Genomic DNA, 56,574 nt, shown 5'->3' on the forward strand with positions numbered 1-56,574 from the left:
GTCGAACGGCCGGACCTCGCGGCCGAGGTGGTCGAGCCGTCCCCCGACGGTCCGCACCCGGTGGACGGGCACGATCCGCGGCGGTTTGACCCAGAAGTAGGAGTTGCCGTACCCGTCCGGCACGCTCTGCCGGGCGATCTCCAGGGCGAACTCGAAGCCCTCCGTGGTGACGAAGCCCAGATGAGACGTGCCGTCCGGGCGGTCCTCCAGCAACTGGTTGGTGGCGACGGTGGTGCCGTGGACGAGAGCGGACACGGCATCGAGGGCGCGGGACCCCGCGTGGGCCTCGAGCACCTTGTGAACGCCTGCCATGAACCCGTCGGCCGGGTTGGCAGGAGTCGAGGGAGTCTTGGTCGTGACGATCTGGCCGGACTCCTCGTCGACGAGCACGACGTCGGTGAAGGTGCCGCCTGTGTCGACCCCGATGCGGACGCTGGACATGCTCCGTGTTTACCGATCGCCGCCGATCGGAAGAACCGGCGCACTCTGCCGAAGAATCGCCGTCCTGTCGTCAGACCCTGCCCGGACCGGCGGCTTACACGGCGCAGGTGCCGTCGTCGCAGTCCTCGCCGCCCGGCACGCGTACGGCCCTCTCCTGGGCCGTGCGCTCCTCGACCTCCCGCAGGGCGGCCACGAGGGTCTCGACGGGCTGCGCGCCCGAGACGGCGAACTTCTCCTCGAACAGGAACAGCGGGACGGCCTGGACGCCGAGCGCGCGGGCGCGGGCCAGCTCGGCGCGCACCTCGTCCGCCCCCTCACCGGTGTCCTCGACCCCCACCTCTTCGGCCAGGGCGGCCAGCGTGGCGGTGTCGCCGACGTCGAGGCCGTCGGTGAAGTGCGCCCGGAAGAGCCGGTCGGCCATGTCCCCCTCGCGCCCCGCGCGGCCGGCCAGCCGGATCAGCCGGTGCGCCTCGAAGGTGTTGGCGGCGATCGCCCGGTCGAAGCGGAGCTCCAGCCCGTCCTGCGCCGCCACGCCCGTGACGTGACCGGTCATCTGCGCCACGCGGGCGGCGCCGCCGAACTTGCGCTCCAGCGCGCGCAGCAGCGGCTCACCGCCGGAGACCCCGTCCGGGTCGAGCTGGAACGGCCGATGGGCGACCTCGACCTCCCCCTCGTAGAGGCGCACGGCCTGCCGGAGACGGTGGTGGCCGATGTAGCACCAGGGACACACGACATCGGAGAAGATCTCGACTTTCACGACATGTCCCAACCAGCGCCTCCGACAACCGATTCCCCGCCGGCGTACGCCGAGATCCGTGGTCTTGCGGGCACCCACTCGCAGCCGTATATTCGTAGACGAGTAAGCGAGCAAGAGGGTGATCGGCGATGGCGAAACGGCGCAAGGTGGCGAACCTGCTGGCGTTGGCGGTGCTCTCCGCGCTCGCGCATCGGCCGATGCATCCCTACGAGATGGCGGCGGCCCTGCGCGGCTGGAACAAAGAGCACGACATGGGGATCAAGTGGGGGTCTCTCTACACCGTCGTCGGCAACCTGGCCAAGCACGGGCTGATCGAGGAACTGGAGAGCGGTCGCCAGGGGCGCCGGCCGGAGCGGACCGTCTACCAGATCACCGAGGCGGGCCGGGAGGAGTTGGTCGACTGGACCCGGGAGCTGCTCGCCGTTCCCCACACGGAGTTCCCGTGGTTCCGGGCCGGCCTGTCGGTCATGGCGGTGCTCCCCCCTGACGACGTGGCCGGGCTGCTCACCGACCGGCTCGCGGCGATCAGGAAGGGGATCGCCGGGCTGGAGGAGCTCTACGGGCGTGACAGCGCGCAGGTGCCGCGTCTGTTCCTCATCGAGATGGAGTACGACCTGGCGATTCTCAAGGCGGAAGAGGGCTGGATCGCCGCTCTGCTCGAAGAGCTGACCTCAGGCACCTTCCCCGGCCTGCCGGAGTGGCGCGCCTTCCACGAGAGCGGCGGGCTGTCGGCCGAGATGAAGGAGCTCGCGGAGAAGAACATCACCGAGTTTTAGCCCTGGTGGCGGTGCTGCAACACCGCCACCAGGAGAACCTTCGAACCGGCATGCGGTGGCCCGAAGATGTGACGAATCGAGGATAACGGGTCTCCTCCCATGGCGGTTCGGCGAGCACGTCAACCCACAGGAGGAGAAATGAAGAACGTCGCGATCATCGGCGGCGGCATCGCCGGGCCGGTCACCGCGCTGGCGCTGCGCAAGGCGGGCATCGACGCCACCATCTACGAGGCGTACCCGACCGGCGCCGACGGCGTCGGCGGATCGATCGCCCTCGCGCCCAACGGCATGGCGGCACTGGAGATCGTCGGGGTGGCCGACGCGGTGCGTGCGGCCGCGCAGCCCAGCACCCGCTCGGTGATGACGCTCGCCGACCGCACGCGCCTGGAGCTGCCCAGCCTGTCCGAGGTCGGACCGATGCACGTGGTGCGGCGCACCGACCTCTACCGTGCGCTTCGCGACGAGGCCGTGAGGCAGGGCGTCGACGTCGAGTACGGCAGGCGGCTCACCGGGGTCGAGGGCACCACAGCGGTCTTCGACGACGGCAGCCGCACCCGGTTCGACGTCCTGGTCGGCGCCGACGGCGTCCACTCCACCGTTCGCCGGCTCATCGATCCGGACGCGCCCGGCCCGAAGTGGACCGGGATGCTCGGCCTGGAAGGGGTGTCCTCGTACGAGGTGCCCGAAGATCCGGAGACCATGGTCTTCGCCTTCGGCAGGCGCGGCTTCTACCTGTACTGGCGCAACGCGGCGGCCGGCAGCACCTGGGGCGTCAACCTGCCCTACCATCGCCCCCTGCCCCTCACCCAGGCCCGCGAGGTGCCGTGCGAGGAGTGGATGCGCATCCTGCGCGAGACGTACGGCGAGGACGTGCCCGGCGGCGACCTGCTCCGGCACACCCCGGTGACATCCATGCAGGTGACGGGCGCGCTCTACATCATGCCCAGCGTCCCGCACTGGCACCGGGACCGGATGGTCCTGGTCGGCGACGCCGCCCACGCGCCGTCGAACAGCTCGGGACAGGGCGCGTCGCTCTCCATCGAGAGCGCCGTCGAGCTCGCCCGCTGCCTGCGGGACATCGAGGACATACCGCAGGCGTTCGCCACGTACGAGCGGCTCCGCCGCACCCGGGTGGAGAAGGTGGCGGCACGCGCCTCCAAGATCAACCATGCCAAGACGCCGGGCCCGGTCATGCAGAAGCTGATGCCGCTTCTCATGCCGCTGATGCTGAAGACGTTCATGAATCCGGACAAGACCGTGGGCCCGGAGCAGCGCTACCGCATCGACTGGGAGGCCCCCGCGAGCGCCCTCGCCTAGTCCCCGGCTTCGGGAGACGTTCGGCCGGGAGCCGAACCACGACAGGCCGGTCCCGCTGCGGCGGAACCGGCCTGTCTGTGCAGGTGGGAGATGCCGGTGCTCGCGACGCCGGGTCCCTGGGGCGGCGCCCGTCCTACCTGCGGCGGTTCTGACGGCCGAGGAGCCAGCCGATGACGGCGCTGCCGAGCGCCACCCCGGCGCCGGCGCCGAACGCCGCGAGCATCGTCCAGGCCGGCACGCCCTGGCGGGGCGCGGCCGGGGCCTCTCGGGTGAACACCCGCGGGGCGGCCTCCCCGGTCACGGCCGCCACCGCCGCACGCGCGTCGCCCGCCGCAGGGGCGGCCTCGGTGACGGCGGTGTGCGCGGATCCGGCGGGGACGGACAGCAGGTGCCGCTCGACGGCGGAGAAGAACTCCCCCGCGGTCTTCTTGGCGACCGAGGCGAGCATCCGCTGCCCCACCCCGCCGATCATGCCGCCGACGACCGCCTCGGCGTCGTAGTCGATCCGGGTGCCGCCTCCGGCGTCGCTGAGCCGTACGGCCACGGTCGCCTCGACCGTGCCGGGGGCGCCCTGGCCGCGGGCGCCGAGCGTGAACCGGTCCGGCTCCTCCTGGTCGCGCAGCGCCACCTCGCCCTGGTAGACGCCCTTGATCGAGGCGACCCCCGCGGTCACCGTCATCGCGTACACGTTGTCGCCGATCGTCTCCAGGCGCTCGCAGCCGGGGATCGTCCGAACCAGGACGCCGGGGTCCTGGAGGGCGTCCCAGACCCGCTTGCGCTCCGCCGCGACCAGCGCGCTGCCTGAGACCTTCATGGGCCACCTCCGATGCCGAGCACCCTAGAGAATCACCCGTACGGCGAGAACGGCAACATCTGCCCCGGCACGGCGCCATGGTCGTGCAGAGTTCACATGCCCGACGGTACGGCGGGCCTCCCCGCCTCCGCCACATAGCCCCCTGCGCGGGACAGGAGACCCGTACGCCCATCCGTCGATCCGGCCTCGGCGCCGTCAACCGCGCGGCGTACGGGCGAATCAGCCGCGCGGCGGACGCGGCACTTGTAGCCGTTCGTCCATTCTTGATCCCGTGCCTCCCCAGGAGGCGCTCCCGGCAGGACGGGACCGTTGTCCCTGGCGGTCGGGACAATCCGACCGCAATCGTCGGCACTGCAAGCAACGGGGACTGGCACCGCGAACCGGGGGCCTGGGCCACATCGCCCGGCTGTGACGAAGATCGCACTTCGCGGAGCCCTAATGCTCTACAGCTTGTAGTACTACTGGAGATAGAACTACGGGCCGTAGAGCTCTGGTGTGAGGGAGACATGGACGCGCTTGACCTGGCACGGTGGCAGTTCGGGGTGACCACCGTGTATCACTTTCTCTTCGTACCTCTGACGATCGGGCTGGGCGTCTACGTCGCCGGGCTCCAGACCGCCTGGCACCTGACGGGCAAGGAGCACTACCTCAGGCTCACGAAGTTCTTCGGCAAGCTCTTTCTGATCAACTTCGCCATGGGCGTGGTCACCGGCATCGTGCAGGAGTTCCAGTTCGGGATGAACTGGAGCGAGTACTCCACCTTCGTCGGCGACGTGTTCGGCGCGCCGCTGGCGCTGGAGGCGCTGCTCGCGTTCTTCCTGGAGTCGACGTTCCTCGGCCTGTGGATCTTCGGCTGGGACCGGCTGCCCAAGCGGATCCATCTCGCCTGCCTGTGGGCGGCCGTCATCGGCTCCAACCTGTCGGCGTACTTCATCCTCGCGGCCAACGCGTGGATGAAGCACCCGGTCGGCTACGAGGTCGTGGACGGCAGGGCCAGGATGACCGACCTGTGGGCGGTGCTGACCAACTCGACCGCCCTCGCCCAGGTGCCGCACGTCGTCGCCGCCTCGTTCGTCGTGGCGGGCGGGTTCGTCATCGCCGTCGCGGGCTACCGCATCCTGCGCGAACGCGGTCTCGGCCTGCGGCCCGAGCGGTCCCGGAAGGCCGGACACCCGGCCCGTACGGCCGCCGGGGACGCCACCACGCCGATGCGCCGCCTCCCGGACATGTGGCGGACCAGCCTGCGCGCCGCGCTCGTGATGACGGCGATCGCGGGGGCCGTCGTCGCCGGCAGCGGCGACCTGTCCGGCCAGCTGTTGCGCGAGCAGCAGCCGATGAAGCTCGCCGCGGCGGAGGGCCTGCGCCACGACACGGCCGGGGCGCCGTTCTCGATCGTGCCCGGCGTCGAGGTGCCCGGCCTGCTCAGCCTGCTCGCCGCGCACGACCCCGGCGCGACGGTCCAGGGCGTCGACGACATCCAGGCGCGGTACGAGAAGACCTTCGGACCGGCCGACTACACCCCGAACCTGCCGGTCGTCTTCTGGTCGTTCCGCGTGATGATCGGCTTCGGCATGGCCACGGTGGGCCTGTCCGTGCTCGGCCTGTGGCTGACCCGGCGGCCCCGGCGGCGGCAGGGCGGCACGGCGAAGCCGGTGCCCGACTGGTTCGCCCGCCTGTGCGTGCTGGCGCTCCCGCTGCCCGCCGTCGCGATCATCTCCGGATGGCTGCTCAGCGAGATCGGCCGCCAGCCGTGGACCGTCCAGGGCGAGCTCATGACCGCCGCCAGCGTGTCGCCCGGCGTCTCGCTCGGCGAGGTCGCGATCACCCTGGCGATCTTCACGGTCCTGTACGGCGTGCTGGCGCTGGCCGAGGGCGTGCTGCTCGTGCGGCACGTCAAGGCGGGTCCGGAGCTGCCGCCGGTCGAGAGCGCGCCCACCGGCGCCGCTCCCGCCCGCCCCGACGAGGCGCGGCTCACGCCGACGCTCATGTACTGAGGAGTCACGAGATGACGACCTTCTGGTTCATCGTGATCGCGTTCCTCTGGACGGGCTACTTCGTCCTGGAGGGATTCGACTTCGGCGTGGGCGCGCTGCTGCCGCTGCTGTCGCGGTCGGAGGCCGACCGCAGGCAGGTGCTGGCCACCATCGGGCCGGTCTGGGACGGCAACGAGGTGTGGCTGATCACGGCGATCGGGGCGATGTTCGCCGCCTTCCCGGCCTGGTACTCCGGCCTGCTGAGCGGCTTCTACCTGCCGGTCTTCCTCGTCATCGCCGGCCTGGTCGTCCGCGGGGTGGGCCTGGAGTGGCGGGGCAAGGTCCACTCGCGGCGCGAGGTCGCGCTGTGCGACGCCGGGATCGTCACCGGCAGCGTGCTGCCGGCGTTCCTGTGGGGCGCGATCTTCGGCAACCTGCTGTTCGGCACGGCGCTGGCGACCGTGCTCGGCGGGGCCCTGTCGCTGTCGGTGGCCGTGCTGCACGGCGCGGTGTTCGTGGCGCTCAAGACGACCGGCGGGGTCCGCGCCCGCGCCCGACGCGCCGCGCTGCTCGCGGCCGTGGGCGCGGTGCCGGTGGCGATCGCCACGCTGCCGTCCGTGCCCGGCAAGGGGCCGATGTGGACGCTGGGCACCGCCCTGCTCGCCGCCGCGGCGCTGGCGGCCGGGGTGACGCTGGTGTGGGGCCGCAGGGAGGGCTGGGCCTTCAGCGCGACCGCCACGGCGATCGCCGCGACGACGGCCACCGTCTTCGGCGTGCTGTGGACCGCTCCCCTGCCCGGGCTCACGCTGGCCGAGGCGGCCTCGGCGCCGTACACGCTGACCGTCCTCACCTGGATCGGCCTGATCGCCCTGCCGGGCGTCATCGCCTACCAGGCCTGGACCTACTGGGTCTTCCGCAAGCGCCTCACCGCCGGAGTCCACTGACGGCAGGCTCACCGTTCCAGGCGCAGGTGGTGGAGGTCGGAGGGCGAGATGGGCATCCGGGCGATCGTGATGCCCTCGGCGTCCTCGACCGCGGAGGCGATGACGGCGGAGACGGGGATGACCCCGGCCTCCCCCGCGCCCTTGATCCCGAGCGGGTTCAGCGGCGAGGGCGTCTCCAGGTGGGCCGTCTCGATGCGCGGCACCTCCGTGGCGTACGGCATCAGGAAGTCCATGAACGAGGCGTTCAGCAACTGGCCGTGCTCGTCGTAGACCATCTTCTCGTACAGCGCCCCGCCGACGCCCTGGGCGACCCCGCCGTGGATCTGGCCCTCGACGATCATCGGGTTGATCAGCCTGCCGCAGTCGTGGACGACGGCGTACCGCAGGATCCTGATCTCCGCGGTGTCCGGGTCGGTCTCCACGATCGCCGCGTGCATGCCGGCCGCGAAGGTGGACCTGACCGGCGAGTAGTAGTCCCTGCCCTCCAGTCCCGGCTCCTCCCCCTCCGCCACCGGCGGCCGGTCGTCGGAGGCGGGCCCGGCGAACTGGGTGGCCCGCCGGGCCTCCTCGTCGAAGGCGTAGCGCAGCGGGTTGGACAGCACGGCGACGGTCGCCAGCGGGATCGACGCCGACGGCACGCCGGCGACGTGGACCATCCCGTCGGTGATCTCCAGGTCGCGCGGGTCGGCCTCCAGCGCCTCCGCCGCGATCCGCAGCGCCTTCTCCCTGACCTTCCGGCAGGCGAGCGCGATCGCGTTGCCGCTCATCACGGCCGCCCGTGAGGCGAAGGTGCCCACGGCGTACCCGAAGCGCCGGGTGTCGCCGGTGACGACCGACACCTTCTCGATCGGCACGCCGAGCTCGGTGGCCGCGATCTGGGCGAACACGGTCTCGTGTCCCTGCCCCTGGGAGGTCAGGCCGGTCGAGACGTGCACCCGGCCGTCGGAGGTGACCTGCACGTGCCCGCCCTCGTACGGGCCGACGCCGGTGCCCTCGACGTAGCAGCCGACGCCGATGCCGATCCTGCGCCCCTCCGCCGCCGCGCGGGCCTTCGTCTCCGGGAAGGAGTCCCAGCCGATCAGCTCCTTGAGCAGGCGCAGCGCCTCGGGGTAGTCGCCGCTGTCGTAGATCAGCGGACGCCCGTCCTGGAAGGTCATGCCCTGGTCGTAGGGGAACTCGTCCGGCTGGATGAAGTTGGCCGCGCGGACCTCGGTGCGGTCCCTGCCGAGGTGGGCGGCGATGCGGTCCATCGTCCGCTCCATGCAGAACACGCCCTGCGGGCGCCCCGCGCCCCGGTAGGGCGTGACCTGCACCGTGTTGGTGTAAATCGAGGAGAACTCGACCCGGTAGGCCCCCACCTTGTACGGCCCGAGCAGCTGCGTCGAGGTGATGATCGGCACGATGATCCCGTACGGCGTGTAGGCGCCGTGGTCGTGCAGGATCTCGACCTCCAGGCCGAGGACGCGCCCCTCGCCGTCGAACCCGACCCGCACGTGCTGGACCTGGCCGCGCTCGTGTGACGACGAGACGAAGTGCTCGCGCCGGTCCTCGGTCCACTTCACCTCGCGGCCGAGGAGCCGGGCCGCCCACGGCACGAGGACCTCCTCCGGCCACGGGTGGACGATCTTGACGCCGAACCCGCCGCCGACGTCGGGCGCGATGACCTCCACCTTGGGCAGCGGCAGCCCGAGCTTGGCCGCGATCGCCATCCGCACGCTCGTGGACGTCTGCGTGGAGGAGTAGACGCGCAGCGACCCGTCGTCGGCGTCCCAGCGGGCGTACACGCCCTTCCCCTCCAGGGGCGTGCACGCGCTGCGCTCGATGTCGAGGCGGAACTCCAGCGTGTGCGGGGCGGCCTCGATCGCCTCCCGCGCGGTCAGGCCGCCCGGTCCCGGCACCTCCTGGACGAGGTGCGCGCCGACGTTGCCCGGCACGTCCTCGTGCACGAGGTGGACGCCGCGCACGGCCTCCTCGATGCCCACGACCGGCTTGAGGATCTCGTAGTCGACCCGGATCAGGGCGCAGGCGTCCTCGGCGAGGTAGCGGTCGCGGGCGACGACCATCACGACCGGCTCGCCGACGTGCCGGACGATCTCCCGGGCCAGCGGGTACGCCGTGCGGCCGTGGGTGAGCGCGGGGTGCGGGATCAGCAGCGGCAGCGGCTCGGCCAGCGCCCCCGGCAGGTCCTCCCACGTGTAGACGGCGACCAGGCCCTCCACGTCGAGGGCGGCCGACACGTCGATGTCGAGGATCCGGGCGTGGGCGTGCGGCGACCTGACGAAGGCGGCGGCCAGCGCGCCCGCGCCCAGGTCGTCGAGGTAGCGCCCCTGACCCGTGATGAGCCGGGCGTCCTCGCGCCGCAGGACCGGCTCGCCGAACAGCTTCGTCGTCATGCCCCGCCCTCCTCCGCCTGGATCTCCGCCGCGCGGTGGACGGCCTTGAGGATGTTCTGGTAGCCGGTGCACCGGCACAGGTTGCCCGCCACGGCCTCCAGCGCCTCCTCCTCCGTCGGTGCGGGGTTGTCCCGCAGGAACGCGGTGACCGTGCACAGGAACCCCGGCGTGCAGAACCCGCACTGCAGGGCGTGGCACTCGGTGAAGGCCCGCTGGACCGGCGACGGCTCGCCGTCGCGCGCCAGCCCCTCCACCGTCGTGATCCGGCGGCCGTCCACCGTGACGGCGAGCGTCAGGCACGACCGCACCGGCTCGCCGTCGAGCAGCACCGTGCAGGCGCCGCAGACGCCGTGCTCGCAGCCCACGTGGGTGCCGGTGAGCCCGAGGTCGTGGCGCAGGCAGTCGGACAGCAGCCGCCGTCCGGGCACCGTCGCCTCCCGCACGACCCCATTGACCGTCAGCGTCACGTGATGGCGTGTCTCGTTCACGATTCCTCCCCGCGGGCCGCGGCGGCGGCGTCCCGCAGCGCCCGTGCGGCGAGCACCCCGGTGAGGTGCCGCCGGTAGTCCGCCGTCGCGTGGATGTCGCCCTCCGGCTCGATCCGGTCCCGCACGGCTCCCGCCGCGGCCTCCCAGCCGGCCGAGGCATCCGGGCGCGGGCCGCACGCCGCGGTCACGTCCACGACCACCGGGACCGGCCCCACGCTCACGCAGGCGACGCGGGCGGCGGCGATCCGGAGGTCCTCGTCCAGTGTGACGGCGGCGGCCACCCCGGCCACCGCGTAGTCGCCGTGCCGCCGGGCCACCTCGTGGAAGGCCGTGCCCGACCGCCGGGGCAGCGCGGGAAAGAACGCCGACACGGCCAGTTCGCCGGGCCGCAGCGCCGACTCCATCGGGCCGGTGAAGAACTCCGCGGCCGCCACCTCCCGCTCCCCGCCCCGGCTCGCCAGCCGTACGGACCCGCCGAGCAGGGCGAGCACGGCGGGCATCTCGGCGGCGGGGTCGGCGTGTACGAGGCTGCCCACCACCGTGCCGCGGTTGCGGATCACGGGATGGGCGACCAGCCGCAGCGCCTGCCGCAGCAGCGGCTGCGCGGCGGCGGCCTGCGGCGAGCGCTCCACGGCGGCGTGGCGGGCCAGGGCCCCGACGCGTACGCCGGACGGCCCGGCCTCGATCCCGTCGAGGCCGGGCACGCGGTTCACGTCGACGATGTGGGCGGGCGCGGCCAGCCGCATGTTGAGCAGCGGGATCAGGCTCTGGCCGCCCGCCAGCACCTTCCCGCCGGGCCCGGCCTCGGCGAGGACGTCGAGCGCCTCGCCGAGGGTGGCCGGGCCGTGATAGCGGAACGGAGGCGGCTTCACCGCGTCAGCACCCGCGGCACGGGCCGTTCAGACGGCCGGGTCGCGTTCGAACCCGATCTCCCCACCCGTGACCTCCTTCGCTGGTCTGCGCGCGATGGCGCGCAGCAGGTGATAGCCGGCGAGCACCACGATCGTGCCGAGCGCGATCCCGGCGAGCGAGAAGTCGCCGGTGATCTGGTGGGTGACCGGCCCGATCGCGAGGATGATCCCCGCGCCGATCGGCACCATGTTGACCGGGTCGGCGAAGTCCACCCGGTTCTCCACCCAGATCTTCGCGCCGAGCAACCCGATCATCCCGTACAGGATGACCGTGACGCCGCCGAGCACGCCGCCCGGCGTGGCGGCGACCAGCGCGCCGAACTTGGGGCACAGGCCGAACAGGATCGCGATGACCGCGGCGATGTAGTAGGCCGCCGTCGAATAGACCCGGGTGGCCGCCATGACGCCGATGTTCTCAGCGTACGTAGTGGTGGGCGAGCCGCCGACGGCGGTCGCGACCGCGGTGCCGACGCCGTCGGCGATGACCGCCCTGCCCATCTGGGGGTCGACGTCCGCGCCGGTCATCTGACCCACGGCCTTGACGTGGCCCACGTTCTCCGCGATCAGGGCGATCACGGCGGGCAGCACCACCAGCACGGCCGACGCCTGGAACGACGGGGCGTGGAAGTGCGGCAGCCCGATCCAGTCGGCGTCGGCGACCGCCTGGAAGCTCACCCGGGGGTGGGTGTCGATCTTCCCGGTGCCCGCGTTGTAGGCCGTGATGTTCCCGAACACCTTGTCGGCGAGCCAGGACAGGACGAACCCGAAGACCAGCCCGAGCAGCACGCCGATCCGGCCGAGGAAACCGCGGAACAGCACGATGAACACGAACGTCGCGACCATCGTGATCAGCGCGATCCACGGGTCCTGCGGCCAGTAGACGTCGGCCACGACGTACGCCAGGCCGAAGCCGATCAGCATGACCACCGCGCCGGTCACGACCGGCGGGAAGACGCGGTGGATGATCTGCACGCCGACCACGTGGATCGCCACGCCGCACAGGGCGAGCACCAGGCCGGCGACGAGGATCGCGCCGGTCACGACCTGGTCGGCCCCGGGGGTGTCGCCGCCGAACGCCGCCCGCACCGCCACGACGCCGCCGACGAACGACGCCGACGTGCCCAGGTAACTGGGGATCCGCCCCTGGGTGAAGAGCAGGAACAGGATCGTCGCGACGCCCGACATCATCACGGCCGTGTTCGGATCCAGCCCCATGACGAGGGGGAACACGAAGGTCGCGCCGAACATCGCGATCACGTGCTGGGCGCCGATGCCGACCATGCGCGGCCAGCTCAGCCTCTCGTCGGGTTTGACGACCTCTCCGGGGGCCAGCCCTCGCCCGTCGCCGTGCACTGTCCATCTGAAAGCCATTTACGCCCCTCTTGCTCACTGGGCCGTGGGCCGGTCGGCCACCCCGCAGGCGTCCCTCCGCGGCGTTCTAGACCGTTTGGGGCACTTTAGGACTGGCGTGCGCGCCAGACATGGGCATGATCTGCCAAACCGGCGCGCTCCGGGGCGTCATACCACGCGGATCGTGTACCCCTCGCCGGTGACGACCTGGCCCGCCCGGATTTTGCAGGCCTTGCGCAGCTCCACGCGTCCGTCGACGCGCACCCGGCCCTCCGCGACGAGGTGCTTGGCCGCGCCGCCGCTGTCGGTGATCTGGCAGAACTTGAGAAGATCGCAGAGCGGGATGTAGTCGCCGTCCAGCTCGAAGGTGATCGCTGGGGCCTTCGCGTCGTTCACGCCGCCAGCTTAGGTAATTCAGATACCCCTCATGCGCAGCACGTGCAGGGCGAGGGTGAGGTTGAGCCGCAGGTGCGCGTCCTCGGTGAAGTTGCCGAGGATCCGCTCCAGCTTCCCGATCCGGTAGCGCAGGGTGTTGTAGTGGAAGTGCAGGCGGCGCGCGGTCTCGGCGACGTTGAGGTTGGTCTCCAGCAGCGCCTGCAGGGTGCGGCGCAGGTCGGCGTTCTCCGCGTCGTCGTCCCCGGCCAGCGGGCCCAGGGTCTCGCGGACGAAGGCGTGCAGCTCGTCGGTGTCGTTCACCAGCGACAGCAGCCGGTAGACCCCCAGCTCGTCGAAGTGGGCGACCGCGCCGGCCCCGTGGAGCTGACGGCCCACCCGGGCGGCCTTCAGCGCCTGGCCGTACGCACCGGGCAGGGCGTCCACGCCGGCGGCGACCCGGCTGAGGCCGGTGGAGAACGTGCCGTCGGAGACGGCGGCGAGCGCGTCCCTGGCCACCTTGGCCGGGTCGGCCGCCGCCCCGACGATCGCCACGACCTCATGGGAGAAGCCTGCGACCGCGCCGCGCGGGTCGTGCTTGCGCACCGACGCCTGCCACGCCGCCAGCATGCGGTCCTGGACCGGTCGTTCCTCGGCGTCCGGGTCGATCTCGGCGACCAGCACGCTCACCGGGCGTTCGAGATCCCACCCGAACGCCTGGGCGCGCTCGGCCACCCGCAGCCCGCCCCTGCCGGTGAGCACGTCGCGCAGGAAGTCGGCGCGGTACTTGCTCTCGACGGCGGTGACCGCCTCCTGCTTTGTGATCACGAGCGCGGCGACGGTCGCCGCGCGCTCCAGGATGCCGATGTCGCTGGAGGTCAGCGTGCCGTGGGCGCTGTAGGCCGCGATCCTCCCGTGGTGGTGCCCGCCCGCGACGATCGGCACCGCCGCGTAGTGCCCGTCGCCGCCCGGGCGCGGGGCCGACGGCGTCCGCGCGAGCGCCGCGTTGATCTCCCGCAGCCGCGCCACCTGAGTGGACTCCCCGGCGGCCGCGAGGAGATGGCCGGCGGCGTCGGCCGCCCCCACGGCCACCTGCAGCAGCCCGGCCACCTCCGCCGTGACCTCCCGCATCCCGCCCCCGGCCAGCACGATCTGCACGAGCGCCCGGTGCGCCTCCTCCGTACGGGCGAGTATCGCCGCCTGACGGTTGAGGATGTCGGTGAGCACCTGGTTGAGGATGTCGTCGAAGCCCACGTCGTTGGGCAGCAGGATCAGCGGGAAGTCCAGCCTGTCGGCCTGCTCGACCATCTCCGCCGGAAGTTCGTCCAGGTAGCGGCCGAGCTTGATCGCCAGGGCGGCGAGGCCGCGCTCGTCCAGGTCGGCCACGAGCCGGTCGAGCGACTGCGGCGTGTTGCGCAGCGGGTAGCCCGTGGTGAGCAGCAGCTCGTGCGGCTTCACCCAGGCGAGGATGTCGGGCACCTCCATCACGTTGAGGCGCTGCACGATGCGGTCGAGGCCGCCCCGCCCGGCGATCAGACGGGCGTCCGCCAGCGTCGAGACCCCGAGCACCTCGCCCACCGACACGCCGTGGAGGATCGTTCCAGTGCTCGCCAGCCGCATGGCGGGCGGGGCCGGGTCGTTCTGCAATGCCGTCTCCGAAAATGCCGTCACCGGGGGTCGCGACGCCCTCGGGTCATCGGTCGCCCACCTTCCTCGTTCGCTCCGGGGACGTCTCAGGGCGATTGTGCCCGACACCGGTCCTGGCAGGAAGAGCCAAGCATTCGGCCGACTGTTGGCACCTTTCTCCGTACGGAGGGGGGAGACCGGGGCTTAGCGTCGGCAACGACTGGCTTCGGGAGGTCCGGTGAGTGTTGGCACGCGCCCGAGAGGGCGGCGGGCGGCGACGCCCGCGTCCCGCCCCCCGGCGGCCCCCGCCTATGTGAGCGGCGCCGCGAGCGTGGCCGTACGGCCCGCGATCGAGGCCCCCCGCCGCCCGGCCAGGGTGCTCGCGGCCTTTCCCCTCGCGCTCTACCTGGAGATCAGGAGCGAGGCCGAGCCGCACGTCGTCGCCGTGGTGACGGGCGAGGCCACCCGCCTGCCCAACGCCGTGGTGCTCCCCGAACGCCTCGACGGGGTGTCGGCGGGCGACGACGCCTGGGTCGGCGAGGGCTCCGTCGAGGTCGGCGGCGTGTCGATCTGCGTGCGCCGCTGGTGGGACCCCGCTCCCCCGCTCGGCCCCGCCGACCCCGCGCGGCTCGGGCCCGCCCTCGGCCTGCTCGGCCGTGCCCGCGCGGCCTCGCCCCGGCGGCCCGGGCTGGCCCCGGACGGCGCCCCGGCGCTGCTGGAGCGCGGCTGCCGGACCGGTTCACTGGTGGAGAGCATCACCGCGGCCGAGCGGCTGATCGGCCTCGGCCCGGGGCTGACGCCGAGCGGCGACGACATGCTCGCCGGCCTGCTGGTCGCGCTGCGGCATCTCGGCGCGGCGGCGGGAGTGCCGCGCGCCGTCTGGCTGGCCGACTGGCTCGCCGCGGCGGTCACCTACGACGCACGCACCCGGACCACGCCCATCTCGGCCACCCTGCTGCACTGTGCCGCGAGGGGCGAGGCGAGCCCGGAGGTCACCGGGCTGCTGCGCGGCGTGGCCGGGCACCAGCCGCTCGATGCCGCCGTGCACCGCCTGCTCCGCCTCGGCCACACCTCGGGCGCCGACCTGGCGTGGGGCGTGCAGATCGGCCTGTCCGCCGTCCTCGCCCTTCGGGAGGGCCGTTGAACGACCTGGTCGAGGTGCGCCCCGGGGTCTACCGCGACTCCGTGACGCTGATGCGGGTGAGCCGAGCGCTCACCGAAAGGCCCGGAGTGACCGTCGCCGTCGTCGCGATGGCCACGGAGCTCAATGCGGGCCTCGCCCGCGATCTCGGCTTCGCGGTTCCGCCCGCGACGCCCGGCGACCTGCTGGTGGCCGTACGGGCCGGCTCGCCGGCGGAGCTGGAGGACGCCGCCGCCGAACTGGAGCGACAGCTCGCCGCACGGGCGCCGGCGAGCGGGACGCGGGGCGAGGCGCCGCCGCGCACCACCCGGTCGGCCGCGCGGGCGTTCGAGGCGACCCTGGCGCTGGTGAGCGTGCCGGGCGAGCACGCCTTCGCCGAGGCGCTCGACGCCGTGGAGGCCGGGCTCTCGGTGATGATCTTCAGTGACAACATGCCGGTGGAGCAGGAGGTCCTGCTCAAGGACCGGGCGCGGGCCAGGGGCGTGCTCGTGATGGGGCCCGACTGCGGCACCGCGGTCGTGGGCGGGGCGGGCCTCGGCTTCGCCAACGTCCTGCGCCCCGGGCCCGTCGGCGTCGTGGCCGCCTCGGGGACCGGCGCCCAGCAGGTGACGAGCCTGCTCGACCTCGCCGGCGTCGGCGTGTCCCACGTGCTCGGCGTGGGCGGCAGGGACCTGTCCGCCGAGGTGGGCGGGCGCTCGGCCGTGCAGGCGCTGCGCGCGCTCGACGAGGACCCGGCGACCGAGCTGATCGTGCTGGTCTCCAAGCCTCCCGCCCCCGAGGTTGCCCGTGCCGTACGGGACCTCGACCTGGCGACGCCGGTCGTCGCCGCGCTGCTCGGGCCGGGGCAGGACGACCTGACCACCGCCGCGGAGAAGGTGCTGCGGGCCCTCGGCCGCGACGTGCCCGAGTGGCCGTCCTGGCCCGCGGCGGCGCAGGCCGGGCGCCGGGACGCGGGGGCCCTGCGGGGGCTCTACGCCGGCGGCACGCTGTGCGCGGAGGCGGCCCTCGTCGCGGGCGCCGGCGACTTCACCGACTTCGGCGACGACGCCTACACGCGGGGCCGGGCCCACCCCATGATCGACCCGGCGCTGCGCCTGGAGGCGCTGCGCGGCGTCGCCTCCGGTGTCGTGCTGATGGACGTCGTGCTCGGGCACGGCGCCGACCCCGACCCGTCCTCCTGGCTCGCGCCCGCGATCCGCGACGCCGTGACCAGGGGCGTGGACGTGGTCGTGGCCGTCGTCGGCACCGACGGCGACCCGCAGGGGCTGCGCGCCCAGGCCGCCCGGCTGAACGAGGCCGGGGCGGCGGTCTTCACCTCCAACGCCGCGGCCGCCCGGCACGCCCGCCTCCTCGCGGGCGGGTGACGGGCATGGCCGCACCGACCCGGATCGGAGCCCCATGAGCCTCTCCATGCTGTACGGCGAGCCGCGCGTCGTCACCGTCGGAGCGCAGGTGCTGGGCGAGGCGCTGGACCGGCAGGCCGTGCCGCGACGGGAGGTCGACTGGCGGCCGCCGCTGCCGGGCGCCTCCCCGGCCCTCGCGCGGGTACTGGCCGATCCCCGGCGCGAGAGCGCCAACGCCGCCGCCGTCGGGCGGATGCTGTCGGCCCGGCCCATGCTGACCGGCGTACGTCCGGCGCGTGAGGTCCTCGGCCTGGAGGCCGGGGAGTTCTTCCACGCCGGCCCGCCGATCACCTGGGAACGGGCGTCCGGCCCGATGCGGGGGGCGCTCGTCGGGGCGATGCTCTTCGAGGGCCTGGCGGCCACCCCTGAGGAGGCGGAGGACCGGCTGGCCTCCGGCGCGGGGATCACCCTCGACTCCTGCCACCACCACCGCACGGTCGGCCCGATGGCCGGAGTGGTCAGCCCCTCCATGTGGATGCTGGAGGTCGCCGACGCCGAGCACGGCGGCACGGCCTACTGCTCGCTGAACGAGGGGCTGGGCAAGGTCCTGCGCTACGGCGCGTACGGGCCCGAGGTGATCGAGCGGCTGCGCTGGATGGGAGAGGTGCTCGGGCCGGTGCTGGCGGCGGCCCTGGAGCGATGCGGCCCTCTCGACCTGCGCACGCTCATCGCGCAGGCGCTGCAGATGGGCGACGAACTGCACAACCGCAACCGCGCCGCCACGTCCCTGCTGGTGCGCGAGATCGCGCCCGCCGTCGTGGAGGCGGCCCCGGACCGCGCGGCCGAGGTCCTGCGGTTCATCAATGGAAATGATCATTTCTTCCTGAACGCGGGAATGGCGGCGGCGAAAGTCAGCGCCGACGCGGCGCGCGGCGTGCCCGGATCGAGCCTGGTCGTGGCGATGGCGCGCAATGGAACCGATTTCGGAATACAGGTGTCGGGCCTCGGCGACCGGTGGTTCACCGGCCCCGCCGGCGTGCCCGACGGCCTGTACCTCGGCGGCTACGGCCCGGACGACGCCAACCCCGACATCGGCGACTCCACCATCACCGAGACGGCGGGGCTGGGCGGCTTCGCCATGGCGGCGGCCCCCGCGATCGTCCGGTTCGTCGGCGGCGAGGTGTCCGACGCCGTGGCGGCCACGACCTCGATGTACGAGATCACCATGGCCGAGCACCCGGCGTACCAGATCCCGGGGCTGGGCTTCCGCGGCACGCCGGCAGGCATCGACGTCGCGCTCGTGGCGAGGACCGGTCTGCTGCCCGTCGTGAACACCGGAATCGCGGGCAGGGTCGCCGGAACCGGGCAGGTGGGAGCGGGTCTGGTCAGCCCGCCGGCCGAGGCCTTCACGGCCGCCCTCGACGCGCTGGGCGACGCGTGAATTCCCATTGACCGTCATCAGACCGTAATATCGTCGTCAACCTCAGATATCCGATGCAATTCGCACGGTCCGTTCGGAAGATCTTGCGGAGCGAGCGTGAATTGGGGACCTAATCTATGACGACAGATCGCCTGCTCGGTATGGTCCCCCCTATGCCAGAGGGTCAAGGACCTGTGGGCCGCGTCCCCGCGGGGGGCGCCCCCGAAGGGCAGGGACGTCTCGTCGGCCGGCGCTACCGGCTGCTGTCCCCGGTGGGCCGCGGCGGTATGGGGATGGTGTGGCACGCCCACGACGTGCTCCTCGACCGGGACGTCGCGGTCAAGGAACTGCTCCTGCCGTTCGGGCTCGACAACGCCGGCGCGCAGACGGCCCACCGGCGCATGCTGCGCGAGGCGCGCTCGGCCGCCCGGCTCAGCCATCCCGGCATCGTCACCGTCCACGACGTCGTCGAGGAGGACGGGCGCCCGTGGATCGTCATGGAGCTCGTCCGCGCCTGGTCCCTCGAGCAGGCCGTGCGGCAGAGCGGCCCGCTGCCGGTCGTGCAGGCCGCCGAGATCGGCATCCGGGTGCTCGACGCGCTGCGTCACGCCCACGCCGCCGGCATCCTCCACCGGGACGTGAAGCCCGGCAACGTGCTGCTCACCGCCGACCGCGTGGTGCTCACCGACTTCGGCATCGCCGCCATCGAGGGCGACGTCACGATCACCCAGACCGGGCTGCTCATGGGCTCGCCCGCCTACATCCCGCCGGAGCGCCTGCAGGGCCGCCCGATCACCCACGCCGCCGACCTGTGGTCCTTCGGTGCGACGCTGTACGCCGCCGTTGAGGGCCGCCCTCCGTACGAGGGTCCGGACGCGGTCGCCGTGCTCGGCGCGGTGCTGACGCAGGAGCCCAACCGGCCGCGCCGGGCGGGCGCGCTGCTGCCGGTCATCGAGGGCCTGCTCCGCAAGAACCCGGCCGACCGCCTTCCGGCCGCGCAGGTCGCGGAGATGCTGGAGCGGGTGCTCCACAGCCACGGCGCCGGGCTGCCGGGCCGCGCCGGCACGCCGACGTCGGTGCCGACCCCGCAGGACTCCACGCCCGCGGGCTTGCTGCCGCCGCTCGACATCCCCTCGGGGCCGCTGCCCTCGCGCATCATCGAGACGCCCTCGGGTCCGGTCCGCGTGCCGCTCACGGCGGAGAACCTGCCCGCGGGCGCGGCCACCCCGCCCGGCGCCGCGCCCCGCCCCGCGGAACCCCGCGCCGGAGAGCCACGGCCCGCCGACCCCGCGTACGAGCCTCCGGGCGCGTTCGGGCCCGTGAACGCCTTCGGGCAGACCCCCGCCTTCGACACGGGCTTCGACTCGCTGTCGTCCCCCTCGGGCTCGACCCACGCGCCGGAGCGGCCTAAGGAGGCCATGTGGCCGACGCCCGCGCCGGGCGACATGCCCGGCGACTTGGGCGGCACCCCACGGCCGCCGCACCGGAGCGGGCAGCACGCGGCGCCCCACCAGACGGGACCGCAGCACCTTCCGCCGCAACAGGCCGCCGCGCAGGGCCTCGCACCGCAGACTCTCGCACCGCAGACCCTCGCGCCGCAGGCCGCCGCACCGCTGGGCGGCGACTCGGGGCCGGTCGCGGACGCCACGGGTCCGCACGGGCCCCGGGCGGGGCGCAGGCGCAAGGAGCGGGCCGACGCACTCCCCGACGGCGAGGGCCGGTCGAAGCTCCTGCTCGGCGTCGCCGCCGCGGCCGTGGTCGCGTTGATCGTCGCGATCGTGTTCGTGCTGCTGCCGAGCGGACCGGACGAGGCCGTGGTCTCCCAGCAGGACGGCAGGTCGGCCGCCACCCTCACGCCCACCGACGCCGCCACGCCGACCGTGCGCCCGCTGTCGGCCGTTCGCGTGCCCGAGGGCTACCACCTGGTGACCGAGGGCGGGGTGTCGCTCGCGGTGCCGAAGGAGTGGAGCACCGCGGTCGACAACGACGTGGTCAGGCTGACGGGCCCGAAGGACAGCGGGCAGAGCATCACGATCAAGAGGATCCCCGACGGCAGCCTGACGGCGCTGCGGTCCGCCGAGCAGAACCTGAACATCAAGGACTTCACCGACTACACCCAGGTCCAGCTGCGCCAGGTGGACTACCGCTACCCCGCGGCCGACTGGGAGTACACCTACACCAACACCAGCGAGGTCACCGTCCACGCGGTCATCCGCTATCTGGAGGCCGGCGAACGCGCCTACGCCATCATGTTCGCCTCGCCCGACTTCGACTGGAACGAGTCCGCGGCACCGGTGCGGCAGGCCCTCTGGAGCACCTTCCGCCCCGCCTGACGCCCGTCCCTTCCCGAGGGCGACCGGCGACGTCCCCGGGAAGGGCGCACGGACGTGGCCGCCGGGTCACTTGGCGTCGGCGTAGCAGGTGACGGCCACCGCCTCCATCGGGAAGCGGACCGTGGTGTCGCCGAACAGCAGCCGGGTCGCCTCGTCCGCCGCGCGGCCGACGGCCTCGCGGACCTCGCCCGCCACGTCGAGCGGGCAGTGCACCATCACCTCGTCGTGCTGGAAGAACACCAGCCGCGCCGAGTCGGGCAGCAGCCCGCGCAGCACGGCGAGGAGCGTCAGCGCCCACTCGGCCGCTGTGGCCTGCACGACGAAGTTGCGGGTGAACCTCCCCCGGTCCCTGGCCGCCCTGGCGCCCTCAGGACCGGCCACCAGGCGCCGCCACCGGTCCGACGGGGGCGGGCAGGTGCGGCCCAGCCACGAGCGGACCAGCCGCCCCTCCTCCCCCGCGCGGGCCGCGTCCTCCACGAACGCGTACGCCTTGGGAAACCGCTGCCGCATCACGGCCAGAAGTTTGGAGGCGTCGCCGCTGGTCCCGCCGTACATCGCGGACAGCATGGCGATCTTGGCGGACTCGCGGACGCCGCCGAACGCCTGGGCCAGCGCGGCGTACAGGTCGATCTCCCCGGCCGCCCGCGCGAGCCCCCGGTCGCCGGACAGCGCGGCCAGCACCCGGGGTTCGAGCTGCGCGGCGTCGGCGACCACGAGCGTCCACCCGTCGTCGGCCATCACGACCCTGCGCATGACCTTCGGGATCTGCAGCGCGCCGCCGCCGCTGGTGGCCCACCGGCCGCTCACCACCCCGCCCACGACGTACTCGGGCCGGAAGCGGTCGCCGCTGACCCACTGCGCGGCCCAGGTCCAGCCGTGGAAGCTGTACAGACGGGCCAGTTCCTTGTACGCCAACAGCGGCGCGACGGCCGGATGGTCGACCGTCTTCAGCACGCGGGAGCGGGTGGACGGGATCTCGATCCCCACGGTCTTGAACGCCCGGACGATCTGCTGCGGGGAGTCCGGGTTGACCAGGTGGCCGAAGGCGGCCGACACCTCGTCGGCAAGGGCCTGGAGCTTCGCGGGCCGCATGCCGTGGGCGGGACGGGGCCCGAGCAGGTCGGTCAGCAGCGCGTCGTGGACGTCCTCGCGCCACGGCATGCCGTCGTGGGCCATCTCCGCGGCGATGAGCGCACCGGCCGACTCGGCGGCGACGAGCAGGCGGAAGCGCCCGGGGTCGGGTGTGCGCGCGACGCGGCGGCGCTGGTCCTCGAACACCTCGGCGACCATGTCGGCCTCGGGCACGCCGTGCCTCGGGGGCGCCGGGTCGAACAGGCTCGCCTGCGTCCCGGCCCCCTGGTGCGCGTCTGACGCCTCGTGGGGGTCGTCGGGCACCGGGAGGCCGCGCAGGCGCGCGTAGGCCGCCTGGACCTGTCTGGGCTCCCCGTAGCGCCCGTCCGCCGCCAGGAGCAGGTTCTCGGTCAGCGCGACGTCGTGGCAGCGCGACAGCCGTACGCCGGCGGACAGGAGCGCCGGGTAGACGCGCCGGGCGTCGGCCCACACCCAGCGGGGCCGCTCGGCGGCCTCCAGCGAGCGCACGGCCGCCGCGAGATCGGCGACCCGGCTCGCCGGCCCGCCGAGGGGCTTCACGGTGCCGCCCCCCTCGGCGTCGGCCGCCACCACAACGTGCACCCCACCAGCGTGCCAGGCGGCGCCGACATTTCCCCGACCCGCGCCCGGCCGGTCAGAGCGGGATCTCGACCTCGTCCTCCAGCGGCGGCTCCTCCTCCTGCGGCAGGCAGCCCGTCGCGGCGAAACAGCGCAGCCGGAGCGTGTCCCCGGTGACCGACAGGTGGAGGAAACTCTTGAAGAAGGGCGGGGTGTCCCAGTCGGACAGCTCGGAGATGTACCGGTGGAAGACCCGCCCCACCGGCAGGCGGAACGGCATCGGCCAGCCGCCGAGCAGCCGGGCCGCCCACCTCACCCGCGCGCCGATCGGCGCCCCGGGCGTGGGCCTGGGCGGGGTGTTGCCGATCCGCCGGGACATCAGCGCCAGCCCCTCCTCCGGCGTGACGTAGAGCCCGCGCAGCCGCAGCCTCCTGCTGTAGAGCAGGCTGTAGAACGACAGCGAGTCGCCGCGCAGCGGGTAGCACTTGAAGTCGTCCTCGTGGACGCCGCCGGCGTCCACCCGGGGGATCGTGTGCGTGGCGTGCATGAACGCCCCGCCGCCCCCGGACACGACGTACTGGATGAGCCGTCCCTCCACCCGGACCGGGTAGCGCTGGTAGTTGTGCACGTCGCCGCCGATCGCCGCGACGTAGTTGTGCGCCGGGTCGCGGACCACGTCGTCCACCGTGCCGCCGCCCTCGATCTCGCACGGGTGGTAGGCGTTGTTGACGTAGATCGGCTTGCCGGTGATCAGGATCTTGGGCCGGGGCCCGGCGGAGACCCGGCGCAGCCACTCGCCCTGCTCGCGGTCGAGGGTGCCCTTGATCCCGGTGTCGATGCCGACGAGCAGCAGGCGGCCGGTGTCGATCACCCAGTAGGGTCCCGGCAGCGCCGGGCCGGGGTTGGGCCGCATCTTCCTCGCCTCGGCGATGGCGTCCTCGTCGATCGTCTCCGGCTTCTTCCACAGCAGCCCGCGCAGCCCGTCGGGCGACAACCGGAACCCGCGCTGTTCGGCGGACAGGGGCTGGGCGTCGCAGAAGACCCGCATGAAGCCGCCGAGCCCGTCATACCAGTCGTGGTTGCCGGGCACGGCGAAGATCGGGGCCGGGTAGTCCTTGTAGGGCCGGAAGAACTTGTCGCAGTACTCGTTGCCCGAGCCGGTCGGGTAGATCACGTCGCTCGCGATGACGGCGAACGCGGTGTCCGCGCCGAGCTTGAGCAGCCCGGGCACCACCGCATACTGCGAGGCGTCGCCCTCGCCGGTGTCGCCGAGCACCAGGAACGAGAACTCCTCCCCCGGGTCGAGCCTGATGCGGAAGTCCTCGTCCACGCCGCGGTCGCGCTGAGCCGCCACCCAGCGGCGGCGCACCTGCGGCGAGGGGTCGCCGAACAACTGGGCCAGGACCTCGTTGCGGGACCGCCACAGGGTCGCGGGGTTCAGCCAGGTGAAGGAGTTCCGGTTGGGCCGCAGCGCGTCGAACGTGCCGATCTGCGTACAGTCCCAGCCCGCTCCGGCCTGCGACACCCGTGACGAGACCTGCTTCCCCCGCGCGGCGGCCGCGCCCACATCGACCATGGGAACAATCTTGGCGTTTCTAGCGCCTCGACCGACAAGATTTGCCCGAACTGAGCGGTGTCCAGAGTGGTGCATCACAAGGCGGAGGAGGAGGCCATAGCGGAGCTATGGGTGACGACGACAACGCAGCGAGGTGCCGCTCTGGGCGACGCGAAGGGGCAAAGATTGGAGGGAGAGGCGCTAGGGGATCAGCACACCCGGGTTGAGGATCCCCGCGGGGTCGAGCCGTTCCTTGATCCCCCGCAGGATCTCGCCGCCCAGGTCGCCGATCTCCGCGGCGTACGCCTCGCGGTGGTCGCGGCCGACGCCGTGGTGGTGCGAGATCGTCCCGCCCGCCTGCACGATCGCCTCGTTCGCCGCGCGCTTGGCCGCCGCCCACTGCCGGAGCGGGTCGCCCGTCTGCGCGGTCACCACGGTGAAGTACAGCGAGGCCCCCGTGGCGTACACGTGGGAGATGTGGCACATGACCAGCGGTGAACCGAGCGCGCCGAGCAGGGCCAGCCGTACGGCGTCGTACAGGCGCGGCAGGTTCGACCAGAAGCAGGCGGTCTCCAGCGTCTCCACCGTCGCCCCTGCCGCCAGCAGGGAGTCGCGCAGGTAGGGGGCGGAGAACCGGCCCTGCGCCCACTTGTCGCCCGGCTCCGGCCCGAGGTGCACGCCGCCCGCCTCGACCAGCACGGCGGCGGCCAGGTCCCGCCGGTGGGCCACGTCGCCAGGGGAGCCCTCGAAGCCCGCCACCATCAGGCAGCCGGAGTCGCGCCCCGCCGCGCCGAGGTCGGTCGGCTTCGCCAGCCCGACCATGGTCTCGGTCTCGTCCGACAGCCTCAGCACGGTGGGCGGCGGCCCCTCCTGCTGCGCGAGCCGCCGCATCGCGGCCGTGCCCTCGGCGAAGGTGGCGAACCGCCAGCCCTCGTACGTCCTGACGGCCGGGGCCCGGCGGACGCGCAGCCGCAGCGAGGTGATCACCCCGAAGGCGCCCTCCGAGCCCAGGAACACCTGGCGCAGGTCGGGCCCGGCGGCCGACCTGGGCGCGCGGCCGATCTCCAGCGTGCCCCGGGGCGTCGCCACGGTCATGCCGGCGACCATGTCGTCGAACCTGCCGTACCCGGCCGAGGCCTGCCCGCTGGACCTGGCCGCCGCGAACCCGCCCAGCGTCGCGTACTCGTACGACTGGGGGAAGTGCCCGAGCGTCAGCCCGTGCGCGGCGAGGAGCTGCTCGGCCTGCGGCGCGCGCAGGCCGGGCTCCAGCTCGGCGATCATGGAGACGGGGTCGACGGAGACCAGCCGGTTGAGCCGGGCCAGGTCGAGCGCGACCACGCCCGTGAAGCCCCCCTCGGAGCCACACCGCGCCGCCACCAGGCCGCCGACCACCGAGGTGCCCCCGCCGAACGGCACCACGGCCACCCGCTGCTCCGCGCACAGGCGCAGCACGGCGGCCACCTCGTCGTGCGAGCCGGGGAGCACGACGGCGTCGGGCGCGTCCGAGGCGTCCCCCGCGCGCATGAGCAGCAGGTCGGGGGTGGACTTGCCCCTGGTGTGGCGGATGCGGGCGTCGTCGTCGGCCCGCACGTGCTCGTCCCCCACGATCGCGGCCAGCGCGGCCAGGACGGGCGGCGGCAGCGCCACCGGCGGCAGCCGCACCTCGCCGAACGTCGCCGCCGGTGTGGCGGGCGCCCGGACGCCGAGGAGCTCCGCCAGCAGGTCGCGCACCGGCGCGGGCAGCTCGGCGGCCTTGGCCGGATCGCCCCAGCCCGACCAGAGCATGGGTTCCGCCGCGGTGAGAGGGGTTTCCATAGCCGTCGCGCCTCCAGGTAGGTTACTAAAGAGTAATGCGGAAGTAGTGGAGGGGACATGAACTCCTCACTGAACGCGGCCAGGCGCCGGTGGGAGCTGGACGAGGCGCGTACAGACGTCGTGGACGTCCTCGTGGTCGGGCTGGGGGCGACGGGGGCCGGAGCGGCACTCGACGCCGCCTCGCGCGGGCTGTCGGTGGCCGCCGTGGACGCGCACGACCTGGCGTTCGGCACCTCCCGGTGGAGCTCCAAGCTGATCCACGGCGGGCTGCGCTACCTCGCGAGCGGGCAGGTCGGCGTGGCGTGGGAGAGCGCGGTGGAGCGCGACGCGCTGCTGCGCTTCACCGCGCCCCATCTGGTCGCCGCCCACCCGTACCTGCTGCCCCTGACGCCGGCCGTCCCCCGGGCTCAGGCCGCGACCCTCATGGCCGGCTACCGCCTGGGCGACGCGCTGCGGGCCGCCGCGGGCACGCCGCGGCGCCTGCTGCCCGGCCCCTCCCGGCTCGCGGCCGGCCGGGCGCTCGCGCTGGCCCCGTCGCTGCGGGCGGACGGCCTGCGCGGGGCGCTGCTGTCGTGGGACGGCCGGGTGGTGGACGACGCCCGCCTGGTCGTCGCGCTGGCGCGTACGGCCGCCGCCCACGGGGCGCGGATCCTCACCCGGTGCCGGGCGCTGGCGCTCGCCGGGGACGGCGCCCGGGTGCGCGACGAGCTGACCGGCGACGAGTTCGACATCCGGGCCCGTGCGGTGATCAACGCGACCGGCGTGTGGGCCGGAGAGCTGACGCCGTCGGTGGCGCTGCGTCCCTCGCGGGGCACGCACCTCGTCCTGCGCCCCGGCGCTCTCGGCGCGCTGCGCGCGGGGCTGCACGTGCCGATCCCCGGCGAGCGCGCCCGCTTCGCGCTGGTGCTCCCCCAGGCCGACGGGCGGGTCTACGCGGGGCTGACCGACGAACCGCTCGACGGCCCGGTCCCGGACGTCCCCGAGGCTCCTGAGAGCGACGTCGCGTTCCTGCTGGAGGTCGTCGGGACGGCGCTGGACCGCCCGCTGTCCCGCGCGGACGTCGCCGGCGCCTTCGCCGGGCTGCGGCCCCTGATCGACACGGTGGACACGGCCGACACGGCGGGCACGGCCGAAACGGCCGGCGCCGGGCGGACGGCCGACCTGTCCCGCCGCCACGCGGTGCTGCGCTCGCCGGACGGCGTCGTGACGGTCGTGGGCGGGAAGCTCACCACCTACCGGCGGATGGCCGAGGACGCGGTCGACGCCGCCTGCCCCCACGCGCGCGCGAGCCGTACGGCGCGGCTGCCCCTCGTCGGGGCCGGACCGGTGCGGCCCGACACGCCCGGGCGGCTGGCCCGCAGGTACGGCTCGGAGGCCTGGGCGCTGCGCGACCTGATGCGCCGGGACCCGGCCCTGGCCGAGCCGGTGGCGCTGGGGATCACCCTGGCCGAGCTGGTGTGGTCCGTGCGCCACGAGGGCGCCTTGGACGCCGGCGATCTGCTGGACCGGCGAACCAGGATCGGACTGGTGCCCGAGGATCGCGCGGCGGCCCTCCCCGCCGCCGAGGCCGCCCTGGCCTACCCCTGATCGGCGCCCGCCCCGGCCCGTTCTCCATCGCCGTTACCCGCACCGGCAGCATCCGGACATTTGCGGATTAGCCCGGTACCACCCCGCTCCCGCGCGCCTTGACGCGATTGGTTAAGGTTAGTCTTACCTAAGAAACGCGAGAGAAGGACGGGTCCGGATGGCCAACGGGTGCGAGCACCCCGCCGCCTGCCACACGGGGGAGGCGCCGATCCTGGCGAGCGCGACCAAGAAGGGCCGCTTCTGGCTGCTCATCGAGCACGCGGGGCCCTGGGCCGGGGAACTGGAGGAGTGCCGGCTGCCTGGCGAGGTCCACCGGCTGATCTCCCGCGCCAGGGCTCTTGACATCCGGCCGCAACTGATCCGCCGGCCCGGCCGCCGCGAGGCCCTCACCGGCCCCCTGCACGTCTACGTCGCCGCGTCCGCGGTGGACGATCCGTGGCTCGCCGAGGGCTTCGTGGAGCGCCCCGACGATCTTGACCTGGGCGCTCTCGTGCACGGAGTGGTTCCGGAGTCCTGCATACTGGTGAACGAGCCGATGTACCTGGTCTGCACGCACGGCCGGCACAACGCGTGCTGTGCGCGTCTGGGACTCCCGCTGGCGCGGTTCCTCGACGAGAACCTGCCCGGCGAAGTGTGGGAAACCACACATGTCGGCGGCGATCGATACGCCGCCAACCTCGTATGCTTGCCACACGGGCTTTACTACGGCAGCATGTCTCAGGCTGCTGCGATCGCGGCGGCAAACGCGTACCGGCACGGCGAGGTCGTCCTCGACCGTTTCCGGGGACGCGCGGGTATCCCTGAGCCACTGCAGGCCGCCGAGCACTTCGTCCGGGCTCACACCGGCGAGATCTCGGTCGGCGGGGTGGCCGTGGAATCCTCCCGGTCGGTTGACGACACCACGATCTGCGTCGTGCGGCGCACGACGGAGAGTGGGACGTCGCGGTTTCGGGTCGTGGTCGAGCCCACGGTGTTCACGGCACCGTGCGGGTTGACCTGCGCCGACGGAATCCCGACCTACAGGTTGGCCGAGCTGAGCGAGCTCACGCCGGTATTGACCTGAGGGCTCCGCCCCGGAGCCGGGAACACCACGGCCTATCCCGGCGTTGGCACAAGGGACGCCACAAGCGTCCAATGCGGCACAAACACTGAAATACCTCTCACCAAAGGTGGTTTCTCATGTCTCAGGTACGTCGGCAGCTCGCCCGCCCGCGCCCCAGCTGGGGTTGGCAGGATGATGCCGCGTGCCGGGGAGAGGACCTGGTGCTGTTCTTCGGTCCTGACGGCGAGCGTCAGCCCGAGCGCGACATCCGGGAGCGCAAGGCCAAGGCCATCTGCGCTCAGTGTCCTGTGCGAGCGGAGTGCCTCGACTACGCGCTCTCCCGCCCGGAGAAGTACGGCACGTGGGGCGGCCTCAACGAGGACGAGCGCGCGTCCGAGCGCCGCCGTCGTATGCGCCGCGCCGCCAGCGCCGGCATCAGCGCCGTCGCCTGAGCGTTTCCCCCTTCCCCGACACGCGTCACCGCAGGGCGCTTCGCGTCCCGTCCCCCGATGTGGGCGACGGCACACGCGGAGCGCCCTTCAGGTGTCATCCGTCCCTCCACCCTCGGCAGCGGCCAGCAGGCCCAGCACGTCGTCATCGGTGAGCTGGTCGAACCGCCGATACCACTGGCCCACCGCCCAGAAGTTCTCCGGCGTGGCCGGCACGACGACCTCGTCCGCCTCGCCCCGCATCGTCTCCACCGTCTCGGGAGCGGCGACCGGCACCGCCAGCGTCACCCGGCCCCGCCCCGCCTGGATCGTCCGTACGGCCCGCAGCGCCGCGCGGGCCGTTCCTCCGGTCGCCAGGCCGTCGTCCACCACGATCACGTCACGGCCGCGCAGTTCGGGCAGCGGCCGGTCCCCCCGATAGACCCGCACCCGCCTGGCCAGCTCACGCCGCTCCCGCCCGGTCACCTCCGCCACGTCCTCCGGTTCCAGGCCGAGCCGGTCGAGCATCTCGGTGTCGAACACGGGCCGCCCGCCCTCCGCGATCGCGCCGACCCCGAGCTCGGGCCGGGCCGGATGCCCGATCTTCCGGGTCACCAGCACGTCGAGCGGGGCGCGCAGCCGCTCCGCGATCGGCGCGGCCACCGCCACGCCGCCGCGCGGCAGGGCGAGCACCACCGGATCCCGCGGGCTCATGTCCCACAGGATCTCGGCGAGCAACGTCCCCGCCTCGGCGCGGTCGGCGTACGGCAGCCGCACCCGCATCGTCTTCACGCCCCGGTCATACCCGCCCGGGACGGGAGGCACCCGAGCCTACGGGCGGCTCATGCCCCGCATCTGCTTGTGGATGGTCTTCCACTTGCGGGTCTCCTCGGCGCGCAGCCGGGCGTCGGTGCGGCGGGCCATCCAGGCGGCCTCGCGCTGGAGCCTGTTCCAGCTCTCCAGCCGCCGCTCGGGCAGCTCGCCCGACTCGACCGCCGCCAGCACCGCGCAACCCGGCTCCTCCCGGTGCCGGCAGTCGGAGAACCGGCAGCCCTCGGCCAGCTCCTCGATGTCGGAGAAGACCAGGTCGACGCCCTCGCTCATCTCGTACAGCCCGACCCGGCGGATGCCGGGGGTGTCGATGACGAGCCCGCCGCCGGGCAGCGGGATGAGCTGCCGGTGGACGGTGGTGTGCCTGCCCCGCCCGTCGCCGGCCCTGACCTGCTGGGTCTCCATGACCTCGGCGCCGGCGAGAGCGTTGACGAGCGTGGACTTGCCCGCGCCCGACGGGCCGAGGACCACCGCGGTCCCCGAGGGGCCGAGGTGGGCGCGCACCAGGTCCACGCCGTCGCCGGTGAGCGAGCAGACCGGATGGACGTCGACGCCCGGCGCCGCCGCCACGACGTCGGCGAGGAGATCGTCCAGACCCTGGTCGAAGAGGTCGGCCTTGGTGACGAGCACGACCGGGCGGGCGCCGCTCTCCCAGGCGAGCGCCACAAGGCGCTCGATCCTGCCGAGATCGGCGAAGTCCGTGGCGTGCATGGACGGCTCGGCCACGAAGACCACGTCGACGTTGGCGGCGAGCACCTGGCCCTGGCCGTCGCCCGACAGCCCTCCGCGCGAGTCGCGGCTCACGCCGCCCCGGACGAAGGCCGTGCGGCGGGGCAGCACCTCGGTCAGTTCGCGGCGGCCCTCGTCGAGCGGGGTGAGCGCGACCCAGTCCCCCACGCACGGAAGCGCGAGCGGATCGGCCGCCGCGGCCCTGCGTACGCGGGCGCCGAACCGCGCCTGATGGGTTCCGTCGGCGGCGATGACCTCGGCGGCGCCCCGGTCGACCCGCGCCACACGCGCGGGAACGGCGCCGCCGGGCAGGTCGGGGAGCTGCTCCGCGAGCCCGTCGTGCCAGCCGAGAAGAGAAAGATCGTTGAACACTGCTGGTGAACACCCTTCGGAAACCGGGTGTCCCAGCGAGAGGAGACTAGGCGGACACCCGGGAGTTGACGGACGGCATGGTCGTCAGAAAGACCCGCATAGTCCTCACCTCCCTGGTCCTGGCCGCCCGGTGGCGGCGACGGGGGAACACTAGCAGCACCGCCACGGCCCCGCGCAACCGATTAAATCCGTCCTGACCCGCGCTGTGGGACGCGACGAGAACGGCTCCCCGCGGCCTCGTGGGGCCGCGGGGAGCCGTCGCTCGTCGATGTCGCCGATCAGGACAGGCCGGGCGCGGGGAACCGGCTCGTCAGCTCGGTGACCTCGCCGTGCACCCGGGCGATCACGTCCTCCGCGTCGCCCTTGGCCACGGCGGTGACGACCTCGTCCATCCACGCGGCGATCTGGCGCATCTCGGCCTCGCCCATCCCGCGCGAGGTGACCGACGGCGTGCCGATGCGGATGCCCGACGGGTCGAACGGCTTGCGCGGGTCGAAGGGCACGGTGTTGTAGTTGGTCTCCAGGCCGGCCCGGTCGAGAGCCTGCGCGGCCGGCTTGCCCCCGACGCCCTTGGACGTGAGGTCCATCAGGATCAGGTGGTTGTCGGTGCCGCCGGAGACCAGGTCGAACCCGCGGGCGAGCAGCTCGTCGGCGAGCGCCTGGGCGTTCTTCACGATCTGCGCGGCGTACGCCTTGAACTCCGGCTGGGCGGCCTCGTGCAGGGCGACGGCGATGGCGGCGGTGGTGTGGTTGTGCGGGCCGCCCTGGAGGCCGGGGAACACGGCCTTGTCGAGCGCCTTGGCGACATCGTCGGAGTTCGCCATGAGCATCGCGCCGCGCGGGCCGCGCAGGGTCTTGTGGGTGGTCGTGGAGATCACGTCCGCGTGCCCGACCGGCGAGGGGTGGGCGCCGCCGGCGACGAGGCCCGCGATATGGGCGATGTCGGCCGCAAGCACCGCGCCGACCTCCTTGGCGATCTCGGCGAAGGCCGGGAAGTCGATCGTGCGCGGGATCGCGGTGCCGCCGCAGAAGATCAGCTTGGGCCGGTGCTCGAGCGCCAGCGCGCGCACCTCGTCCAGGTCGATGCGGCCGGTGTCGCGGCGCACGCCGTACTTCACCGAGTTGAACCACTTGCCGGTGGCGGACACCGACCAGCCGTGCGTGAGGTGGCCGCCGAACGGCAGGCCCATGCCGAGCACGGTGTCACCCGGGTTCAGGAACGCCAGGTAGACGGCGAGGTTGGCGGGCGAGCCCGAGTACGGCTGAACGTTGGCGTGGCCCACGCCGAAGACCGACTTGGCCCGCTCGATCGCCAGCGTCTCGATCTTGTCGATGACCTGCTGGCCCTCGTAGTAGCGCTTGCCCGGGTAGCCCTCGGAGTACTTGTTGGTGAGGACGGTCCCGGTCGCCTCCAGGACGGCCCGGGACACGTAGTTCTCGGACGCGATCAGCTTGACGGTGTCGGCCTGCCGCCGTTCCTCCGCCCTGATCAGTTCGGCGATCTCGGGATCGACGGCGTTCAGCGAGTTCTCGGCCATGGCGCCTTCCTTCTCCACGTCGACGGCGGCGGCGACCCAGGCGCACGGCCTCCGCAGATTCGCTCCCCGGTGGTGCCCCACCTGCGCCCCATCGGGCGCCCCAGCGCCAGTCGCGATGCCTTCAACACTATCGGAGCGCGCCCCGTCCGAGTGCCGCAGCCGCGGTCGCTCCGGGGAAGACGTCGGCCGCGGAGGTCACCGGCTCCCCCGCGCCTGCTCGGGTGACAGGTAATGCCCGCCTCGTGGATGGCGGCGAGGGCCGTCGCGACGCCGACGGCGGAAAGATCAGCCTTTGCCCGACTTGCGGTGATGATGCTCGTGCCGGGTGGCGCCGCCCAGCGGCCAGAGCCGGTCCACCTCCGCGTTCAGCGTCGCCCCGATGAGCACGGCGAGCGCGGTGATGTAGAGCCACAGCAGCACGGCGATCGGCGCGGCGAGGGAGCCGTAGATCGACAGCGGGGTGAACCAGGCCGCCAGCACCTCGCGCAGGAAGGCGGCGCACACGATCCAGATCACCAGCGCCAGCACGGCCCCCGGGGTCTCGCGCCACCAGCGCGTCCGGTGCGGCACGCTCACGTGATAGAGCAGCGTGAGCATCAGCACCGAGCCGATCACGACCACGGGCCAGTAGAGAACGGTCACGAGCGCGGCATACCTGGGCAGGGCGGTGGACATCAGGGTGGGCCCGATGACCAGGACCGGCATGACGACCAGCCCGATCAGCAGCGCGGCGAGGTAGAGGCCGAACGACATCACCCGGGTGCGGATGATCCCCCGGGTCTCCCCCAGGCCGTACGCGATGGATATCAGGTCCACGTAGACGAACAGGGCCCGCGAGCCCGACCACAGCGACAGCAGGAAGCCGACGGAGATCAACGAGACCTGGCCGCCGCTCAGCACGTCGGTGAGCAGCGGCTTCACGACTCGCTCGACGGTGTTGTGGGTGAACAGCAGCTCGGACTGTTCCACGACCCAGCGCCTGATCTCGCCGATGGCGGCCGGGCCGAGCAGCCCGCTCAGATGGCCCATGACGCCGAGCAGCCCGAGCACGAACGGCGGCAGCGACAGCAGCGCGAAGAACGCCGCCTCGCCCGCGAGGCCGGTCACCCGGTAGTTGACGCCCGCCATCGTGGTCGCCTTGACCAGGGCCCAGAGGTTGGGGTTGGTGTCGCGCAGCCAGGTGAGACGCGCCCGGGCGAGCGCCATGCCCTTGCGCGTGAAATGCCGCGGCCTGCGCGACGGCGCGTCCGTGGAGGTCATGGCACCCAACCGGTCATGAGAACTGGGCTCTACCCGCTGCCGCGGCGGTTAGTACGGGACCTGCGGGCGGATTGTCGCCGCCCAGGATAGGGGCCACCGCCCTCTGCCCGCGAGAACCGTGTTTCCCGCGTCACCATCGGGGCGCTCGAATCCCTCTCCGGTCCGCTCGGTTCGCAGCACGGCGTTCACAATGGAGACATGATCTGCCGAGCGTGCAGGGAGCACCGCCACGAGGAGTGCCGCGGCGGGTCCTGGTGCGACTGCCAGCATCAGGAGCCGTCCGAGAAGGAACACGAGGCCGAGCCGCCGGAGAACTGGGTCCGCAAGGGCTGATGTCCGTCATATAGCCGTCACAATCCCGCATCCTGGACACGAACTTGGACATCCAGGATCTCAGAGGTATCGTTTGGGACATGCCAGCGGACCCGTTGCTCGTCGTGCGACGCCACGTCGATCTCCTGCGTGTCCGTAGCGCGATCTGTATCGACGCCGGCTGACCGTCGCCCTCCGCTGATCCATCCCGGGCGCTCGGCCAGGCGTCGTTTTCGTATGCCCTCACACTCGACGGCGAGGTGAGAGGCCGCCTGCGCCGGTGTCCGCCGAAACCCGATCTCAGACCGAGCCTCGGAGAAGGACGTGTGCCCATGAGCACCCCGGCCCGCCCGGCGAACCGCCACCACAAGCGCCCGCGCGGCGAAGGTCAGTGGGCTCTCGGTTACCGTGAGCCGCTGAACAAGAACGAGGAGAACAAGAAGGCCGACGACGGGCTGAACGTCCGTCAGCGGATCATCGACATCTACTCGAAGGGCGGCTTCGACTCGATCGACCCCGCCGACCTGCGCGGCCGTTTCCGCTGGTTCGGCCTGTACACCCAGCGCAAGCCCGGCATCGACGGCGGCAAGACCGCGATCCTGGAGCCCGAGGAGCTGGACGACCGCTACTTCATGCTGCGCGTCCGCATCGACGGCGGCCGGCTCAGCCTGGAGCAGCTCCGGGTGATCGCGGACATCTCCAACGAGTACGCCAGGGGCACCGCCGACGTCACCGACCGCCAGAACATCCAGCTCCACTGGATCGCCATCGAGTCCGTCCCGGACATCTGGCGACGGCTGGAGGCGGTCGGCCTGTCGACCACCGAGGCGTGCGGCGACACCCCTCGTGTCATTCTCGGCTGCCCCCTGGCCGGGATCGACGCCGACGAGGTGATCGACGGCACGGAACAGATCCGCGAGATCTACGACCGCTACATCGGGGACAAGGCGTTCTCGAACCTGCCGCGCAAGTTCAAGACCGCGGTCAGCGGCTGCCCGGCCCACTGCACGGTCCATGAGATCAACGACGTCGCGTTCGTCGGCGTGGTGAACGAGCAGGGCGAGCGCGGCTTCGACGTCTGGGTGGGCGGCGGCCTGTCGACCAACCCGATGTTCGCCAAGCGGCTCGGCGCGTTCGTCCGGCCCGAGCAGGTCCACGAGGTGTGGGCCGGGGTGGCGGGGATCTTCCGCGACTACGGCTACCGCCGCCTGCGGCACCGGGCGCGGATCAAGTTCCTTGTCAACGACTGGGGCGCGGAGAAGTTCCGTCAGGTCCTCGAGACCGAGTACCTCAAGTACGCCCTGCCGGACGGCCCGGCCCCGCAGACGCCGCGCAGCGGCCGACGCGACCACGTGGGCGTCCACCCGCAGCGGGACGGCAACTTCTACGTCGGCTTCGCCCCCCGGGTGGGCCGCCTGGACGGCGACACCCTGCACCGCATCGCCGACATCGCCGAGCGGCACGGGTCCGGCCGGGTCCACACGACGGTCGAGCAGAAGATGGTCATCCTCGACGTCGCCCCGGACAAGGTGGAGTCGATCGTGTCGGAGCTTGAGGCGGCCGACCTGCGGGTCAACCCGTCCACCTTCCGCCGTCAGACGATGGCCTGCACCGGCATCGAGTACTGCAAGCTCGCGATCGTCGAGACCAAGGCGACCGCGTCGGCACTGATCGACGAGCTGGAGCGGCGCCTGCCGGACTTCGCCGAGCCGCTGACCATCAACGTCAACGGCTGCCCCAACTCCTGCGCCCGTATCCAGGTCGCCGACATCGGCCTGAAGGGCCAGCTCGTGGTCAACGACAAGGGCGAGCAGGTCGAGGGCTACCAGGTCCACCTGGGCGGCTCGGTCGGGCTCAACCCGAGCTTCGGCCGGAAGGTGCGCGGGCTCAAGGCCACGGCCGAGGAGCTGCCCGACTACGTGGAGCGGGTCGTGCGCAACTTCGAGAAGCAGAAGAACGACGGCGAGACCTTCGCCGAGTGGGTCCAGCGCGCCGACGAGGCCGACCTGAAATGAGCACCGAGGGCGCGGTGGCGTCTGGACTGAGGAGCGCGCGGGAGCGAAGCGACCAGAGCGAGACGAGGCAAGCGCCACCACAAAAGCGCCCGAGGCCGGCGAGCGGAGCGAGTCAATGAGCACCGAGAGGGCCGCGCCGTTCTACTGCCCGTACTGCGGCGAGGAGGACCTGGAGCCCTACGTGACCGAGGAGGAGAGCCACGGATGGTACTGCAGGTCCTGTGCCCGTGCCTTCCGGGTGAAATTCCTCGGCCTCGGCGTGCGTTCGTGATCCCCGAGGGCTTTCATCCAATCATCCGATGAACCAATGAACGACGTGTGAGGAGTACCGATGTCGGTGGCGGAGATAGAGGCAGGGCTGGAGCGGCAGCGGGTGACGCTGGACCTCCAGGGAATCGTGGAGTCCGCGGCGCGCTTCCTTGAGGACGCGCCCGCCCGGGAGATCATCCGGTGGGCCGCGGCCACCTTCGGCGACCGCCTCTGTCTCACCTCGTCGATGAGCGACGCCCTGCTGATCGACCTGGTCAGCAGGGTCAAGCCCGGCGTCGACGTGCTGTTCATCGACACGGGCTACCACTTCGCCGAGACCATCGGCACGCGGGACGCGGTCGAGGCGGTCTACAAGGTCAACGTGATCAACGTGAAGCCGTCCAGGACCGTCGAGGAGCAGGACCGCGACCTGGGGCCGCGCCTGTACGGGCGCAACCCCGACCTGTGCTGCTACCTGCGCAAGGTCGAGCCGCTCAACCGGGCGCTCGAGCCGTACCTCGCCTGGGTGTCGGGCATCCGCCGCGACGAGTCGCCCACCAGGGCGAACACCAAGGTCGTGGAGTGGGACGCCAAGCGGCAGATGGTGAAGGTCAACCCGATCGCCCGGTGGACCCAGGAGGACGTGGACAACTACATCGCCGACAACGGCGTCCTGATCAACCCGCTGCACTACGACGACTACCCCTCGATCGGCTGCGCCCCCTGCACCCGCCGCGTGGCGCCGGGTGAGGACCCGCGCAGCGGCCGCTGGGCCGGTCTCGGCAAGATCGAGTGCGGCATCCACCTGTGACGACCGTCCCGCACGCAGGCGCGCCGCTGATCGCGGTGGCGCACGGGTCCCGCGACCCGCGCGCCGCCGCGACCGTGGAGGCGCTGCTCGACGGCGTACGGCTGGCGCGGCCCGGCCTGGACGTGCGCGCCGCCTATCTCGACCACGCCACGCCGTCGCTGCCGCAGGCGCTGTCGGGCCTGGACGAGGCCGTCGTGCTCCCCCTGCTGCTCACCGCCGCCTACCACAGCCGGGTGGACATCCCGGCGGCGCTGCGGGAGGCGGCCGGCCGCACGCCGCGGCTGCGGGCCGTCTGCGGCGCCACGCTCGGCCCGCACCCGTTGCTCGTCCGGGCCCTCGAACGCCGCCTCGCCGAGGCCGGCGTGGAGATCGGCGACCCGGACACCGCCGTGGTGCTCGTCTCGGCCGGTTCCAGCGACCGCCGGGCGAACGCGACGATCGCCGCCGTCGCCCGCGAGTGGGCGCGCACCCGGCCCTGGTGGTCGGTCACCGCCGCCTACGCCTCGGCCGCCGCGCCCACGCCCCGGGACGAGGTCGTACGACTGACGCGCGCGGGCGCCCCGAAGGTCGTGGTGGCGCCTTACCTGCTGGCCCCCGGCCACTTCGCCGACGTGGTGGAGCGCGACACCCTGGAGGCCGGGGCGCACGCCGTCGCCGGCGTCCTCGGCCCCGCCCCCGAACTGGTCGCGCTCCTGCTCGAGCGCCACGCGGAGGCCGTACGCGCCGCGGCCGCGGCCGCCTGACCTACTCGGCGGGGAACGACGGCCGGTCGCACGCGGACGACAGGATCTCCTGCCCGTTCGGCTTGCGGATCACGATGTCCCTGTCACAGTTGATGGGCGTCGGCGCCACGGCCAGCAGCCACGCCTCCCGGATCGTCACCCGGGCGCGGGTGCGATACTCGCCGGTCTCGCCGACGACCCGCTCGGCCTCCTGCTCGCCGAGCGCGGGAACCGGTGCCCCGGGTTCGCCGTCCACCGCCACCCGCCCGACCGGCACCAGCGCCACGGCCACCTCGTTGGCTCCCGTCAGGTCCCTGCCGGACTCGTCGATCCACGAGATCAGGTGGTCGACCTGGTCGCTCTGGACGCCGCAGACGCCCTGGGCCTCCAGCCGGCCGTTCAGCCAGACGAACCCGTAGGACGGCTCACGGCAGTCGACCTCCACGTTCACCGACTCGCTGATGCCCGTGTAGGGGAACCGCAGGACGCGTCCGCCCGTCTCGATCTCCTTGTCGAGGAACACCCGCTGCCCCGCGAGGTACGACACCCCCGGGGTGAGCGAAGGGCGGGCCATGGCGGCGGCGTCCGGACCGCCGGCCGGTGCGATCGTGACCGTGCGCGGCGCGGTGGCCGCCATGACCACGGCCGCAAGGCCGGCGGCCAGCGCCGCTCCCGCCGCGCCGCGACGGCGGCGGATGCGCCGCACCCGCCGGTCGACGTCGGCCACGGTGACGCCCGCGCCCCTGCCCTCGGAGGCGTCCCGGGCGAGCAGGTCACGCAGATCGTCGTCGGTCATCGTCATGTCAGCCCTCCAGGCTCATCGCGGCGCGGGCGGCGGAATCGGCGCGCAGCCGGGCCAGGGCCCTGCTCGCCTGGCTCCGCACGGTGGCGACCGAGCAGCCGAGGATCTCCGCGATCTGGGCGTCACCCAGGTCGGCGAAGTAGCGCAGCACGATCACGGCGCGCTGTTTCGGCGGCAGGCAGGTGAGGGCCTGCCGTACGGCGTCGCGGGCGCCGAGCAGGTCGGCGCAGTCGCCGACGGCCGGTTCCGGCAGCACCTCGGTGGGCCGCTCGCCCCGCCAGCGCCTGCGCCACCAGGAGGCGTGGGTGTTGGCCAGGATGCGGTAGACGTACGGGTCGGGGTTCTCGCCGACCCTGCGCCAGGCGAGCCATGCCTTGGCCAGCGCCGTCTGGAGCAGGTCCTCCGCGGTGGCCCAGTCGCGGCAGAGCAGGTAGGCCGTCCGCAGCAGTCGGTCCGAGCGCTGCTCGACGTAGCGCTCGAAGTCGGCCCGGTCGCGCATGTGCGGCCCCCAGGTTCTCGGTGATCCATCGGTGAACGGTCACCGATGACTACGCCCTGGGAACGCCCCGCCGTTGCCTCGTCCGGCCGTCCGGCCGGCGACCGGCGGCGCCGCCCGCCTCGGTGGGCCCGATCAGTGCAGGCCGCGGTGACGGCGGTCGGGGATGTCGTATCCGCCGTAGCCCGGGCGCTGACGGCGCTCCTGCCACCACTCGCTCCAGGCGAACCAGCCGCGCTTGATCGGCTCGGCCCGGGAGTCGCCGATGATCTTCACGTCGCCCATCAGCACGTACGCCGTGACCTTGACGACGGGGGCGGACTGGCCGCGCGGCGCCTCGACCACCTGGACCTTCTTGTCCCCCATGATCGTGACGCCGGAGAGCTCCACGTCGACGCCGTCCGGCACGATGATCTTCACGTCGCCCATCACGCACGTGGCGACGATGTCCACCTCACGCCCGCGCACCTCGGCCTGGCGCAGGTCGAGGACCACGTCGCCCATCACGCAGACCGCGCCGATGCCGTCGTCGATCCGCCACGAGCCGGTCCTCTTGGCGTCGCCCATCACCGCCACGACCCACTTGCGCATCCTGCCCTGCGGGGCGGCAGGCACGGCGGGCGCGGGCCCGGGAGCCGGGGCGGCGCCCGGCAGGTCGGCGGTGATCTGGGCGAGCTCGCCGTGGGTCTGCGCCAGATAGGCGGCCTCGGTCCGCTCGGTCAGTTCCGCGAGGGTCAGCCGCCCCTCCGCGGACGCCACGCGCAGCTGTTCCACCACGGACTCGCGTTCGGCGTCGGATGCCCGCATACCACCCGGATCGTTCACGCCCTTCACCGTATCCCGCCCGGCCCCGCTCTCCCTCCTCCCTGGGAACGATCCTGGGAGACGATCCTGGGAGACGATCCTGGGAGACGATCCGGAGACGATCCCTGCGGACGAGGCCAGGACGGGGCTGTGTGAGCATGGAAACGTGACCCGCAGCAGGTTGCTGGAGGCGATAGCGGGAGGGGACGTCGCGCGGGTGGCGGCGATGCTGCACCCGGACACCGCCGTGAACCCCGCTCAGGGGACGACGCCGCTCTATCGGGCGGCCGTCGGCGGTCACCACGACATCGTCAGGCTGCTCCTGGAATACGGCGCCGACCCGGACCAGCCGAGCGGGGGCCACGAGGAGGGCCTTCCGCTCTGCGCTGCGGCGTGCTGGGACCACGCCGAGACCGTGCAGGCGCTGCTCGACGGCGGCGCCGACCCCGACGCGGCGGAGAAGGGCGGCTGGACGGCCCTGCTGTGGGCCGCGGCCAACGGCAACCTGGAGTCGGCCGACATCCTGCTCGACGCCGGGGCCGATCCCGGCCGGGCCGACGACGACGGCGACACCCCGCTCACGCTGGCCGCGATCTTCGGGGCGTACGGGATCGTCTGGTCCCTGCTGGAGCACGGCGCCGACCCGTCCGCGCCGGGCTGGGACGGCGCGACCCCGCTGGAGATCGCCGCGCGGCTGGCGTCGGTGGATCTCGAAGCCGTGTTGCGCGAGGAGGTCTCCGCCAGGGTGGAGGGCGAGCACACGGTGCTGGTGGTCCACGCCGCCGCTCCGGACGGCACCCGGCGGGTCACGGTCGAGGCGCGCGGCCCCGACGGCGACTACTCGATCACCCGCCAGCACGGGCACGCCGCCGTCGCGACGGCCCTGGAGGCGGCTCTCGGCCTGCGGCCCCCCGCGGACGTGCTGCTCAGGCGCGCGCTGCCCTACCGCGAACTGGACGAGGACGACGAGACGTGGTGGGCGGCCGTCCACGCGCTCCAGTCCCGTCACGACGAGGAGACGTTCCTGGCGCTGGCCGGGCTGTGCGAGAGCGACGACCCGGTGGAGCGGGAGTTCGGCGTCGACGTGCTCGCGGAGTTCGGCCAGGAGACGGGCTTCGGCAAGCAGGCGGGTTTCGGCAAGCAGGCGGGTTTCGGCAAGGAGACGCGGGCCGGCCGGGGCGGGGGGCACGACCCCTACCGGGACCGCGTTCTGGAGATCCTGCGCGACATGGCCCGGCGCGAGACCGAGCCCGCGGTCGTCGAGGCGCTGCTCCACGCGTTCGGCCACCAGGCCGACGAACGGGCGTTCCCCGAGGTGCTCATGATCGTCAACAGTCCCGGCCGGGAGCCCACCGTCCACGACCCCATCGCGCTCGCCGCGGTCCTGCCCCCGGACGACGAGGACGGGCTGACCACGCTGATCCGGCTGAGCCGGTGCGCCGACGACGAGGTGCGCGACTGGGCCACGATGGGCATCGCGGGGCTGCCCGCCGACACCGCCGCCATCAGGGACGCCCTGGTCACCCGGCTGACCGACCGCGATCTGACGACGGTGGCCGAGGCCGCGCGGGGCCTGGCCGGGCGCGGCGACCGGCGCGCCATCGAGGGCGTCCACCGGGTGCTGTGCGAGGCGGGCGCCGACCAGGACTACGCGCGTGACCTCGCCCTGGAGGCGGCCCAGGAGCTCGGACTGGAGATTTCGGGCGCCTGACCGTTCTTCGCCCGGTGTTTGTCGCGGCCGCCCGAGATGTTGAGATGGAGTCCCGGCATCGTGGACGTCCCGGTATGGACGAGTCCCGGCATCGACCACAGGAGGACCCAGTGACCCACGACGTGACCAACCAGGTGCCCCCGCTGACCGGCCACGACGTCGCGGCCGACCAGGCGCTGCTGGAGGGGCTCGTCAGGGAGGGGGCGGACTGGGCGACCGGGGAGCTGCGCCAGCTCGGCCTGCTGGCCGGTTCGGCGAAGGCGCAGGAGTGGGGGCGGCTGGCCAACGAGCACCCGCCCGTCCTGCGGACCCACGACCGGTACGGCAACAGGATCGACGAGGTCGAGTTCCACCCGGCCTGGCACGAGCTCATGACGGTCGCGGTCGAGAGCGGCGCGCACGCCGCGCCCTGGACCTCGGCCCGGCCGGGTGCGCACGTCGCCAGGGCCGCCAAGTTCTTCACATGGTCCCAGGTCGAGGCCGGGCACGGCTGCCCGATCTCCATGACGTACGCCGCCGTGGCCGCGCTGCGGCACTCGCCGTCGCTGCGGGCGGAGTGGGAGCCGCTGCTGGCCTCCCGCACGTACGACTTCGGGCTGCGCCCTCCGCAGGACAAGCGCGGCGTGCTGGCCGGAATGGCCATGACCGAGAAGCAGGGCGGCTCCGACGTGCGGGCCAACACCACCAGGGCGGAGCCGCTGGGCGACGGGAGCTTCGCCCTGACCGGCCACAAGTGGTTCAACTCCGCCCCGATGTGCGACGTGTTCCTGGTGCTGGCGCAGGCTCCGGGCGGGCTGTCGTGCTTCCTGCTCCCCCGCGTGCTGCCCGACGGCACCCGCAACGCGGTGCGCCTGATGCGGCTGAAGGACAAGCTCGGCAACCGGTCGAACGCCTCGGCCGAGGTCGAGTACGAGGGCGCCGTCGCCTATCTCGTCGGCGAGGAGGGCCGGGGAGTCCGGACGATCATCGAGATGGTGAACATGACCAGGCTCGACTGCGTGATCGGCTCGGCCGCCGGCATGCGGTACGGCCTGACGCAGGCGCTCCACCACGCCCGCCACCGCGAGGCTTTCGGGCGGACGCTGGCCGAGCAGCCGCTGATGCGCGCGGTCCTCGCCGATCTGGCCCTGGAGTCGGAGGCGGCGACCACGCTCATGATGCGCCTGGCCGGGGCGACCGACCGGGCCATCGGGGGCGACGCGGCCGAGGGCCTGTTCCGCCGGGCCGCCCTCGCCGCCGGCAAATACTGGGTGTGCAAGCGGGCGCCGGTGCACGCGGCCGAGGCGCTGGAGTGCCTCGGCGGCAACGGGTACGTCGAGGAGTCGCAGATGCCCCGGCTGTTCCGGGAGTCGCCGCTGAACGGCATCTGGGAGGGCTCGGGCAACGTGGCCGCCCTCGACTTGATGCGCGTGATGGCCAAGGAGCCGGAGGCGGTCGAGGCGTTCTTCGCCGAGGTGGCGCTGGCCCAGGACAGGCGGGTCGCCGACGCGGCCGAGCAGGCGCTGAAGAGGCTCGCCTCGGCGGGAGAGGCCGACGCGCGCCGGGTGGCCGAGGAGATGACGCTGGTCCTGCAGGCGTCCCTGCTCGTACGGCACGCCCCCGCCGCGGTGGCCGACGCGTTCTGCGCGTCGCGCCTGTCCGGCGACTGGGGGCGCGCCTTCGGCACGCTGCCGTCCGGCCTCGACCTGGAGGCGATCCTGGAGCGCGCGGCGCCGGCGTGAGCCGCCCCGCCATGCCGGTGAGCCCATCGCGTCGGCGGCGGCGTTAAGGTCGCTGCTGACGGATTAAGACTCGCTAGTGAAGGGAAGTCGCCATGGCGACCACTCGTACCGCGACGACGCAGTGGAAGGGCGCGCTGCTCGACGGTTCGGGCACCGTTTCGCTCGACTCCTCCGGGGTCGGCACCTTCGACGTCTCCTGGCCCTCTCGGGCTGAGGAGGCCAACGGCAAGACGAGCCCGGAGGAGCTGATCGCCGCCGCCCACTCCTCGTGCTTCTCGATGGCCCTGTCCAACGGCCTGGCCAAGGCCGGCACGCCGCCGCAGTCGCTGGAGACCCGGGCGGACGTGACCTTCCAACCGGGTGAGGGCATCACCGGCATCGTGATCTCCGTCCGCGGGCAGGTGCCCGGCATCTCGGCCGAGGACTTCCAGCAGGCCGCCGAGACGGCGAAGGCGAACTGCCCGGTGAGCAAGGCGCTCGCCGGAACGACGATCACCCTGAACGCCGAACTCGTCGGCTGAGCACCAGCGGGAGCCCCCGCCGGACCCGGTCCGGCGGGGGCTCCCGCGTTCCCGTTCGGAAGTAGGGGTCCTCGCGGGTGCACGATTCGCCCGGGCAGTGGAGAATGAGGTTACATGCGCGAGGTTTGGCCTGGAGAGCCCTACCCGCTCGGCGCCACCTGGGATGGTGTGGGCACCAACTTCTCGGTGTTCTCAGAGGTGGCCGAGCGGGTCGAGCTGTGCCTGTACGACGACAGAGGCGGAGAGACCCGCGTCGACCTGCCCGAGGTCGACGGGTTCGTCTGGCACGGCTACGTGCCGGGGATCATGCCCGGCCAGCGGTACGGCTTCCGCGTCCACGGGCCCTACCGGCCCGACCACGGGCACCGGTGCAACCCGTCCAAGCTGCTGCTCGACCCCTACGCCAAGGCGATCGAGGGCTCGGTGCGGTGGAACGAGTCGCTGTTCTCCTACCACTTCGCCGACCCCGCGCGGCTCAACACCGAGGACTCCGCGCCGTACATGCCGAAGAACGTGGTCGTGAACCCGTTCTTCGAGTGGGGCAACGACCGGCCGCCGCGCACGCCCTACCACGAGACGGTGATCTACGAGGCGCACGTTCGGGGCCTGACCATGCGCCATCCCGCCGTCCCCGAGGCGCAGCGGGGCACCTACGCGGGGCTCGCGCACCCGGCGGTCATCGACCACCTCCAGTCGATCGGCGTGACGGCGGTCGAGCTCATGCCCGTCCACCAGTTCGTGCCGGAGCACTTCCTGGTCGCCCGGGGGCTGACCAACTACTGGGGCTACAACACGATCGCCTACATGGCGCCGCACAACGCGTACGCCAGCTCCGGGCAGCGCGGCGAGCAGGTCCAGGAGTTCAAGGCGATGGTGCGCGCCCTGCACGAGGCGGGCATCGAGGTGATCCTCGACGTCGTCTACAACCACACCGCCGAGGGCGACCACATGGGCCCCACGCTGGGCTTCCGCGGCATCGACAACGTCGCCTACTACCGCCTGCGCGAGGAGGACCGCCGCTACTACCTCGACTACACCGGGTGCGGCAACTCGCTGAACGTCCGCTCGCCCCACGCGCTTCAGCTGATCATGGATTCGCTGCGCTACTGGGTGCTCGACATGCACGTGGACGGCTTCCGCTTCGACCTCGCCGCCGCGCTGGCCCGGGAGCTGCACGACGTCGACCGGCTGAGCGCGTTCTTCGACCTCATCCAGCAGGATCCGGTGATCTCGCAGGTCAAGCTGATCGCCGAGCCGTGGGACGTCGGCCCCGGCGGCTACCAGGTCGGCAACTTCCCGCCGTTGTGGACCGAGTGGAACGGCAAATACCGCGACTCCGTACGGGACTTCTGGCGCGGGGCCTCCCAGACGCTGCCCGAGTTCGCCTCGCGCCTGGCCGGGTCGAGCGACCTGTACGCCACCAGCGGCCGCCGCCCGGTCGCCTCGATCAACTTCGTGACCGCCCACGACGGGTTCACCCTCACCGATCTCGTGTCGTACGACCACAAGCACAACGAGGCCAACGGCGAGGGCAACCGCGACGGCACGGACGACAACCGCTCCTGGAACTGCGGCGCCGAGGGCCCGGTGGAGGATCCCGCCATCGTACGGCTGCGCCGGCGGCAGCGGCGCAACCTCCTCACCACGCTGTTCGTGTCCCAGGGCGTGCCGATGCTGCTGGCGGGCGACGAGTTCGGCCGCACCCAGCACGGCAACAACAACGCCTACTGCCAGGACAACGAGATCTCCTGGATCGACTGGTCGCTGGTCCGGCAGGAGGGCGACCTGCTCGAGTTCGTCCGCCGCCTGGCCGCGTTACGGCGGGCGCATCCCGTCTTCCGCCGGCGCCGGTTCTTCCAGGGCCGCACGGTCGGGGACGGCAGCAGGGACGTCATCTGGCTCACGCCGTCCGGCACCGAGATGACCGACGCTGACTGGCACACGGGCTACGCGAAGTCGCTGGCGGTGTACGTCAACGGCGAAGCGATCAGCGAGCCCGGCCCGCGCGGTGAACGGATCAGGGACGAGACGTTCCTGCTGCTGATCAACGCGCACCACGAGAACCTGACGTTCGCCCTGCCCGGCCCGGAGCTGGGGGCCGCCTGGCGTCCCGTCCTCGACACCGCCGACGAGGACGTCCGCGACGACCCGTACGCCGAGGAGACCCTGCCCCCCGGGGCCAAGGTCTGCCTGGCCGACCGGTCCATGCGGGTCCTGATCTGCGGCGGCGGCTGACGAAGGCCGGGCGAGCCGCGGCTGACGGCCCGGCCGGTCAGCGGGCGAGGATCTTGTCGAGGTCGTAGCTCACCGGGCGTTCGAGCTGTTCGTAGGTGCAGGACGCGGGGGTGCGGTCCGGGCGCCAGCGGCGGAACTGCGCGGTGTGCCGGAACCGGTCGCCCTCCATGTGGTCGTAGGCCACCTCGATCACCCGTTCCGGCCGCAGCGGGATGAACGACAGGTCCTTCTTGGCGTTCCACCGCGACACCGCGCCGGGCAGGCGCTGGCCCTCGGCGCCGCCCGCCGCGACCTCGGCCCAGTGTCCCCACGGATGCTCGCTCAGATCCTCCACCCGGTAGGGCGCGAGCTCCTCGACGAGCTCCTCGCGCCGCTTCATCGGGAACGACGCCGCGACGCCGACGTGGTGCAGGCGGCCGTCCGGCGAGTAGAGCCCGAGCAGCAGCGAGCCGACGATCGGCCCCGACTTGTGCTCGCGGTAGCCCGCCACCACGCAGTCGGCCGTCCGCTCGTGCTTGACCTTGAACATCACGCGCTTGTCCGGCGTGTAGGGCTGGTCGCCCGGCTTGACGACGATGCCGTCGAGACCGGCGCCCTCGAACGCGTCGAACCACTCGGCGGCCCGGCTCTCGTCCTGGGTGACCGGCGTGAGCCGCACGGACCGGCCCGTGCCCGCCAGCGCCTCCTCCAGCCGGGCCCTCCGCTCCGAGAACGGCGCCTCCATGAGGTCCTCCGTCGCGGTGGCGAGCAGGTCGAAGGCGACGAAGGACGCGGGCGTGTTCTCCGCCAGCAGCCGCACCCGGGACTGCGCGGGATGGATGCGCTGCTGCAGCGCGTCGAAGTCGAGCGACTGCCCCCTGATCAGCACGATCTCGCCGTCCACGACGCACTTGGGCGGCAGCTCCCGCCTGACGGCCTCGACCAGCTCGGGGAAGTAGCGCGTGAAGGGCCGCTCGTTCCTGCTGCCCAGGAACACCTCGTCGCCGTCGCGGAAGACGATGCAGCGGAAGCCGTCCCACTTCGGCTCGTAGTAGAGCGTGCCGTCCTGCTTCGGCAGCCCCTTGACGGCCTTGGCGAGCATCGGCGCGACCGGCGGCACGACCGGCAGATCCAGGTCGGGGATCTCCGGCTCAACCGGAAGCTTCATCCTGCGCCTCCCTGATGTAGCGGCAGAAGAGGAAGCCGTCCTCTTCGAGCACCTGGGCGAGGGTCAGCGGCGTGTGCGATGCGACGCCGTCCAGTATGCGCGCCGCGTCGCCGCCGATCAGCAGCGGGCTCACGGTCAGCGCCAGCTCGTCGACCAGGCCGGCGGCGGCCAGCTGCGCGTTCACCCGGGGGCCGCCCTCGCACAGGACGCGGCCGAGCCCCCGGTCGCGCAGCTCGCCCACGGCCCTCGCGAGATCGACCCGCTCGTCGCCCGCGACGATCAGGTCGGCCCGCGCGGCCGCCTCGTCGCGGCGGTCCTTCGGCGCCGACTCCGTGGTGATCACGATCGTCCGGGCGTACGGCTCCGCCTCGGTGAACAGCGTGCTGCCGAGGTCGAGGTCGAGGCGGCGGGTGACGACGGCGATGGGCGGCGCCGGGGGCCTGCCCTCCCGCAGCGCCCGCCACGACTCGCGCGGGCGGGCCGGGCGGTATCCCTCCGTGCGGACGGTGGCGGCGCCGGCCAGCACCACGTCGGCCAGGCCGCGCAGCAGTCCGAAGATCCGCTTGTCGGCCCGGCCGGACAGGCCCTCCGAATGGCCCTCGGCCCAGGCCGCGCCGTCGGCGCTGGCCACCATGTTGAGGCGCAGCCAGTGGTCGCGCGGGTAGGCGTAGGCGGCGGGGATGTCCGGCTCGTCCTCGGCGTAGGGGTGGATGCGGCGCACGCTTCCTACAGTGGCACACCACACCGACAACACCGCCGCGACGCCCCCGGGACGCCTCCAGGACGCCCCAGGACGCCTCCTCCGCCGCTCGCCTCCCGTCTTGCCCGCCGCCCACGGCCCGTCCGTCTCACGGCCGACACGGCGCCAAATGCAGCGTCCCTGCGGCTTCGCCGTTCTAATCTTTCCGCCGGTCGGAACAGGCCACGGAATCCGGTGACACGGGGGGCGGACAGATGCGCGGACCGAGCAGACGGGAGATGCTGGCGTCGGCGGTGTGGGGCACGGCGGCGATCGCGTTCGGGGCGCGCGGGACGGCGGCGCACGCGGAACCGGCCCGGCCCCCGGCCCGCCGGCGGGTCGGCGACATGAGCACGGCGCAGTGGGAGGCGTTCGCCCGCGCGGTGCGCGCGCTCAAGGCGCGGGGGACCTACGACGCGCTGGTCAAGACGTACGCGGACGACTTCGCGGCCACCCACGCCAACGGCTTCTTCCTGCCGTGGCAGCGCAGATATCTCCTGCACTTCGAGCGGGAGCTCCGGCGCGTCGATCCGGCCGTGTCCGTGCCGTACTGGGACTGGCCTCTCGACGGCCGGGCGCCGGAGCGCTCGACGGTGCTGTCGAAGGCGTATTTCGGCGGAAACGGCAGCGCGAAGCACGATCAGGCCGTGCTCGACGGCGCGTTCGCCGGATGGACCGCCACAATCCCGCGGATCCATCCGCTCCGGCGTTCCTACGCCGACGGCGGGAAGATCCCTCCATGGGCCTCGCCCGATCTCATCGCGAACATGCTGAAAAATCCGGACTTTCAGGTGTTCAACATGCAGCTGGAAATCCACATCGGCGCGGTGCAGATGGGCATCGGAGGGGATCTGGCCCAGCCCGTCGCCCCGAACGACCCCCTGTACTGGGTCGTCGCCTGCTTCGGCGACCTGCTGTGGCACATGTGGCGCTCGCGCCATCCCGAATCCCCGGTGCGGTCGGCGTACGGGGACGTCACCGAGGACAGCCGCCTGCCCCGCTACCGGGATCCGGTCGCGGCCGTCCTGGACATCGAGAAGCTGGGCTACCGCTACGACGCCGGGTGGCCGCGTACGCGCTGAGGTGCCATGTGGCCCCGCCCTCCGGAGAGGGCGGGGCCACGAGCGGCTCGGCCGGTTCCGGGGCGGGCCGGCGGCGTCGCCGCAAGGCGCGTGCCTCGCTCGTGCGAAGGACGCGGTCCCGTGTCAGGCCCGGGACGTCGTCGTGGCGCGGGCCCTGCCGGTCGTCTGGGTGACGGTCTCCCTCTCCCGCTCCTGCCTCTCCTGCTGGCGAGCGGACCTGGACAGGTCCTCCAGCTCGTGCGCGGTCTCCTCGAACTCCTGCGCGGCCTCCCGGCTCATCCTGCTCACGATCCTGCGGCCGCGGACGGCCATGTCCTCGTACACCTCGCCGGCCTTGGCGAGGGCGTACGGGCCGACGCCCGCGAGGGCGCAGAACGGCTTGGACATCGTGATCCTCTTGACGGGTGTCGTCACTTGGTCACTCTCCATACATATCGGTCTAGCGGCGGCTTCCAGCTGTTCCACTCAGGGGAAAACGGCCGGGCGTCGGGAAGGCGGCGTGCCGAGGGCTTCCATCCCGGACCTGATGGTGTCGGCGGCCTGCGCCGGGCTGATGTCCGCAGCCCTGGAGGCCTTCTGCAGATCCGTCCAGGTGATGTGGCCGGGATTCCCGTGGTCGTCGTCAGGCTCGCCGCAGCCGCGGCTCAGGCACATCCGGATGTCTCCCCCCGCTCGGTCTTTCTTGTGCACAACGGCCTCGCCCTCGGCAGCGGTACGAGGGCGAGGCTCTTCGGGTGTTCCAGGTTCGTCCGTGCGCGGTCTTGCCCGGGGACGAGCGCCCGCTCCCCCGTCGGCGAGCGCTCGCCAGGACCATCCCCGCAGCCGTCTCCAGGGACACCGGGCGAGAATGCAAGAGCCGATCAAGAGCAGAGACAGGCGGACAAAAACGTCGCCCGGCGAGTCACGCTCAGCTGGACGGCCTCGCCTTGCTGGGCTGGACGCGCCTCGGCTCGCCGGGCATCTTCGGGTAGTTCGGCGGGTACGGCATGTCGCCCCGGTCGTCGGCGTCGTACCACTCCAGCAGCGTGCCGATGTCGTAGGCCCGGTCGTCGATCGCCCGCTGCACGTCGCCCAGCGCGGCGAACCGCTCCGGCATCGTCGTGATGTCGAAGTCGCGCGGGTCGCAGTCGGCCAGCTCCTCCCACGTCACCGGGGCGGAGACCCGGGCGTCGGGCCGCGCGCGGACCGAGTAGGCGGCCACCACCGTGCGGTCGCGGGCGTTCTGGTTGTAGTCGATGAAGACCTTCTCCCCCCGCTCCTCCTTCCACCAGGCGCTCGTCGCGAGGTCCGAGCGCCGCTCGACCTCGCGGGCGAAGGCGATCGCGGCGTACCGCACCTCGGTGAAGGTCCAGCGGGGCTCGATGCGCACGTTCACGTGGATGCCGCGGCTGCCCGAGGTCTTGGGGAAGCCCGTCATGCCCAGCTCGTCGAGGATCTCCTTGGCCGTGAAGGCCACCGTACGGGCCTGCTCGAAGGAGGTGCCGGGCTGCGGGTCGATGTCGATGCGCAGTTCGTCGGGGTGGTCGAGGTCGGCGCGGCGGGCGTGCCACGGGTGGAAGTCGATCGTGCCGAGGTTGGCGCACCACGCGACGGCCGCCACCTCGGTCGGGCAGAACGCGTCGGCCGTGCGCCCGCTGGGGAAGCGCACGGTGACGGTCTCGATCCAGTCGGGATGGCGGGGCATCCGCTTCTGGTAGATCGCCTCGGTGCCGACGCCGTCGGGGTGCCGCTTGAGGTAGGTGGGCCGCTCCCGCAGGGCGCGCAGCACGCCGTCCCCCACGCTCACGTAGTACTCCACCAGGTCGCGCTTGGTGGCGCCGATCTCCGGGAAGTAGACCTTGTCCGGATTGGTGACCTTGACCGTGCGGTCACCCACCTCTATCTCGATGTACGGCGAAGCCATGGAGGTGACCCTACCCGGATGAGGGGGTCCGTCCCGGGCTGCCGACGGCGGCCGGACCGGGCGCTCCCACGGCCGCGCCCTCTCGGCGCAGGCACGTGGTCGCGTACGGCGCGCTCGCGTTCGGACGGCGCCGCACGCGACGGGACGGACCACGACGGCCGCCCGTGGGCGGCCTCCTCTCACCGTCCGGCGGCGTCCAGCACGGGTCGGGTGCTTCGCCGCCCTGACGGCGGTGCGGGTGACCGCCCCCGCGCGGGTGACGGCGATCAACCCCCTCGTCAGTGAAGACGCCGGAAGACCCGGGAAAGGATGCTCCGACCCGCGAACACGTGCCGGGAAGATCCTGGGCGCCCGTGGAGTTCCTCAGTTCGTAATCCCCGCGAGGGGCCGCCGAAGGCAGGGTGGTGAGCATGGAGAAGGTCATCAAGAGCGACGCCGAGTGGCGCGCGCAGCTTTCCCCCGAGGAGTACCGGGTCCTCCGGCAGGCGGGGACCGAGCGCCCGTTCAGCGGCGAGTACGTCGACACCAAGACCGTCGGCGTCTACTCCTGCCGCGCCTGCGGGGCGGAGCTGTTCCGGTCGGAGGCCAAGTTCGAGTCGCACTGCGGCTGGCCGTCGTTCTACGAGCCGTCCGAGTCGGACACCGTGACCCTGCACGAGGACGACTCGCTCGGCATGCGCCGGGTGGAGGTCCGCTGCGCCCGCTGCGACTCGCACCTCGGGCACGTGTTCCACGGCGAGGGCTACCCCACGCCGACCGACGACCGCTACTGCATCAACTCCGTCTGCCTGACCCTGCAGCCGGCCGGGTGACGCCTATTTGGGCTTGGGATAGGTGACCCGGCAGTCGTCGTCGTCCGGGCCGAGGACGTTGGCGAGGACGGGATTGCCGTTCTCGCCGAACCTGGACTGGACGAACACCACGGGGTTGGCCTCCCCCCGCTCGGCCAGGTACTCCAGGCCGCGCTTGCACAGCGTGATCGCGGCCTTGGAGTTGTCGGCGTTCTCCGGCAGGTTCGTGTAGATGCGCAGGTAGCCGCCCTCGGTGCGGATGTCCTTGACCCGCTTGGCGGTCTTGTCCTTCCACCTGCCGCGGAAGTAGGCCTCCGCCTTGGTGTCGGTGTACTTCGACGGTCCCGACGCCTTCTCCTCTGCGGCCTTCTTGTCCCGCTTGCCGGGCGCCTTCTTGCCGGTGTCGACGCTGGCGACGGTCAGCTCGCCGGCCGGGGAGGTCTTCGGCGTGGGCGCGGCGACCACGTGCCCGGGCGCCGCGTCGGAACGCGACAGCGGCCAGGCGATCGCGACGGCTCCGACGGCGAAGGCGGCCACCCCCAGGGACACCTCGACGACGTGCGAACGGGCCCGCCTCTTGCGGCGGCGCCCCCTGGAACGTGCCAGCCCGGTTGCCACTCTGCCTCACATAGACGTCGATCCTTCGTCACAGTATGGCAAAGGCTTCGAGCCGCCAAGACCGTTTCCGACACTTCGCGCAAGATCCGCCGAAATGTCCCTTGCGTCCTTCACCCCCGGCGCGACCCGTCCGCCTCCTCACGGCCCCGCCCGGCCGGGCCTCTCCCGGGCCGGGGACGACCCCGGGGCACTGAGCGGCATGGCCGCCGCCTCCGCGTACGGCGGGACGGAGACCGCGATCGACGCGTTCACCCGGGCGTGAGCCGTCGAGTCCCCCGGCAGCGGAATTCCGTACCGAAATAGGCGCGAGGAAATGACGGCGTCAATGCGAATCGGCGGCCCAGGAGAAAACCACAGGGAGACACGTCTGAGGACGGGCCCAAGACGTGGCTGATGGCGGCCATAAGCCGCCGCTATGAGCGGACCGGAAGCTCGCCGCCGATCCGGGCTTTCAACTCTTCGAAGCGCCGAGCCGCCGCATCCGGCGGCCAGCGACGAACCGAACGAACCCCCGGCCCCTGGCCGGGGCGCCGGCCCGGCTGACGATGGCTAGGGCAGGGCGGCGACGAGTTCGCTGATCGGCTTGCGGGTGCCGGTGTAGAAGGGGATCTCGATCCTGGTGTGCCGCCTCGCCTCGGCTCCGCGCAGGTGGCGCATCAGGTCGACGATGCGGTGCAGCTCGTCGGCTTCGAAGGCCAGCATCCACTCGTAGTCGTTGAGCGCGAAGCAGGCGACGGTGTTGGACCGCACGTCGGGGTACTCGCGCGCCATCTTGCCGTGCTCGGCGAGCATGCTGCGCCGCTCGGAGTCCTCCAGCAGGTACCACTCCAGGGACCGTACGAAGGGGTAGACGCAGACGAAGCCCCTGGGCTCCTCCTCCGCGAGGAAGGCCGGGATGTGGGACTTGTTGAACTCCGCCGGGCGGTGCAGGGCCATGGCCGACCAGACCGGCTCGCTCGCGCGCCCGAGGGCGGTGCGGCGGAAGCGGGTGTAGGTCTCCTGCAGGTCCTCGGGCGAGGGGGCGTGCCACCAGAACATGAAGTCGGCGTCGGCGCGGAACCCGGCCACGTCGTAGCAGCCTCGGGTCGTCACGTCCTTGCCCGCCGCCTGCGCGAGCAGTTCCTCGACCTCGTCGGCCACGCCCTCGCGGGCGGCGGGAAGCTGGTCGCGCAGCCGGAAGACCGACCACATCGTGTAGCGGATGACCAGGTTGAGATCGCGTGCTCTGGGCCGCGGGGCAGGCTCCGTCATGCCTCCATTCTGCCGGTAGGGGGCGGTGGTCCGGCCGCCGGGTGCCGCGGGTCAGGCACGTCGGCGGCAGGCGGCCACGCGGCCTCTCAGGCTTGCGCGGCCGGTGTCTCCGGTGTCTCCCGCAGGTGCTCCAGGACGAGCGTGGCGGCGGTGCGGGCGGTCGCCACGCAGGCCGGGATGCCGACGCCCTCGTAGGCGGCGCCGCAGACGGCGAGGCCGGGCTGCCCGGCGATCGCGGCGCGCACGCGGGCGACCCGGTCGAGGTGGCCCACGTCGTACTGCGGGAGCGCGCCGCCCCAGCGGGTCACCCGGGTGTCCAGCGGCAGGCCGCGCACGCCCATGATCTCGGCCATCTCGTTCATCGCGAGGGCCGTCAGCTCGGCGTCGTCGCGCTGGAGCACGAGTTCCTCGCCCAGACGGCCGACCGAGCACCGTACGATCATGACGTTGCGGTCGGCCTCGGCCAGGTGGGGCCATTTGACGCTGCTGAACGTCGCGGCCTTGACCGGCCTGCCCTCGACCGGCGGCACCAGGTAGCCGCTGCCCTCCGGCGGCGCGGGGAACGCCGACCTGGGATAGGCGAGGGTGACGATCGCCATGCTGGCGTACTCGATGCCGGACAGCTCGGCCGCGGCCTTCGGCACCTCGCGCCGGAGCAGGCGGGAGGCGGGCCGCGCGGGGACCGCCAGGATGACGGCGTCGGCGTCGATCACCTCCTCGTCCCTGGTGGGACCGGTGACCAGCCGCCAGCCGTCCGGCGTCCTGATCAGGTCGCGCACGGTGACGCCGGTGCGGATCTGCGCGCCGGATTCCTTGGCCACCGCGGCGGGCAGCGCGCCCATGCCGTTCCTGAGCGTGGTGAAGACCGGCCCGGCGTCCGCGGGGGCCTGCGCGGTCATGCTCCTCGCCGCCTGCAGCAGCGACCGCTCGGTGCGGGCGACGGCGGCGATCCCGGGCATGGTCGCCTCCAGCGACAGCATGTCGGCCCGGCCCGCGTACACGCCGCCGAGCAGCGGCTCGACCAGCCGGTCGACGACCTCGCTCCCCATCCGGGCCCGGACGTACGCCGCCACGGAGACGTCACCGGTCACGAGCGTGGGCGGCAGGAACTGGTCGAGGGGCACCCGGGCGAGACCGGCCGGCGACAGGATGCCCGAGCGCGCGAGGGCGACCACGTCCGAGGGGACGCCCATGACCTGCTGGCGGGGCAGCGGGCGCAGCGACCCGCGCGACAGGACGGAGGCCCGGGTCGTGCCGGGGTCCACCAGGTCGTCTCCGAGGCCGGCCAGCCGGGCCAGCTCCTTGCCCTCGGGCCGCCGCGCCAGCATCGACTCGGCGCCCGCGTCGACCTCGATCCCCGCCACCTGCGAGGCGTACAGCTTGCCGCCGGCTCTCGGCGCCGCCTCCAGCACTGTGACCCGCAGGCCGGCGTCGGCCCGGTTCAGGTGCAGCGCCGCGGCCAGACCCGCGATGCCCCCGCCGACGACGACCACATGACGACCCGCAATCCCGTCCATGGGGGAAAAGCTACCGGCCCGTACGCCCGGGTCCCGCACCGGCGCGGGGCGTGTCCGCCGCGAAGCGGGAACCTCTTCGCCACCGAGCGAGCACGGATCGTCACGTTTCGGAACACCGCCCGACAAAGCCAACCGGAACGCAAGATTCTCAGAAACTTTTCACCCATAGGGTAAAAAGTAAGGGTTGGCTGTAATAAAGTTGTTGTAGTCAGAGCAGAAGTAGAGTCACTTCTGGCACGCACCCCGATTCCCCGACCCGAAGAGCGGCGTGAAGCGAATGACGGCTCGCCCCGAGAACCCGCACCAGGCGCGGATTCTGCGCCTCCTGCGTCAGGACGGCGCGCGTTCACGCGCCGAACTCGGCGAGGTGGCCCGTCTGTCACCGTCGAAGCTCGCACTCGAGCTCGACCGGCTCACCAAGCTGAACCTCCTCGAATCCGGCGGGCTCGCGGCCTCGCGGGGCGGCCGGCGGTCGGGCATCGTACGGGTCGCCTCACACCTGCGTTTCGTCGGCATCGACATCGGCGCCACCTCCATCGACGTCGGGGTGACCAACGGCGAGCTGGAGGTGCTCGGCCATCTGTCGAAGCCGGCCGACGTGCGGGACGGTCCCGAGGCGGTGCTGGAGCAGGCCCTCGAACTCGTCGGCAAGCTGCGGACCGGCGAGACGACCGAGATCCACGGTGTGGGAATCGGAGTCCCCGGCCCGGTGAGCTTCCTCGACAGGACGCCGGTCTCGCCCCCGATCATGCCGGGCTGGGACCGGTTCCCCGTGCGGGAGACGCTGGGCCGCGAGTTCGGCTGCCCGGTGCTCGTGGACAACGACGTGAACATCATGGCACTCGGCGAGCTGCACGCGGGCCTCGCCAGGGCCGTCGACGACTTCCTGCTCGTGAAGATCGGCACCGGCGTCGGCTGCGGCATCGTGGTCGACGGGGAGATCTACCGCGGGGTGACCGGCAGCGCCGGCGACATCGGCCACATCAGGGTGTCCGACGACGGCCCGCTGTGCACGTGCGGCAACACCGGCTGCCTCGAGGCGTACTTCGGCGGCGCGGCGCTGGCCCGCGACGCCCGGGCCGCCGCGGAGTCGGGCGACTCCCCCTTCCTCGCGGAACGGCTCGCGCAGGAGGGCACGCTGAGCGCGGAGGACGTCGCCGCGGCGGCGGCCTCGGGTGACGCCGCCGCCGTACGGATGATCCGCGAGGGCGGCCGGCACGTGGGCATGGTGCTGGCGTCGCTCGTGAGCTTCTTCAACCCCGGCCTGGTGATCATCGGAGGCGGGGTGGCGGGCCTGGGCCACGCGCTGCTCGCGGAGATCCGCAGCGTCGTCTACCAGCGCTCGCTGCCGCTGGCGACCGGCAACCTGCCCATCGTCTTGTCCGAGCTCGGCGACACGGCCGGGATCATCGGGGCGACCCGCCTGATCAGCGACCACGTCTTCTCCGTCGAGTGAGCACGCGGCCTCGCGGCCCTCTCGGAACGCCGGACGGCCGCCGCCCCCGAGGGGGACGGCGGCCGTTCTCGGCGGCTCAGCCCTTCAGCAGCTGCGTGAGCAGGCCCTTGACCTCGGTCGCGGCGTAGGCGTCCTTGTCGAAGGGACCGAGCAGCACCGGCCCGTCCGCCGCCGCGTCGGGCAGGCGGCCGTGGCTGCCGCGCACCGGCTCCGGGTCGAGCGGCACCACCGACATCATGTAGCGCATGCCCAGCTTCTTGCGGGCCAGCGCCGTGCCGGCGCGCAGCTTCACGAGCGGGTCGTTGGGGTCCATGAACAGCTCCGCCGGGTCGTACCCGGGCTTGCGGTGGATCTCCACGAGCTTCGCGAAGTCGGGCGCCCGGTCGTCGGACAGCCAGTAGTAGTAGGTGAACCAGGCGTCCGGCTCCGCCACGGCGACGAGGTCCC

At 72.6% G+C, this 56,574-nt stretch carries 52 protein-coding genes (2 of these 52 running past the window's edge); 25 read left to right on the top strand and 27 right to left on the bottom strand.

Features of this window, described 5'->3' with window-relative positions; genetic code table 11:
- Positions 1-441 carry the start of a hydantoinase/oxoprolinase family protein gene (locus ABZ860_RS24035; protein WP_357223956.1) on the bottom strand. Its footprint begins 1,605 nt before the window's first position, so only the first 441 of its 2,046 coding nucleotides appear in the window; the start codon lies at positions 439-441; its stop codon lies beyond the left edge, outside the window.
- Positions 442-535: 94 nt separating this feature from the next.
- Positions 536-1,198 (bottom strand): DsbA family oxidoreductase, encoded by a 663-nt coding sequence (locus tag ABZ860_RS24040; protein ID WP_357223959.1) that lies wholly within the window; start codon positions 1,196-1,198, stop codon positions 536-538.
- Positions 1,199-1,326: 128 nt separating this feature from the next.
- Between ABZ860_RS24040 and ABZ860_RS24045 the strand changes: the two genes are divergently transcribed.
- Together ABZ860_RS24045 and ABZ860_RS24050 are read left to right on the top strand one after the other, a co-directional pair.
- Positions 1,327-1,974: a PadR family transcriptional regulator gene (locus tag ABZ860_RS24045; protein WP_357223962.1), complete on the top strand. Its 648-nt coding sequence runs from the start codon at positions 1,327-1,329 to the stop codon at positions 1,972-1,974.
- Positions 1,975-2,112: 138 nt separating this feature from the next.
- On the top strand, positions 2,113-3,291 hold the full coding sequence (locus ABZ860_RS24050) for an NAD(P)/FAD-dependent oxidoreductase (protein ID WP_357223965.1): 1,179 nt from the start codon (positions 2,113-2,115) through the stop codon (positions 3,289-3,291).
- Positions 3,292-3,424: 133 nt separating this feature from the next.
- On the opposite strand, the gene ABZ860_RS24055 is transcribed toward ABZ860_RS24050, so the two are convergent.
- Positions 3,425-4,105 (bottom strand): carbon monoxide dehydrogenase subunit G, encoded by a 681-nt coding sequence (locus ABZ860_RS24055; protein WP_357223968.1) that lies wholly within the window; start codon positions 4,103-4,105, stop codon positions 3,425-3,427.
- Positions 4,106-4,611: 506 nt separating this feature from the next.
- On the opposite strand from ABZ860_RS24055, the gene ABZ860_RS24060 reads away from it, so the two are divergent.
- Positions 4,612-6,099 (top strand): cytochrome ubiquinol oxidase subunit I, encoded by a 1,488-nt coding sequence (locus ABZ860_RS24060; protein WP_357223971.1) that lies wholly within the window; start codon positions 4,612-4,614, stop codon positions 6,097-6,099.
- Positions 6,100-6,110: 11 nt separating this feature from the next.
- The gene (cydB, locus tag ABZ860_RS24065; RefSeq protein WP_357223974.1) at positions 6,111-7,022 is read left to right on the top strand and encodes a cytochrome d ubiquinol oxidase subunit II; all 912 of its coding nucleotides are present in this window, start codon (positions 6,111-6,113) and stop codon (positions 7,020-7,022) included.
- Between the two features lie 8 nt (positions 7,023-7,030).
- Here the strand turns inward: cydB and cutA are convergent, their stop codons facing one another.
- The 6 genes from cutA to ABZ860_RS24095 form a co-directional block, all read right to left on the bottom strand.
- Entirely contained in the window at positions 7,031-9,415 is a 2,385-nt protein-coding gene (cutA, locus tag ABZ860_RS24070) for an aerobic carbon-monoxide dehydrogenase large subunit (RefSeq protein ID WP_357223977.1), read from the bottom strand.
- Positions 9,412-9,903 (bottom strand): (2Fe-2S)-binding protein, encoded by a 492-nt coding sequence (locus tag ABZ860_RS24075; RefSeq protein ID WP_357223979.1) that lies wholly within the window; start codon positions 9,901-9,903, stop codon positions 9,412-9,414. The genes cutA and ABZ860_RS24075 overlap by 4 nt, the downstream gene beginning before the upstream one ends.
- Positions 9,900-10,775, bottom strand: coding sequence for an FAD binding domain-containing protein (locus ABZ860_RS24080; RefSeq protein ID WP_357223982.1), 876 nt, complete (start codon positions 10,773-10,775; stop codon positions 9,900-9,902). The genes ABZ860_RS24075 and ABZ860_RS24080 overlap by 4 nt, the downstream gene beginning before the upstream one ends.
- A gap of 27 nt (positions 10,776-10,802) precedes the next feature.
- Positions 10,803-12,185: a solute carrier family 23 protein gene (locus ABZ860_RS24085; protein ID WP_357223985.1), complete on the bottom strand. Its 1,383-nt coding sequence runs from the start codon at positions 12,183-12,185 to the stop codon at positions 10,803-10,805.
- Between the two features lie 147 nt (positions 12,186-12,332).
- The gene (locus tag ABZ860_RS24090; RefSeq protein ID WP_167538717.1) at positions 12,333-12,560 is read right to left on the bottom strand and encodes an RNA-binding S4 domain-containing protein; all 228 of its coding nucleotides are present in this window, start codon (positions 12,558-12,560) and stop codon (positions 12,333-12,335) included.
- 18 nt (positions 12,561-12,578) lie between these two features.
- A complete protein-coding gene (locus ABZ860_RS24095; RefSeq protein WP_357224100.1) occupies positions 12,579-14,156 on the bottom strand; it encodes a PucR family transcriptional regulator ligand-binding domain-containing protein in 1,578 nt (525 codons plus the stop codon).
- A gap of 244 nt (positions 14,157-14,400) precedes the next feature.
- Between ABZ860_RS24095 and ABZ860_RS24100 the strand changes: the two genes are divergently transcribed.
- The 4 genes from ABZ860_RS24100 to ABZ860_RS24115 all read left to right on the top strand — a co-directional run bounded on the left by ABZ860_RS24100 (position 14,401) and on the right by ABZ860_RS24115 (position 20,399).
- Positions 14,401-15,306, top strand: coding sequence for a DUF2877 domain-containing protein (locus tag ABZ860_RS24100; protein ID WP_357223988.1), 906 nt, complete (start codon positions 14,401-14,403; stop codon positions 15,304-15,306).
- Complete coding sequence (locus tag ABZ860_RS24105; protein ID WP_357223991.1) at positions 15,303-16,667, top strand: FdrA family protein; 1,365 nt, start codon at positions 15,303-15,305, stop codon at positions 16,665-16,667. The genes ABZ860_RS24100 and ABZ860_RS24105 overlap by 4 nt, the downstream gene beginning before the upstream one ends.
- A gap of 34 nt (positions 16,668-16,701) precedes the next feature.
- Positions 16,702-18,087, top strand: a complete 1,386-nt coding sequence (locus ABZ860_RS24110; protein ID WP_357223994.1) for a DUF1116 domain-containing protein — start codon at positions 16,702-16,704, stop codon at positions 18,085-18,087.
- A 152-nt stretch (positions 18,088-18,239) separates the two neighbouring features.
- Positions 18,240-20,399, top strand: a complete 2,160-nt coding sequence (locus ABZ860_RS24115; RefSeq protein ID WP_357223996.1) for a protein kinase — start codon at positions 18,240-18,242, stop codon at positions 20,397-20,399.
- 66 nt (positions 20,400-20,465) lie between these two features.
- Here the strand turns inward: ABZ860_RS24115 and ABZ860_RS24120 are convergent, their stop codons facing one another.
- The 3 genes from ABZ860_RS24120 to ABZ860_RS24130 form a co-directional block, all read right to left on the bottom strand.
- Positions 20,466-22,091, bottom strand: a complete 1,626-nt coding sequence (locus ABZ860_RS24120) for a bifunctional 3'-5' exonuclease/DNA polymerase (RefSeq protein WP_357223998.1) — start codon at positions 22,089-22,091, stop codon at positions 20,466-20,468.
- Between the two features lie 52 nt (positions 22,092-22,143).
- Positions 22,144-23,643, bottom strand: a complete 1,500-nt coding sequence (locus ABZ860_RS24125) for a metallophosphoesterase (protein ID WP_357224000.1) — start codon at positions 23,641-23,643, stop codon at positions 22,144-22,146.
- 180 nt (positions 23,644-23,823) lie between these two features.
- Positions 23,824-25,437, bottom strand: a complete 1,614-nt coding sequence (locus ABZ860_RS24130; protein WP_357224003.1) for an FAD-binding oxidoreductase — start codon at positions 25,435-25,437, stop codon at positions 23,824-23,826.
- Between the two features lie 57 nt (positions 25,438-25,494).
- On the opposite strand from ABZ860_RS24130, the gene ABZ860_RS24135 reads away from it, so the two are divergent.
- From ABZ860_RS24135 to ABZ860_RS24145, 3 genes are all read left to right on the top strand, one after another.
- Entirely contained in the window at positions 25,495-27,024 is a 1,530-nt protein-coding gene (locus ABZ860_RS24135; protein WP_357224006.1) for a glycerol-3-phosphate dehydrogenase/oxidase, read from the top strand.
- A 157-nt stretch (positions 27,025-27,181) separates the two neighbouring features.
- Entirely contained in the window at positions 27,182-28,087 is a 906-nt protein-coding gene (locus ABZ860_RS24140) for a sucrase ferredoxin (RefSeq protein WP_357224009.1), read from the top strand.
- A 116-nt stretch (positions 28,088-28,203) separates the two neighbouring features.
- Positions 28,204-28,518, top strand: a complete 315-nt coding sequence (locus ABZ860_RS24145; protein WP_076434697.1) for a WhiB family transcriptional regulator — start codon at positions 28,204-28,206, stop codon at positions 28,516-28,518.
- A gap of 87 nt (positions 28,519-28,605) precedes the next feature.
- Here the strand turns inward: ABZ860_RS24145 and ABZ860_RS24150 are convergent, their stop codons facing one another.
- From ABZ860_RS24150 to ABZ860_RS24165, 4 genes are all read right to left on the bottom strand, one after another.
- A complete protein-coding gene (locus ABZ860_RS24150; protein WP_357224103.1) occupies positions 28,606-29,277 on the bottom strand; it encodes a phosphoribosyltransferase family protein in 672 nt (223 codons plus the stop codon).
- 48 nt (positions 29,278-29,325) lie between these two features.
- A complete protein-coding gene (rsgA, locus tag ABZ860_RS24155; RefSeq protein WP_357224012.1) occupies positions 29,326-30,426 on the bottom strand; it encodes a ribosome small subunit-dependent GTPase A in 1,101 nt (366 codons plus the stop codon).
- A gap of 278 nt (positions 30,427-30,704) precedes the next feature.
- Entirely contained in the window at positions 30,705-31,964 is a 1,260-nt protein-coding gene (gene glyA, locus ABZ860_RS24160) for a serine hydroxymethyltransferase (protein WP_357224015.1), read from the bottom strand.
- Positions 31,965-32,249: 285 nt separating this feature from the next.
- Entirely contained in the window at positions 32,250-33,224 is a 975-nt protein-coding gene (locus tag ABZ860_RS24165) for a YihY/virulence factor BrkB family protein (protein ID WP_357224018.1), read from the bottom strand.
- 198 nt (positions 33,225-33,422) lie between these two features.
- Here ABZ860_RS24165 and ABZ860_RS24170 point away from each other — a divergent pair, with 198 nt between their 5' ends.
- From ABZ860_RS24170 to ABZ860_RS24195, 6 genes are all read left to right on the top strand, one after another.
- Positions 33,423-33,557 (top strand): hypothetical protein, encoded by a 135-nt coding sequence (locus ABZ860_RS24170; RefSeq protein WP_357224020.1) that lies wholly within the window; start codon positions 33,423-33,425, stop codon positions 33,555-33,557.
- Between the two features lie 80 nt (positions 33,558-33,637).
- On the top strand, positions 33,638-33,721 hold the full coding sequence (locus tag ABZ860_RS24175; protein WP_357054749.1) for a putative leader peptide: 84 nt from the start codon (positions 33,638-33,640) through the stop codon (positions 33,719-33,721).
- Positions 33,722-33,868: 147 nt separating this feature from the next.
- Positions 33,869-35,551 carry a nitrite/sulfite reductase gene (locus tag ABZ860_RS24180; RefSeq protein ID WP_357224023.1) on the top strand — a complete coding sequence of 561 codons (1,683 nt, stop codon included), beginning with the start codon at positions 33,869-33,871 and terminating at the stop codon, positions 35,549-35,551.
- A 115-nt stretch (positions 35,552-35,666) separates the two neighbouring features.
- Positions 35,667-35,822, top strand: coding sequence for an Insertion element protein (locus ABZ860_RS24185; RefSeq protein ID WP_142563833.1), 156 nt, complete (start codon positions 35,667-35,669; stop codon positions 35,820-35,822).
- Positions 35,823-35,882: 60 nt separating this feature from the next.
- Positions 35,883-36,611, top strand: a complete 729-nt coding sequence (locus ABZ860_RS24190; protein ID WP_357224026.1) for a phosphoadenylyl-sulfate reductase — start codon at positions 35,883-35,885, stop codon at positions 36,609-36,611.
- Positions 36,608-37,354, top strand: a complete 747-nt coding sequence (locus ABZ860_RS24195; protein WP_357224029.1) for a sirohydrochlorin chelatase — start codon at positions 36,608-36,610, stop codon at positions 37,352-37,354. The genes ABZ860_RS24190 and ABZ860_RS24195 overlap by 4 nt, the downstream gene beginning before the upstream one ends.
- Before the next feature lies 1 nt (position 37,355).
- On the opposite strand, the gene ABZ860_RS24200 is transcribed toward ABZ860_RS24195, so the two are convergent.
- The 3 genes from ABZ860_RS24200 to ABZ860_RS24210 all read right to left on the bottom strand — a co-directional run bounded on the left by ABZ860_RS24200 (position 37,356) and on the right by ABZ860_RS24210 (position 39,456).
- Positions 37,356-38,135 carry a hypothetical protein gene (locus ABZ860_RS24200; RefSeq protein WP_357224032.1) on the bottom strand — a complete coding sequence of 260 codons (780 nt, stop codon included), beginning with the start codon at positions 38,133-38,135 and terminating at the stop codon, positions 37,356-37,358.
- A gap of 1 nt (position 38,136) precedes the next feature.
- A complete protein-coding gene (locus tag ABZ860_RS24205) occupies positions 38,137-38,634 on the bottom strand; it encodes a SigE family RNA polymerase sigma factor (protein WP_357224035.1) in 498 nt (165 codons plus the stop codon).
- A gap of 132 nt (positions 38,635-38,766) precedes the next feature.
- Entirely contained in the window at positions 38,767-39,456 is a 690-nt protein-coding gene (locus ABZ860_RS24210; protein WP_357224037.1) for a DUF1707 domain-containing protein, read from the bottom strand.
- Between the two features lie 145 nt (positions 39,457-39,601).
- Here ABZ860_RS24210 and ABZ860_RS24215 point away from each other — a divergent pair, with 145 nt between their 5' ends.
- The 4 genes from ABZ860_RS24215 (at position 39,602) to glgX (ending at position 45,623) form a co-directional block, all read left to right on the top strand.
- Complete coding sequence (locus ABZ860_RS24215; protein WP_357224039.1) at positions 39,602-41,146, top strand: ankyrin repeat domain-containing protein; 1,545 nt, start codon at positions 39,602-39,604, stop codon at positions 41,144-41,146.
- A gap of 74 nt (positions 41,147-41,220) precedes the next feature.
- Positions 41,221-42,867 carry an isovaleryl-CoA dehydrogenase gene (locus ABZ860_RS24220; RefSeq protein WP_357224042.1) on the top strand — a complete coding sequence of 549 codons (1,647 nt, stop codon included), beginning with the start codon at positions 41,221-41,223 and terminating at the stop codon, positions 42,865-42,867.
- A 92-nt stretch (positions 42,868-42,959) separates the two neighbouring features.
- Positions 42,960-43,388, top strand: a complete 429-nt coding sequence (locus tag ABZ860_RS24225) for an OsmC family protein (RefSeq protein WP_079314144.1) — start codon at positions 42,960-42,962, stop codon at positions 43,386-43,388.
- A gap of 114 nt (positions 43,389-43,502) precedes the next feature.
- The gene (glgX, locus tag ABZ860_RS24230; protein WP_357224044.1) at positions 43,503-45,623 is read left to right on the top strand and encodes a glycogen debranching protein GlgX; all 2,121 of its coding nucleotides are present in this window, start codon (positions 43,503-43,505) and stop codon (positions 45,621-45,623) included.
- Positions 45,624-45,660: 37 nt separating this feature from the next.
- On the opposite strand, the gene ABZ860_RS24235 is transcribed toward glgX, so the two are convergent.
- Positions 45,661-46,737, bottom strand: a complete 1,077-nt coding sequence (locus ABZ860_RS24235) for an ATP-dependent DNA ligase (RefSeq protein WP_357224106.1) — start codon at positions 46,735-46,737, stop codon at positions 45,661-45,663.
- Positions 46,738-46,753: 16 nt separating this feature from the next.
- Entirely contained in the window at positions 46,754-47,491 is a 738-nt protein-coding gene (locus ABZ860_RS24240) for a pyrimidine reductase family protein (RefSeq protein WP_357224047.1), read from the bottom strand.
- 233 nt (positions 47,492-47,724) lie between these two features.
- Between ABZ860_RS24240 and ABZ860_RS24245 the strand changes: the two genes are divergently transcribed.
- Positions 47,725-48,591, top strand: coding sequence for a tyrosinase family protein (locus tag ABZ860_RS24245; RefSeq protein ID WP_357224050.1), 867 nt, complete (start codon positions 47,725-47,727; stop codon positions 48,589-48,591).
- A gap of 123 nt (positions 48,592-48,714) precedes the next feature.
- Here ABZ860_RS24245 and ABZ860_RS24250 read toward each other — a convergent pair whose 3' ends face one another.
- Positions 48,715-49,005: a hypothetical protein gene (locus ABZ860_RS24250; protein ID WP_357224051.1), complete on the bottom strand. Its 291-nt coding sequence runs from the start codon at positions 49,003-49,005 to the stop codon at positions 48,715-48,717.
- 493 nt (positions 49,006-49,498) lie between these two features.
- Positions 49,499-50,494, bottom strand: a complete 996-nt coding sequence (gene ligD / locus ABZ860_RS24255) for a non-homologous end-joining DNA ligase (RefSeq protein ID WP_357224053.1) — start codon at positions 50,492-50,494, stop codon at positions 49,499-49,501.
- A 410-nt stretch (positions 50,495-50,904) separates the two neighbouring features.
- Here ligD and msrB point away from each other — a divergent pair, with 410 nt between their 5' ends.
- Entirely contained in the window at positions 50,905-51,306 is a 402-nt protein-coding gene (gene msrB / locus ABZ860_RS24260; protein WP_357224055.1) for a peptide-methionine (R)-S-oxide reductase MsrB, read from the top strand.
- A gap of 3 nt (positions 51,307-51,309) precedes the next feature.
- Here msrB and ABZ860_RS24265 read toward each other — a convergent pair whose 3' ends face one another.
- Positions 51,310-51,903 (bottom strand): hypothetical protein, encoded by a 594-nt coding sequence (locus ABZ860_RS24265; protein ID WP_357224057.1) that lies wholly within the window; start codon positions 51,901-51,903, stop codon positions 51,310-51,312.
- 94 nt (positions 51,904-51,997) lie between these two features.
- Here ABZ860_RS24265 and ABZ860_RS24270 point away from each other — a divergent pair, with 94 nt between their 5' ends.
- Entirely contained in the window at positions 51,998-52,165 is a 168-nt protein-coding gene (locus ABZ860_RS24270) for a hypothetical protein (protein WP_357224060.1), read from the top strand.
- A 287-nt stretch (positions 52,166-52,452) separates the two neighbouring features.
- Here ABZ860_RS24270 and hemQ read toward each other — a convergent pair whose 3' ends face one another.
- Together hemQ and hemG are read right to left on the bottom strand one after the other, a co-directional pair.
- On the bottom strand, positions 52,453-53,154 hold the full coding sequence (hemQ, locus tag ABZ860_RS24275; protein ID WP_357224063.1) for a hydrogen peroxide-dependent heme synthase: 702 nt from the start codon (positions 53,152-53,154) through the stop codon (positions 52,453-52,455).
- An 86-nt stretch (positions 53,155-53,240) separates the two neighbouring features.
- Positions 53,241-54,671 (bottom strand): protoporphyrinogen oxidase, encoded by a 1,431-nt coding sequence (gene hemG, locus ABZ860_RS24280; RefSeq protein WP_357224065.1) that lies wholly within the window; start codon positions 54,669-54,671, stop codon positions 53,241-53,243.
- A 277-nt stretch (positions 54,672-54,948) separates the two neighbouring features.
- On the opposite strand from hemG, the gene ABZ860_RS24285 reads away from it, so the two are divergent.
- On the top strand, positions 54,949-56,127 hold the full coding sequence (locus tag ABZ860_RS24285) for an ROK family transcriptional regulator (protein WP_357224068.1): 1,179 nt from the start codon (positions 54,949-54,951) through the stop codon (positions 56,125-56,127).
- A gap of 76 nt (positions 56,128-56,203) precedes the next feature.
- Here the strand turns inward: ABZ860_RS24285 and ABZ860_RS24290 are convergent, their stop codons facing one another.
- Positions 56,204-56,574, bottom strand: the final stretch of a protein-coding gene (locus ABZ860_RS24290) for a nucleotide pyrophosphatase/phosphodiesterase family protein (protein ID WP_357224070.1). Its footprint extends 955 nt past the window's final position; the window shows 371 of its 1,326 coding nt (coding positions 956-1,326); its start codon lies beyond the right edge, outside the window; the stop codon is at positions 56,204-56,206.

Source organism: Microbispora sp. NPDC046973, assembly GCF_040644495.1.
Lineage (GTDB): Bacteria > Actinomycetota > Actinomycetes > Streptosporangiales > Streptosporangiaceae > Microbispora.

Bases quoted from the DNA above. Each gene is read 5' to 3' on its own strand.
- ABZ860_RS24045 (WP_357223962.1), top strand. From the start codon at position 1,327: ATGGCGAAACGGCGCAAGGTGGCGAACCTGCTGGCGTTGGCGGTGCTC.
- ABZ860_RS24050 (WP_357223965.1), top strand. From the start codon at position 2,113: ATGAAGAACGTCGCGATCATCGGCGGCGGCATCGCCGGGCCGGTCACC.
- ABZ860_RS24055 (WP_357223968.1), bottom strand. From the start codon at position 4,105: ATGAAGGTCTCAGGCAGCGCGCTGGTCGCGGCGGAGCGCAAGCGGGTC.
- ABZ860_RS24060 (WP_357223971.1), top strand. From the start codon at position 4,612: ATGGACGCGCTTGACCTGGCACGGTGGCAGTTCGGGGTGACCACCGTG.
- cydB (WP_357223974.1), top strand. From the start codon at position 6,111: ATGACGACCTTCTGGTTCATCGTGATCGCGTTCCTCTGGACGGGCTAC.
- cutA (WP_357223977.1), bottom strand. From the start codon at position 9,415: ATGACGACGAAGCTGTTCGGCGAGCCGGTCCTGCGGCGCGAGGACGCC.
- ABZ860_RS24085 (WP_357223985.1), bottom strand. From the start codon at position 12,185: ATGGCTTTCAGATGGACAGTGCACGGCGACGGGCGAGGGCTGGCCCCC.
- ABZ860_RS24095 (WP_357224100.1), bottom strand. From the start codon at position 14,156: ATGCGGCTGGCGAGCACTGGAACGATCCTCCACGGCGTGTCGGTGGGC.
- ABZ860_RS24110 (WP_357223994.1), top strand. From the start codon at position 16,702: ATGAGCCTCTCCATGCTGTACGGCGAGCCGCGCGTCGTCACCGTCGGA.
- ABZ860_RS24115 (WP_357223996.1), top strand. From the start codon at position 18,240: ATGCCAGAGGGTCAAGGACCTGTGGGCCGCGTCCCCGCGGGGGGCGCC.
- ABZ860_RS24125 (WP_357224000.1), bottom strand. From the start codon at position 23,643: ATGGTCGATGTGGGCGCGGCCGCCGCGCGGGGGAAGCAGGTCTCGTCA.
- ABZ860_RS24130 (WP_357224003.1), bottom strand. From the start codon at position 25,437: ATGGAAACCCCTCTCACCGCGGCGGAACCCATGCTCTGGTCGGGCTGG.
- ABZ860_RS24135 (WP_357224006.1), top strand. From the start codon at position 25,495: ATGAACTCCTCACTGAACGCGGCCAGGCGCCGGTGGGAGCTGGACGAG.
- ABZ860_RS24140 (WP_357224009.1), top strand. From the start codon at position 27,182: ATGGCCAACGGGTGCGAGCACCCCGCCGCCTGCCACACGGGGGAGGCG.
- ABZ860_RS24145 (WP_076434697.1), top strand. From the start codon at position 28,204: ATGTCTCAGGTACGTCGGCAGCTCGCCCGCCCGCGCCCCAGCTGGGGT.
- ABZ860_RS24150 (WP_357224103.1), bottom strand. From the start codon at position 29,277: ATGCGGGTGCGGCTGCCGTACGCCGACCGCGCCGAGGCGGGGACGTTG.
- glyA (WP_357224015.1), bottom strand. From the start codon at position 31,964: ATGGCCGAGAACTCGCTGAACGCCGTCGATCCCGAGATCGCCGAACTG.
- ABZ860_RS24165 (WP_357224018.1), bottom strand. From the start codon at position 33,224: ATGACCTCCACGGACGCGCCGTCGCGCAGGCCGCGGCATTTCACGCGC.
- ABZ860_RS24170 (WP_357224020.1), top strand. From the start codon at position 33,423: ATGATCTGCCGAGCGTGCAGGGAGCACCGCCACGAGGAGTGCCGCGGC.
- ABZ860_RS24175 (WP_357054749.1), top strand. From the start codon at position 33,638: ATGCCAGCGGACCCGTTGCTCGTCGTGCGACGCCACGTCGATCTCCTG.
- ABZ860_RS24180 (WP_357224023.1), top strand. From the start codon at position 33,869: ATGAGCACCCCGGCCCGCCCGGCGAACCGCCACCACAAGCGCCCGCGC.
- ABZ860_RS24185 (WP_142563833.1), top strand. From the start codon at position 35,667: ATGAGCACCGAGAGGGCCGCGCCGTTCTACTGCCCGTACTGCGGCGAG.
- ABZ860_RS24190 (WP_357224026.1), top strand. From the start codon at position 35,883: ATGTCGGTGGCGGAGATAGAGGCAGGGCTGGAGCGGCAGCGGGTGACG.
- ABZ860_RS24200 (WP_357224032.1), bottom strand. From the start codon at position 38,135: ATGACGATGACCGACGACGATCTGCGTGACCTGCTCGCCCGGGACGCC.
- ABZ860_RS24205 (WP_357224035.1), bottom strand. From the start codon at position 38,634: ATGCGCGACCGGGCCGACTTCGAGCGCTACGTCGAGCAGCGCTCGGAC.
- ABZ860_RS24220 (WP_357224042.1), top strand. From the start codon at position 41,221: ATGGACGAGTCCCGGCATCGACCACAGGAGGACCCAGTGACCCACGAC.
- ABZ860_RS24225 (WP_079314144.1), top strand. From the start codon at position 42,960: ATGGCGACCACTCGTACCGCGACGACGCAGTGGAAGGGCGCGCTGCTC.
- glgX (WP_357224044.1), top strand. From the start codon at position 43,503: ATGCGCGAGGTTTGGCCTGGAGAGCCCTACCCGCTCGGCGCCACCTGG.
- ABZ860_RS24245 (WP_357224050.1), top strand. From the start codon at position 47,725: ATGCGCGGACCGAGCAGACGGGAGATGCTGGCGTCGGCGGTGTGGGGC.
- ligD (WP_357224053.1), bottom strand. From the start codon at position 50,494: ATGGCTTCGCCGTACATCGAGATAGAGGTGGGTGACCGCACGGTCAAG.
- msrB (WP_357224055.1), top strand. From the start codon at position 50,905: ATGGAGAAGGTCATCAAGAGCGACGCCGAGTGGCGCGCGCAGCTTTCC.
- ABZ860_RS24270 (WP_357224060.1), top strand. From the start codon at position 51,998: ATGTCCCTTGCGTCCTTCACCCCCGGCGCGACCCGTCCGCCTCCTCAC.
- hemQ (WP_357224063.1), bottom strand. From the start codon at position 53,154: ATGACGGAGCCTGCCCCGCGGCCCAGAGCACGCGATCTCAACCTGGTC.
- hemG (WP_357224065.1), bottom strand. From the start codon at position 54,671: ATGGACGGGATTGCGGGTCGTCATGTGGTCGTCGTCGGCGGGGGCATC.
- ABZ860_RS24285 (WP_357224068.1), top strand. From the start codon at position 54,949: ATGACGGCTCGCCCCGAGAACCCGCACCAGGCGCGGATTCTGCGCCTC.